Raw genomic sequence first — 56043 nt, 5'->3', positions numbered from 1 at the left:
GGATGCCCTAACCATCCGCCGGACACAGCGTTCCGCAGTGCAATATATGTTGGTAAAGTTGAATATAGCGGTCGGCCATCGCCTCGACCGAGAAGCGCGCTTCCACTGACCGGCGCGCGGCGGCGCGATCGATGCCGGCGATCTGGCCGAGGGCGGCAATCGCCTCCTCGGCCGACTCCACGAGCAGGCCCGTCACCCCGTGGTCGATCAGTTCGGGCATGCTGCCGCGGTCGATCGCGATCACCGGAGTGCCGCAGGCCATCGCCTCGATCACCGACAGACCGAAGGGCTCATCGAAATTGATCAGATGGAGCAGCGCTTGCGCGCTCCCAAGCGCCCGCAGCCGCGTCTCGCCCCCGACCGCGCCATGATAGACGATACGATCGTCCAGGTGCGGGGCGACTTCACGGTCGAAATAGCCCTGATCCTGGATGATGCCGTACAGATTGAGCCGCTGCCCGGTCGCTTGCGCCACTGCAATCGCTTGGGCCGCGCCCTTGTCGGGGTGCATGCGGCCGAAGAACAGCAGATCCTCGCCCCCATCGGCAACGAACGGGAACTCGTCGAGGCGGATGCCGTGATGGATCGTGGCGGCATATTTGAGGCTCGGATGCCGATCGGCATCGCTGATCGCGACGAAATGGACGCGGTTCTCATAGGGCTTGTACATCGGCAGGATGCGGTCCGACGAGAAGCCGTGGATGGTCGTCACCATCGGTGTCTGGACCAGTCCGCTAAAGGCGTGGGCGGGAAAATCGGCCTGGTTGTGGATCAGGTCAAATTCGCCCGCGCGCTCGAACACGTGCGCGAGATGGGCATATTCCCAGACCTTCGCGTCGATGCCCGGGTCTTCCTCGTAACTGCGCGGCACCACGCCGGCGAGCGTGGCCGACGTGATCGAATCCTGCGTGGCGAACAACGTCACATCGACGCCGCGCGCGACCAGCGCCTCGGTCAGCAAGCTGGTCACCAATTCCCACGGGCCATAATGGCGCGGCGGAGTGCGCCAGGCAATCGGAGCGATCATCGCGATCTTCATCCGAGGATATAGCCTTCATTGGGCCCAAGGATCGCGGGATCGCTGCCGCCCCGGGCAGCGGCGAGCACCGATAGCCCCTCGGCCCATTCGGGGATGGCGAAGCTTTGCGGCGTGACGCCGAGATTGAGGACGATCAGCAAGCGATCCTGGCCGAGGCGGCGCTCATAGGCGAGCAGATCGCCGTCCGCCTCGATGCCGTGATAATCGCCCAAGGCGAGCGCGGGATGCTGGTGCCGCAGCGCGAGGAGCCTTTGCGTGAAGCGCCACATCGAGCGTGGATCGCCCTGCTGGGCGGCCATGTTTCGCGCGGCCCAATCGGCGTGGAGGGGCAGCCAGGGGCTGCCGGTGGAAAATCCGGCATTGGCGCTCGCATCCCAGGCCATCGGCGTGCGCACCGGATCGCGGCCCATGCCGATGCCGGGCTCGTTGAGCTCGCGCGGGTCCTGCACCAGTTCAGCCGGGATCGGCACGTCCTCCATGCCGATCTCGTCGCCATAATAAAGCGTCGGCGTGCCCCTGAGCGTCAGGAGCAGCACCATCGCGACGCGCGCCTGATCCGCACCGACCCTGGTGGCGATGCGCGGGCGATCGTGATTGCCGAGCACCCAATTCGGCCAGCCCCCTTGCGGCAATGCAGCCTCGTAGCGAGCGATCTTGCGAGCGAGCGAGCGCGCGTCCCAGCGCGCGCCGATCAGCTGGAAGTTGAAGGGCAGATGGACGCCGGGGCTTTCGGGCGTGCCGTAATAAGTGACGAGCTTGGGCACGGGCAGGTAGATCTCGCCGATCAGCACGCGGGCTCCGTATTCGTCCGCGATCCGGCGCATTTCCGCTGCTATGTCATGAACTTCGTCCTGATCGGTCGAGTATTGCTGGTGGACTGTCATGTACTCGGGCCAGCCTTCCTGCCAGTCCGGGTTGACGGGATTGTCGGGGAAGTCCCGGTGCTTGATCATGTGCCACAACACGTCGATCCGGAAGCCGTCGATCCCGCGCTCGAACCAGAAGCGCAGCACGTCCATCATCGCCGCGCGGACCTCGGGATTGCGCCAATTGAGGTCGGGCTGTTCCTTCAGGAAGGCGTGGTAATAATATTGGCCGGTGGCCTCGTCATATTCCCAGGCCGGGCCGCCGAAATCGCTGATCCAGTTATTGGGCGGGCCGCCGTCTGGCCTTGGGTCGCGCCAGAGATACCAGTCACGCTTGGGATTATCGCGCGAGGCGCGGCTTTGCTTGAACCAGGGATGCTCGCTGGAGGTGTGGTTTGGCACGAGATCGAGCAGCAGCTTGAGGCCGCGATCGTGCGCGGCCTTGAGCAGCGAATCGAAATCCGCAAGCGTGCCGAAGCGCGAGTCGATTCCGCAATAATCGGCGACGTCATAACCGAAGTCCGCCATCGGGGAGGGGAAGATGGGGGATATCCAAATCGCGTCCACGCCAAGCGCCTTGAGATGGTCGAGGCGGGACTGGATGCCTTGCAAGTCGCCAATGCCGTCGCCGTTCGAATCCTGAAACGAGCGGGGATAGACTTGGTAGATCACCGCGGATTGCCACCATGCGCTCACGCGAACCGCTCCTTGGAAATGTGGGTGATCCGGCACGCCAAGTCCGCTTCGCCGCTCGCCACGATATAATGATCGCCCGCCTCGGCCACGCCGGTGGTGAAGACGACGGGGGTGGGCAGATACATCTGGTGCGCGATATCGGCGGTCAGTTCGGGATTGGCCTCAAGCAGCGGAATTTCATCCTCCAGCCGGAGAATCTTCGAAGGATCGTCGCGGTCGAGCAGCGCCCAGAAGCTGCGATAGATTCCGACCGAGCCATGTTTCTCTACCCCATGATAGATCATCATCCAGCCTGCGGGCGTGAGGACCGGCTGGCTGCCGCCGCCGATCCGCTGGGAGCTGCTCGTGCCCTTGCGCGCGCGGATGCCGGGCGTGTCGAGCGGCTTCCAGTGCAGCCCGTCAGGCGACTGCGCCATGTTGATCGAGGGGCCGCCGAGCCATTCGCTATGCTCGGGATAGGCGAAATAGACTTCGCCCAACGGTCGGGTGAGCGCCATGAATTTGCCCCCGACCTTGCCTTCGAACAGCAGCATGTCCTTGTTCTGGTGATCGAGCACGATTCCGAGCAGCTTGTAATCCAGCCCGTTCACCGAGTGGTACATCGCAGTGCAGTGCCGCTCGGCCGAGACACCGCAGACGGTCATCCACCAGCTACCGCCGACCAAGCTGATGCGCGCGTCCTCTACGCCATAGTCCATGAACGAGGCCGAGGGCTCGATCGCCTTTTCGTAGTGCACCTTGACGATTTCTCGCGCGTCTCCGCTGATCTCGACTGGGAGCAGCCAGGAGAGCGACGTGAGCCCCAGCAGGCGCGGGTGGCGATCCTTGAGCGCGAATTGGCGCGGATCGCCGATATCGAGGCCGTGGAGCGGATGCCGGTCGAGGAGGTAGCCGTCCGGCGTCCAGCGGATCGCCCGGGCGCAGTCGCCATCCACCGGCTCGCGCAATGCCTCGGCCACGCGGACCATCAGCAACAGATTGCCGTTTGGCAGCCGCGCCAGCCCCGGATTGAACGCGCCGAGAACATAAGTCGGCTCGCCGATACCGCGACGCAGCGGCGAACGGGTCAGGTCCACATCGTCCGGACGGAAGATCAGATAATCGTCAGTCAAGCGCTTCCCCTGATGCCTGCCAACGGGATCAGGCAGCGCCGGTTCCCCCGCGCGCCTGTTCGTGGTGGCGGATCACTTCGTCGATGATGAAGCGCAGGAACTTCTCGGAGAATTCGGGATCGAGATCGGCCTGTTTGGCGAGCGCGCGCAGCCGGGTGATCTGGGCCTCCTCGCGGCCGGGATCGGCGGGGGGGAGTCCGTGCGTAGCCTTGTACGCGCCCACCGCCTGGGTGACCTTGAAGCGCTCGGCCAGCATATGGACCAAGGCCGCATCGATATTGTCGATGCTCTGGCGGAAGCGGGCGAGCGTGTCGTCTGACATGACTTCTCTTTGCTCGGGGCTTGGCGGCCACGCAAGCCTTGCCTTTGCCGGCGTCCCGCGCCACAGGCCCTCGCATGAGCGCGACAGTTCATCACCTGGGCGGCCACCGTATAGGCAATTCGCAGCCATCGCTCGATCCGATGCTGGCTCTGGTCGCCAACGATCTCAACCTCGTCAACGCGGTCATCCTCGATCGCATGCAATCGAACATTCCGCTGATCCCCGAACTCGCCGGCCACTTGATCGCCGGCAGGGGCAAGCGCATGCGGCCGATGCTGACGCTGGCGAGCGCGCAGCTGCTGGGGTATTCTGGCGCGCGCCATCACAAGTTGGCTGCCTGCGTCGAGTTCATCCACACCGCGACCCTGCTGCACGACGATGTGGTCGACTCATCAGACCTGCGCCGCGGCAAGCGCACCGCCAACATCATCTGGGGCAATCCCGCGAGCGTGCTCGTCGGCGATTTCCTGTTTTCGCGCAGCTTCGAGCTGATGGTCGAGGATGGCAGCCTGAAGGTGCTCAAGATCCTGAGCAATGCGAGCGCCGTGATCGCGGAAGGCGAAGTCAACCAGCTGACCGCGGTGCGCCGGCTCGATATTTCGGAAGAGCGCTATCTCGACATTATCGGCGCCAAGACCGCGGCCCTGTTCGCCGCCGCATGCCGGATCGCGGCTGTGGTCGCCGAACGCGGCGAAAGCGATGAAGCCGCGCTGGACGCCTATGGCCGCAATCTCGGCATCGCATTCCAGCTCGTCGATGACGCGATCGACTATGTTTCCGACGCCAGCACCATGGGCAAGGACGCGGGCAATGACTTCCGCGAAGGCAAGATGACGTTGCCTGTCATCCTTGCTTATGCCCGCGGCAATGAGGAGGCGCGGGGCTTCTGGAAGGAAGCGATCTCGGGGCGGCGCATCGCCGACGCGGACTTCGCCGAAGCCGTCCGGCTCGTCCAGTCTAGCCACGCCGTGGACGACACGCTGGCCCGCGCGCGCCATTACGGCCAGCGCGCGATCGACGCGCTGGGCGGATTCGCGTGCGGAGCGGCCAAGGAGGCGATGGTCGAAGCGGTCGAGTTCGCGGTGGCGCGGGCTTACTAGCCCGGATAGACTTGGCGCGTGCCGAGCCTGACCACATCCCTGATCGCGGGCGTGCTCGCTTTTGCCGTGGTGGCTAGCCAGAACGCCTCGCCGGAAGACGCCCGCCAGCGGCTCGAATCGCAAAGGCGTGAATTGCTCGCCAAGCTCCAGGACAAGAACTGGATGCAAGACCCGACTCGCGCGGCCCTGTCGCGCCGCCATGTCGAGCGGCACTGGAAAGCCTGTGCCGAGAACGAAGCGCTCGCCCAGGCCAGGGATTCCCAAAGACCCGCGCGGCTGCTTGCCGAATCCGCGCTTGCCGCCTGCCGCCCCTGGCAAAGCGCACTCGAACTCGCGCTCGAGAAAGGCGCCTATCCCTATCGCGAGGGGCCCAATGCGCGTCCGCTCGCCTCGCGGAGCGACATGGTCGAAGCGGCGCGGCTAGCCGCGCTGGATGCAGCGCTGGCGCGCATCATGGCGTGGCGCGGCATCGGGCCGGCGCCGGTCGTGCAGGCATCGACAGCCCTGCCGCGCGCCGATTCGCGCGGCAGGATCATTTCCAGGCCCGCGCCCATACCGCAAAGGTTTGCGCCGCCGGAGCCGGAAGCGACGCCGACTCCGTCTCCTGCCAGCGCAAGCGGGGACGAAGAGGCGGTGATCGTCGTCACGGGCCGCAGCGGCGAATGCAGAGTGCGCCTTGCCGATCGCACGCTCAGCGAGAGCCAGCTAGCGGCGAAGGCGCGCGGTTGGATAGCCTCGGGCACGGCGCTCAAGGTCATCCGCCCGCGCGGCTCGGATTATCGCTGCATGGCGAAGATCGCGAGGCGGCTCAGCCAGCACGGCCTGCGCCTGTTCGACTTCGTAGAAGCTCCGTAAGCGGCGGCCTTCTACTCCTCGGCCACTTCATCCTCGTCCACCGCGAGCGCATCTTCCTCGTCGGTGTCGAGCAATTCCTCGATCGCCTCGACAATCAGGTCGAGCTGCTCGAAGCTCGCTGTGAAGTCTATGGTCTCGCCGTCATCGTCCTCGAAGCTGAGAGTGTAATCGCCTTGCCCGTCGGGCGTGATCGTGAATTGTGAAAGCGTGCGCGCCATGTCCATCTCCTTAGCTTGCGCCAAACCCGGCTTTGCGGAATTGGTTGCAGTTCGATGAGCGATCCGCTGCCGATCCATGCCGTGCTGCCCGATCTGCTCGCCGCATTGCGGGGGGCGAGCAACGCCGTGCTGGTTGCCCCGCCAGGCGCGGGCAAGACGACCGCCGTCGCGCCGGCACTGCTGGGCGAGCCATGGTGCGGCGGCGAGATCCTGCTGCTCTCGCCACGACGGCTGGCCGCGCGGGCGGCCGGCGAGCGGATGGCGAGCCAGGCGAATGAAAGCGTCGGCAACACATTCGGTTATGCCACGCGGCTGGACAGCAAGCGATCGGCGGCGACCCGGGTCACGGTCGTCACCGAGGGAATCTTCGTCAATCGCATCCAGGCCGACCCCGAACTGGCGGGCGTTTCCGCCGTGCTGTTCGACGAAGTGCATGAGCGCAGCCTCGACAGCGACTTTGGGCTGGCGCTGGCGCTCGATGCACAGGGCGCGCTGCGGCCGGACCTGCGGCTGGTGGCGATGTCCGCGACCTTGGATGGGTCGCGTTTCGGCGTGCTGATGGGAAACGCGCCGGTGATCGAAAGCGCCGGGCGGAGCTATCCGCTGGAGCTGCGGCATATCGGCCGGGCGGCGGACAGCCGGATCGAGGATTCCATGGCCGCCGCGGTCCGCACGGCGCTGCGCGAAGCGGAAGGCGGAGTGCTCGCCTTTCTACCCGGAGTTGCCGAGATCGAGCGCACCGCCGAGCGACTTGAAGGCCTGGCCGGCGTGGTGCTCCACAAGCTGCACGGCAGCATGGACCCGATCGCACAGCGCGCCGCGATCGCCCCTGATCTGCAAGGCCGCCGCAAGCTCGTGCTTGCCACATCGATCGCCGAGACTTCGCTTACGCTCGACGGCATCCGCGTAGTCGTCGATTCAGGGCTGGCGCGCCGTCCGCGCTACGATCGCGCGGCGGGGATGACGCGGCTGGTGACCGAGCGCGCAAGCCAGGCATCCGCCACGCAACGCGCGGGCCGCGCGGCGCGGCAGGGACCGGGGATAGCCTATAGGATGTGGGAGGAAGCCGCCACAGCGGGGCTGCCGCGCTTCGATCCGCCCGAGATATTGGAAGCCGATCTCTCCGCGCTGACACTCGATTGCGCGCTTTGGGGCGTGAGCGATCCGCGCGAACTGGCCTGGCTCGATCCGCCCCCCGATGCAGCGATTTCGGAAGCGCGGGCGAGGCTCACGGCGCTGGAAGCGCTCGATACCGACGGCCGGCCGACTGCGCATGGCAAGGCGATCGCGCGGCTCCCGCTGCCGCCGCGGCTGGGGCACATGCTGGTGCGCGCCGGCGAAATGGGGCTGGCGCAGACCGCCGCGCAAGTCGCCGTGCTGCTCGGGGAGCGCGGGCTGGGCGGGAATGACGCCGATCTCGAACTGCGGCTGCGGCGGTGGCGCGGCGAACGGGGCTCAAGAGCAGAAGGATCGCGGCGGCTGGCCGAGCGCTGGGCCAGGCTCGTCTCGGGAAGTGGCGAAGGCAATGTCGCGACCTGCGTGGCGCTTGCCTTTCCCGATCGCATCGCCAGGCGTCGCGACGCCTCGGGCGAGACCTGGGTTTCCGCGGGCGGACGCGGCTTCAGGCTCGACCCCGCCTCGCCGCTGGCGCGTGCCGAATGGCTCGCGGTCGCCGAGACACAGGGCATGGCATCGGGCGCGCGCATCCTGTCAGCCGCACAGATCGACCCGGCCACGGTCGAGGCGATGTTTCCCGAGCGCATCGAGACGCGGCGCAGCGTGCGCTTCGATCCCGCCACAGGCCGCGTCGAGGCGCTTCGCGAGCGGCGGCTGGGCGCGATCCGGCTTTCGAGCGGGCCCGATTCGGCCGCGAGCGCGCAGGAGATCGAGGCGGCGCTGCTCGAAGGCGTGCGCACGCATGGGCTCGCGCTGTTGCCTTGGTCCGGAGGGGGCGATGCGCTGCGGACACGCGCAGCCTATGCCGGCATCGAGGCGCTGGGCGATGCGGCGCTGCTGGCCGCGCTCGACGACTGGCTTCCGCCGGTATTGGCGGGCAAGCGCCGGCTGGATGCGATCGAGCCCAGGGCGCTGACCGAGGCGTTACAGACCCTGGCGGGATGGGATGCGATGCGCGCGATCGACAAGGCCGCGCCGGCGCGCTTCGAAACGCCCGCCGGTTCAAGCCATCCGATCGACTATGCCGCCGAGGCCGGCCCCACTGTGGAAGTGCGCGTGCAGGCGCTGTTCGGGCTTTCGGCGCATCCGATGGCGGGAAACACGCCGCTGGTGCTCAGCCTTACTTCTCCCGCGGGACGGCCAATCCAGACCACGCGCGATTTGCCGGGCTTTTGGGCGGGGAGCTGGACGGCTGTGGCCAAGGAAATGCGCGGCCGCTATCCCCGCCACCCCTGGCCCGACGATCCCGGTTCGGCCTCCGCAACACTGCGCACCAAAAATGCGGATGCAAGGGCGTCGTCTACGCGCTAAGGCGCGCTACGGCACCAGCGGCCAACGGAGAATCCATGAAGACCGCGCGCATCTTTCAGAAGCCGAAGAACTCCATGCAATCGGGGCGCTCGCGCACCGATTCGTGGATTCTCGAGTTCGAGCACCAGAAGGCGCAGGAGCCCGATCCACTTACCGGCTGGACGGGCGGCGGTGACACGTCGAACCAGGTGCGGATCAATTTCGAGACGCTCGAAGCCGCCAAGGCCTATGCCGAGCGCGAAGGCTATGCCTATCACGTCGTGCCCGCGCCCGAGAGGAAGCTGAAGCTCCAGGCCTATGCGGACAATTTCCGCTAAGCGCTGAGCAGGCTTTCCGCGAGCACCAGCAGGATCTTCACATCGATCGCTGTGCCTTCGGAGCGCTTGGCGGCGATGAAGGCGGGCACGCCCGCGAGCGGCACGCGGTGGACGATGATGTCTTCGCCGCTGACACCTCCCCCTTCGCCGATCCGCGTCAGCCCGCTCGCTCGAACCAGCGTGAACCCTTCGGTGACCATGCCCGGGGAGGAATGGAAGAAGCCCAACTCTTCCACCGCCGTGCACGAATAGCCCGTCTCTTCCTCAAGCTCGCGGCGCGCAGCGTCCGTAACGGTATCGCCGGCATGCTCGTCGCCGATCAGGCCGGCGGGCAGTTCGATGCAACGGCGGCTTAGCGGCACGCGATATTGATCGATCAGCAGGACATGCCCGTCTTCGATCGCGACGATGACGACGGCCTCGATTCCGCGGGCGCGCGAGACGAACTCCCAGCTACCCTGGCGCAGCGCCGTGATCCACTTGCCCTGCCAAGCGATTTCCCGCTTCTCGCTCATAATTCGATCAGTCGATCGGGCAGTTCGTTGGTATCGCCCTGGCTGCGCGGGAAATGTTCGGCGAGGACCAGGCCGATCCGTGCGACGGCGTCAGCCATGCCTTCGCCCGGCTGGCCCGCGCGCACCTTTGCGAGCAACGCCGCCATGGCTGCGCCCCAGACGTCGGGCGCCACCTTCGAATGGATCGATTCGTCAGCGATGATCTCGGCGCGGCGTTCCGCCAGGCTCAGATAGAGCAGCACGCCCGTCGATGCCTTGGTGCGCTTCTCGGCGCCTGTGCGAAACAGCTCCACGGCCCGGCGCCGGACGCGGCGCGCCTTGGTGGTCCCCGGCGTGAGGAACAGGCGAAGCGCGTCGATCGCGAGCAGCAGCCGCACGCCAAGAAATTTCGCCGCGGCGACGATCAATGCGACCGTCAGATACCAGCCTGGCGGCACGCTTTCCGCCCAGCCATCGACCAGCCTGGCGTACAGCCATTCGGCGGGCCAGGGCTGCCAGGCGAGCAATGCCAGTGCAAGCAGCATGGCGAGCACGGCCCAATGGAGCGCCACGTCGTGATAGGCGTCCGAGCGCGCGGCCACGACGGTTACGATCTCGCCATCGGTCGAGAGTTCGGCCTGGGTGACCGCGGCAGTCACCGCGGCATGATCCGCTTCGCTCAACAACATCACCAGCTCCCCGAGGCGCCGCCGCCCCCGAACGATCCGCCGCCGCCCGAAAAGCCGCCGCCACCGCCGCCCCAGTCGCTGCCGCCGCCGCCCCAGCTCGATCCGCCGCCCGAGCTGCGTCCTATCTCGTTAGCGATGCTCCACAGTACGATCGGCCATGCGCCCCCATCGTCATGGTAGCGCCGCCCGCGTCGGCGGCTGCGCATCATCGGGATGAGCACGAACAGGAACACGATGCCGATGAAGATCAGCCCGAACGGAAAGCCCCCGCCGCCCCGATTTGCCCGGCGCTTCGGGGCGCTCTTGTCCGCCGCCGCCTTGGCTCGCGCTTCGGCGGCCTCCAGCGGCAGCTTCATCTGCTCGCCGATTGCCTGCGCACCCGCGACGATCCCGCCGGGCATGTCGCCTGCGCGGAATCTCGGCAGGATAGTGCCGTTGATTATGTCGCTTGAAAGCCCATCGGTCATGATCGGTTCGAGTCCATAGCCGACTTCGATCCGCACTTTCCGATCCTTGGGCGCGACGATCAGGATGATCCCGTTATTGGCGTCTTTCTGCCCGATCCCCCAGGCGCGGCCCAGGCGATAGCCGTAGTCTTCGATCTCATAGCCTTCGAGATCGGGTATCGTCGCCACGACGAATTGACGAGTCGTGGTCTTGTTGATCTCTTCGGAAAGCCGAGTGATCTGCGCGACCTGCTCGGCGCTCAAGATCTTCGCCGCATCCACCACCGGCTCGCGATCACGCTTCGGGAAATTCTGCGCATGGGCGGACAGCGGCGCGAGCGCGAACAGGAGGATCAGGAACCCACGGACCATTGTCATGAACTGATCTCTCGAATGATTCCCTCGCCGCCCGCAAGCACGCCTTCGACCATCTTCTGTTCCCTGAAGCGCGGCAGGATCGCAGCCTGGATGATCGCGCCGGCTTCCGGGTTTGTCAGGGTCTTTTCGAGCCCCTTGCCCACTTCGATCCGCACCTTGCGTTCATTGGGCGCGACGATGAGGAGCACGCCGTCGTCGAACCCCTTGCGCCCGATGCCCCAATAGTTGCCGAGCGTCAGGCCATAATCCTCGATCGAATGCCCGCCCAGGCTCGGCACGGTCACGACGATGAACTCGTGCTTGGTGCGCATTTGCACGCTGGCCAACTGGGCTGAAAGCTTGGCCTCCTGCGTCTGCGGCAGCAGATCGGCGCTATCGACCACGCGCCCCGTCAGCGCCGGAAACGCATAGCCGGCTGGCGGGGCCTTGGGCGGCGGCGGCGCGGCGTTGCAGGCTGCGAGCGCCCCGCAAAGAAGGAGCGCGTTCACCCTCAGCTTGCGTTTCCGAAATCGACCTTGGGCGCTGAGTCCGAGCCCTGTTGCGCCTGGAAAGGCACCATCGGCTTGGCGCCGTGGAAGATCCTGGCGCCGATCGCATCGGGAAAGGTGCGGATGCGGGTATTATAGGCCTGGACCGCGGCGTTATAGTCGCGGATCGAGATTGCGACGCGGTTTTCCGAGCCTTCGATATCGTTCATCAGCTTGCCGAAATTCGCCTGGCTCTTGAGGTCCGGATAAGCCTCCTGGAGCCGCTGGAGCGAGAGGCTCAGCCCGTTCTGCGCCTGGTTGAACGCCGAGACCTTGGCGGGATCGCTGAGATCGTCGCCGCTCAGTTGTATCTGCGTGGCCTTGGCGCGGGCGTTGGTCACGTCGCTCAGGATCTTGGCTTCCGAGCCGGCGGCGCCCTTTACGGTGGCGACGAGATTGGGGATCAGGTCCGCACGGCGCTGGTAATTCACCTGCACGTCGGCCCATTTCGCCTTGGCCGCCTCCTGCGCAGTCGGGACGCTATTGAGCCCGCAGCCCGAAAGCAGCACCGCCGGAACCAGCGCCAATATCGCACGCATCTTCATCGCATTCCCTCCGCCAATGTGCCTTGTTCTCATACGGCACCTACGCAAGATGGCGAAAGCGAAATCGGAAACAAGGGGGAGCGTAACGATGCTCAAGGAATTCCGCATCTTCATCGCGCGGGGCAACGTCCTGGACCTTGCGGTCGCGGTCATCATCGGCGCGGCGTTTGGCAAGATCGTCAGCTCGCTGACCGACGACATATTGATGCCGCTGATCGGCAAGCTTTTCGGCGGACTCGATTTTTCGAGCTATTTCATTGTTCTGGGCGAAGTCCCCGCGGCTTTGGCGAATTCGAGCGATTACGCGGCCCTCAAAAAGGCGGGCGTGCCGCTGCTGGGCTACGGCGCGTTCCTGACCGTCGCGGTCAACTTCCTGATCGTCGCGTTCATCATCTTCATGATCATTCGCTCGGTAAATCGCATGATGCCCAAGCCGGAAACAGCGCCGCCTGCACCTGCCGAAGAGCCCGCGGACATCGCGTTGCTGCGCGAAATCCGCGACCAGCTGCGCCAGAAGAGCTAGGCGGCGGCAAGATCTTCCGCGACTGCGTCGGCAAGGCTGGTGCCGTCGAGGATGCGCGCGGTTTCGTCGCGGACACGGGCCATCGCCTGGCGGATCGCACAGGCCGCCTCGTCCTTGCAATCGAGGCATGGGCGATAGGCGGTACGGCTGACGCAGGGGACGAGCGCGAGCGGTCCTTCGATCACGCGGATGATCTCGCCCAAGGATATCAGGTGCGAGGCACGGGCGAGGCGATATCCGCCCATCTTGCCCCGCGTCGAGGCAAGGAATCCGGCCTCGCGCAGATCGGCCAGGATCAGCTCGAGGAACTTGCGCGGCACATTCGCCTCGCCGGCGATGCGATTCATCGGAATCGGGTTGCCTGCGGCCGGCTGGGCGGCGAGGAATAACATAGCGCGCAATGCGTAACGGGACCGCTGGGTCAACATGGGTTAGGCCCATGCCAACCCGATGCGGCGTTGTGAAGTTGTTTTCGCCGAGTGCGGTTGCCGACGCACAAAACCGCTCCTATATAAACAGTGCCAGTTTCGGCCGGCTATGGCGATAAACGACGGTGTGCAATAGATGCAGCGGACGCGGGGGCAGTACCCGCCGGCTCCACCATAAACCTCGGGAAACCGAGGGTTTTTGACGGGGCCGAACCAGGATCGACGTGTGTTGAAAAGCGCCGACTTTTGCTCAGAATGGGACCACTGTGACGGCCCATTTCACAAGTGCCAACGATAACGAAGCACTCGCTATTGCGGCGTAACCCCACGGCCTAACGGCCTAAGGTTATTCTAAAATGCGCGGTTGGACCGCACCGGGCAACAGAAGCGGAAACCAGCGGTACGGGGGACACCGGGCAACAGAAGTCCCCCACTTCATTTCTTTAGCCGCCGCAATATCTGTCACGGCTTTTTTGCTTTTAGAATGTGGTGGGACGAACCAGAAGCTAGTGGGTTAATGCGGCTGGAGACTGCCATGAAACGCCTTCTGCCATTTCTGATATGCTGCATATTCGTTCCTGCTGCGGCTGCGCAGGAAGCACCCGCTTCTCTTCAGCCCGCCATAGATAACAGACCAATGCTCTGGCAAGATCTGCGATATGGCATGACTGCCGACGAAGCTGCGATCCTGTTACGCGCGCTCCCTGGCATCAGGGCTGCAGCGGTCAAACCATCCAAGAAAAAACCCCCTCGAATTGTAATGGATTATACTAAGGAAGGGGTGACGCTTCTTGGCCTCCGAAATGAGATCGGTCTAACCTTCGGATCGTCAGGTCTGGAGCAGGTCGATCTGCGAAGCGCCGCGTGTTTGGCGCTCTCGATGGAGAAATTTAAGGGTCTTCGAGACCTGATTTCTCAAAAATACGGCGCTGCGAGAACTCAAAAGGAAGTGAATGAAGCGAGAGACCTAACGGGCATTCGCGACTTTTGCAACTCCAGCTACCCGCGTGCTTCTTCGCGTTGAGATCGAGTATCCGCCCGTTGCGGCTCCAGCCCCGAGAGGAACCGGCAAAGTAGGCGAGCTTTTGAGCGGCCTTTCACAAGCAGCGGCAAATAGCGCTCAGGAGGCATGCCCTTCTGACGCCGGAGTGAAAGGAAATATCTCGATTACCTACCTGAGCGAGACTGTCATGTCCGCCCAAGATGCCTTCAGACGCAATGAGGAAGAGGCCGAAAAGGCGAAAGATAAGAGTACGCTTTAAAACCAATAGGAAAAAAGGGCCCGGCGTTGCCGCCGAGCCCTTCATCCCCTCCGAACTTTCGCCGGATATCTTAAGCTTAGTCCTTGTCGCCGGTCAGGAACGCGGGCAGGCCGATATTCTCGCCGCCTTCGTCCTTGCTCTCCGAACGCTCGGGACGCGGGCCGCGGCCTTCGCCGCCGCTGCGCGGGCCACGGTCGCCGCCGCCATCGCGGCGCGGACCGCGGTCACCACCGGGACCACGTCCACCGCCACCGCCGCCATCACGACGACGGTCGCCGTCGCGCTGCGGGCGATCACCGCGCGGACGGTCGCCGCCTTCGCGGGGCTCACGCGCCGGGCGTGTGTCGGGCAGTTCCTCGCCGGTTTCCTGATCGACGACGCGCATCGACAGGCGAACCTTGCCACGCTGATCGATCTCCAGGACCTTGACCTTGACTTCCTGGCCTTCGCTCAGGACGTCCGAGACCTTCTCGGTGCGCTCGCCGCGGATTTCGCTGACGTGGACGAGACCATCCTTGCCGCCCATGAAATTCACGAACGCGCCGAAATCGACGAGATTGACGACCTTGCCGGCATAGACCTTGCCGACTTCGGCTTCCTCGACCAGGCCCTTGATCCAGGCGATCGCCGCCTCGATCTGCGCGGGGTCGGACGACGAAACCTTGATCACGCCTTCATCGTCGATATCCACCTTGGCGCCGGTCGTCGCGACGATCTCGCGGATCACCTTGCCGCCGGTGCCGATGACTTCACGGATCTTCGACTTGTCGATCGTGAAGCTCTCGATGCGCGGAGCATGCGCCGACAGCTCTTCACGGGTGTGATCGAGCGCCTTGGCCATTTCACCGAGGATATGCGCGCGGCCTTCCTTGGCCTGCTCGAGCGCCTTGCGCATGATCTCTTCGGTGATGCCGGCGATCTTGATGTCCATCTGCATCGTCGTGATGCCCTCGGACGTGCCCGCGACCTTGAAATCCATGTCGCCGAGATGATCCTCGTCGCCGAGGATGTCGGAAAGAACCGCGAAGTCCTTGCCCTCGAGGATCAGGCCCATCGCAATGCCCGACACCGGGCGCTTGAGCGGCACGCCGGCATCCATCAGGCTGAGCGAACCGCCGCAGACGGTGGCCATCGAGGACGAGCCGTTGCTCTCCGTAATGTCGGAGAGCACGCGGATCGTATACGGGAACTCTTCCTTGGTCGGCAGCACCGGGTGCAGCGCGCGCCAAGCGAGCTTGCCGTGGCCGACTTCGCGACGGCCCGGGGCGCCGAAGCGGCCGACTTCGCCGACCGAATAAGGCGGGAAGTTATAGTGCAGCATGAAGTGCTCGTAATTGAGCCCGTTCAGGCCGTCGATCATCTGCTCGGCGTCGCGCGTGCCGAGCGTGGTGGTGCAGATCGACTGAGTCTCGCCGCGCGTGAACAGCGCCGAACCGTGCGCGCGGGGCAGGAAGTGCACCATCGCTTCGATCGGGCGGATCTGGGTGGTCGTGCGGCCGTCGATGCGGATGCCGTCCTTCAGGATCGCGCCGCGGACGATATCGGCCTCCAGCTTCTTCACCAGCTTGAGCGTGCCGAGATACTGGCCGGGATCGCTTTCCTTTAGGTCGGCGAACGCCTCGCGCGCCTTGCCGCGCGCGTCGTTCAGCGCGTTCTGGCGCTGCTGCTTGTCGGTCAGCTTATAGGCCGCGGCGATATCGTCGCCGATGGCCTTGCGCAGCTTCTTCATCGTGTCCGACTTGTCGGCGACCGGAGCAAGTTCCCAGGGGTCCTTGGCCGACTGCTCGGCGAGATCGATGATCGCGTTGACGGCCTGGCGGATCGCCTTGTGCGCGAACTGCACCGCGCCGAGCATGACTTCTTCCGAAAGCTCCTTCGCTTCGGATTCGACCATCATCACGGCATCGCCTGTGGCGGCGACGACGAGGTCAAGATCCCCTTCCTTGATCTGCGTATTGTTCGGGTTGAGGATATATTCGCCATCAACATAGCCGACGCGCGCGGCGCCGATCGGGCCCATGAAGGGCACGCCCGAGATGGTGAGGGCCGCGGATGCAGCGACCATCGCGAGGATGTCCGGCTCGTTCTCGCCATCATAGCTGAGAACCTGGCAGATCACGTTGATCTCGTTGTAGAACCCTTCGGGGAAGAGCGGGCGGAGCGGACGATCGATCAGGCGGCTCGTGAGAGTCTCCTTCTCGGTAGCGCCGCGCTCGCGCTTGAAGAAGCCGCCGGGGATGCGTCCCGCGGCCGAATACTTCTCCTGATAATGGACGGTGAGCGGGAAGAAATCCTGCCCTTCCTTGACCGAGCGTGCGGCCGTCACGGCGCAGAGCACGACGGTTTCACCCAGGGTCGCCATCACGGCGCCGTCGGCCTGGCGGGCAACGCGGCCCGTTTCCAGCGTGAGGGTTTCGCCGCCCCACTGGATTTCTACTTTCTTGGTATCGAACATTTGGTTTCCTTCACTCCCCGCGCCCGATGCGCCGGGGGGCCTATGTACGGGTTATCCGGCCCGTCCGGTTCGGGATGATCTTCACCCCTTAATGAGCCACAGACCGGAATGCCGGCGGCTCGAATGTCAAAAGGGCGCCGCACGGGCGCCCTTCTGGGTTACTTGCGGAGGCCCAGCTTGCCGATCAGGTCGGTGTAGCGGGTTGCGTCCTTCTTCTTCAGGTAGTCGAGCAGCGAACGGCGCTTGTTGACCATCATGAGGAGACCGCGGCGCGAGTGATTGTCCTTGGCGTGGCCCTTGAAGTGCTCGGTGAGGTTCACGATGCGCTCGGTGAGGATCGCGATCTGCACTTCGGGGCTGCCGGTGTCGCCGCTCTCGCGGCCATGTTCCTTGATGAGCGCGTCCTTGCGCTCGGCAGTGATCGTCATGTTTCTTCCTTCGACATCGCTTTACAGATTGAAACCGCGGACGACCCGGACAAATCCGGATTGCGCCTCCACCAGCGCGACCGGAATATCGTCCAGCAGCGCGAAATATTGGCCGTCTTCAGCGTCTGTCCCGTCCAGAACCTGCCCCCTGCGGAGCAGCCCTGCCTGGTCGGGATCGAGGAACAGAGCCGGGATGTCGTCCAGCCCCGCCCTCAACGGCAGGAGGAGGTGTTCAAGCTGGCGGGCCTTAGCGGCATCGGCCAATTTGTCCAGCGAAATTGCGGCATCGAGAGCGAAGGGCCCGGCCCTGATGCGGCGGAGCATGGTGACGTGGCCGACGGTGCCCAAGGCTAGCGCGATGTCGCGCGCCAGGGAGCGGATGTAGGTGCCCTTGGAGACATGGGCGGTGAGGGTGATGCCGTCCAACCTCTCGTCACGCTTGCCAACGCGGGGAAGGCTCACGGAAAGCGCATGGATCGTCACCGATCGCTTGGCAAGCACCACTTCCTCGCCGGCACGCGCCAGATCATAAGCCCGCTCGCCGCCAACCTTGAGCGCCGAATAAGCCGGCGGCGCCTGCTCAATCGCCCCGGTGAAGCGCGGCAGCACTGCCTCGACCTCGGCAAGCGTCGGCCGAACGGGAGAAGCGGCAATTCCCACACCCTCGCCATCCAGCGTGTCGGTCTCCACCCCGAAGCCGATCGTAAAGTCGTAGACTTTGTCGCTGTCGAGCATCCGCCCCGCAAGCTTGGTCGCCTGGCCGATCGCGATCGGCAGCACCCCGGTCGCCAGCGGATCAAGCGTGCCGCCATGGCCAACCTTGAACTTGCCGTATCCGCCATCGCGCAGCGCGCGTTTGACGGCGCTTACGCCCTGAGTCGAACCGAGACCCAAGGGTTTGTCGAGGATGATCCAGCCATGCACGCCTGCGCCCTAGAGCCTGTTCCGCTTTCGTGGAAGCGGCACCAGCCCTCTAACTAACAGACTCTGGCCGAGCAGCGCGGCGATGCAGCCAGAGGGTCAGCGGCGCGCCTTCCTGGCCTTCTTCGGCGGGGGGCCGCTGCGCACGATGCTGTTGATCCGGCAACGCTCACGCCCCACCAGAATCGTATCGCCGCGCTCAAGCGAACTGCCGCCGCCGAAGGTCTTGAAACCGATGCGCGTGGCGAACGGCAAATCATTGCAACGCGAAAAGAAGTCCGCATAAAACCAGTCGCGCCGTGAATTCTGGATGTAGATCCCGCGCCCGCCCGGTGCCGCGTGGAAATTGCGCGCGCCGCCATAGGTGATGAAGGGGATCGACACTTGGCGGCCTTCGGGCTCGGGCGCACGCTGGGCAGCGGCGGTGCCGGCGGTTAGCAACAGCGCGGGGAAGAGCGCGGCGGCGAGATAGTTCAACACGTATAACTCCTGAGAATAGTGGATAGAACCTTCTATTCCACAACACCTGTACGCTGCATGAAGTGCCGCCTGCACAAAGCGACGTAGCGCTCGTTTCCACCGACTTCGCGCTGCTCGCCCTCGCGAACCGCATTGCCCCCCTCATCGACGCGCAGGTTCATCGTCGCCTTGCGCCCGCATTCGCAAACCGACTTTATTTCGATCAGCGCGTCGGCGAGGGCCAGCAATTCGGCCGACCCCGGGAAGAGCCGCGCCTGGAAATCGGTGCGCAGGCCATAGCAGAGCACCGGTATGCCCACTTCGTCCGCAAGATGCGCGAGCTGGCGGACCTGCGCGGGCTGGAGAAACTGCGACTCGTCCACCAAAATGCAGGCGATCGGCGCCTTGAAATGCTCGTCCTCGGCGATCACCCGCAGATCGGTATCCTTGGCGAACGGGATCGCCGGCTCGGTGATGCCGAGCCGCGAATCTATCATCCCCTTGCCGCCTCGGTCATGCACCCCCGCGGTGAACAGCAGGGTGCGCATGCCGCGCTCGCGATAATTGAAATCCGCCTGGAGCAAGGTGGTCGATTTGCCCGCGTTCATGCTGGCGTAGTAGAAATAGAGCTTGGCCATGCCGGGGGCATAATGGCTTGCGCCGGATGGCGCAAAGTTCGACACTTCGCTGCATGAGCCTGATACTCTTCGCGCTGGTGGCGGCATGGCCCGCGCAGCAGCTCAGCGACGGTGATACGATCGTTGCGCTGGCATGGGAGCGGCGGCGCAAGGACGTTGCGGATCCGGCGGTGCAATGCATCGAACTCGATGGGCCATCAATGGCGGACAGGATTCGCCTCCCCGACCACATGATGCAGGTCGTCATCGGCAAGGATACGAGTCAGCAGCTTAACCGCGTGCGACTGCGCCGCATCGCCAAGGGAGAGGGACAGACGCTGGCTTTCGATATCAAGCGCCTCGGCCTTCCTGGGCCTTCACCGGCGTGCAAATACCGTTACTCGGTGAATGCCCCCGTCCAGATCGACGGCGGCATAGCCTATGTCCATGTCGGCATGCATTGCGGCAGCTTTTGCGGAGGCGGCGAAATCCTGGTGATGGAGCGCCGTGAGGGGACTTGGCGCATCCTTGAGGAACTTCTGTCTTGGGCGACCTGAGCCGACCCGCTATTCGTCGCCGGCCAGATCCTGCGCCACCTTCGGCGCGCGCAGCAGCTGGTCGATATGGGTGCCCTCGTCAAAGCTTTCGTCCGCGAGGAATTTGAGCTTGGCTGCGTATTTCATCTTCACCTTGGCGGCGACTTCGCGCTGGAGATAGGCGGTGTTGGTGCGCAGCGCCTTGAGCACCGCTTCCTCTTCCTTGCCCAGCAGCGGCTTCACGAAGACCGTGGCGTGGCGAAGATCGGGCGACATGCGCACTTCGGTGACCGAGACCATGTGCCGCGCCAGCGTCTCGTCATGCACGTCGCCGCGCGCCAGGATTTCGCTCAGCACGTGGCGCGTCTGCTCCCCCACCTTGAGCAGGCGGACGGAGCGCGTTTCGGGGGTCTCGGCGTGTTTCATAAATTCACCATAACAAAAAAGGGGCGCTCAACCGATCCCGGGAGCGCCCCCTTTAAACAGTCCGCTGCTCTACCTTTGAGCTACATGGGCATAAATGGCGCCCAAGACGGGATTCGAACCCGCAACCGTCGGATTAACTAATTACAAGTACCCTTATAAAGGGCTTGAAGTAAAAAGTCAATATATTCTCACAGCGTCCGTTCGCGCATCTCGACTTCGAAGGTTTCGAGGAAGTCGCCCGCCTTGATGTCCACGAAGTTTTGCGTGAAGGTCACGCCGCATTCCAGGCCCGCGCGGACCTCTGGGACATCGTCCTTGAAACGGCGCAGCGAAGCGATCTCGCCTTGATAGATGATCACATCCTCGCGGGTGATGCGCGCCTTGAGCGCTTTGCGGATGATGCCTTCGGTGACGAGCAGACCCGCCGCCTTGCCATGCTTGCCCGCCGAGAAGACCTCGCGGATTTCGGCGCGGCCGACCACCGTTTCGAATGCCTCCGGCCCGAGCTGCCCGGCCATGCCCGCGCGAATCTCGTCGGTGAGTTCGTAGATCACGTCATAATATTTGAACGCGACCTTCTGGCGATCGGCGATCTCGCGCGCCTTGGCGTTCGGGCGGACGTTGAAGCCGATGATCGGCGCGCCGCTGGCCCCCGCGAGCGTTACGTCGCTCTCGGTGATCCCGCCGACACCCGCATGGAGCACACGCGCCTTGATGTCTTCGGTGGAGATCTTGTTGATCGCGGCGACGATCGCCTCGACTGTGCCCTGCGTATCCGCCTTCACCACCAGCGGATATTCCATCGCCTGCTTTTCCTTGAGCGCCGAGAACATCGTCTCAAGGCTTGCGGGGGCATTGGTGGTGCGCTTGTTCTGGATCACGCCGGCGCGATAGGCCGCAACTTCGCGTGCGCGCGCTTCGTTCTCGACGACCTGGAGCGGATCGCCCGCCATCGGCACGCCCGACAGGCCGAGGATCTCGACCGGCATCGAAGGACTGGCTTCCTTGATTTGCTGGCCCTTGTCATTGACCAGCGCGCGGACCTTGCCGCTCTCGGCGCCGATGACGAAGACGTCGCCGACTTTGAGCGTGCCCCGGCCGACCAATACGGTGGCCACGGGGCCGCGCCCCTTGTCGAGCTTGGCTTCGATCACGGTGCCTTCGGCGGCGCGATGAGGATTGGCGCGCAGTTCGAGCAATTCGGCCTGGAGCTGGATCTTCTCGACCAGCTCGTCGAGCCCGGTCTTCTTGAGCGCGGAAACTTCGACATCCTGGGTATCGCCGCCCATCGCCTCGACCTGCACGTCATGCTCGAGCAGCCGCTCGCGGACGCGCTGGGCATTGGCCTCGTGCTTGTCGATCTTGTTGATCGCCACGATCATCGGAACGCCCGCGGCCTTGGTGTGATTGATCGCCTCGATCGTCTGAGGCATCAACCCGTCGTCCGCCGCCACTACCAGGATGACGATATCAGTGACGTTCGCGCCGCGCACGCGCATTTCGGTGAACGCTTCATGGCCCGGCGTATCGAGGAAAGTGATCTTCGACTTGTCCTTCAGCGTCACCTGATAGGCGCCGATATGCTGCGTGATGCCGCCGGCTTCGCCCTTGACCACATCGGTGCCGCGCAGCGCATCGAGCAGCGAAGTCTTGCCGTGATCGACATGTCCCATGATCGTGACCACCGGGGGGCGCGTCTTGAGCGTGTCAGCGGCATCGACATCGGTGTCGGCCGCCAGATCCACATCGGCGTCGGAGACGCGGACGATATTGTGGCCGAACTCGGTGACCAGCAATTCGGCGGTATCCTGGTCGATCGTCTGCGTCATCGTGACGGGCGAGCCCATCTTGAACAGCGTCTTGACCAGGTCGGCCCCCTTCTCGGCCATGCGATTGGCGAGTTCCTGCACCGTGATCGCCTCGGGAACAACGACGTCGCGGACCTGCTTGGCCTGCGGTTCGCGCGGGCCGCCCATTCGGCGATGTTCCTTCTCGCGGGCGCGCTTGAGCGCCGCGAGGCTGCGCGCACGCGCGCCGTCATTGTCGCCGAGCGCGCGATTGACCGTGAGCTTGCCCGATTGTCGACGGTCGTCGCCGGGGCGACCGGCGCCGCGGCTGGGGCGTGCGGGCGGCTCGGGCCGCTTGGGCGCGCCGCCGCCGGGAAGCGGGCGAGCGGCTTGCGGCTGAGCAGGTGACGCCGGAGCGGCTTCCTCCTGCGGCTCCACCACTGGCTTGGGCGCGGGGCGCGGGATTTCAGGACGCGCCACCGGCGTGAAACGGCGCGGGGCGGGGCGATTGGGATCGAGTGCGATAGCCACGGGCTCGGGGGCGGCTACGGGCTCGGGGGCGGCTACGGGCTCAGCTTCAGGCGCGGGAGCCGCGGGTGTAGGCTCTGGGGCCCGCGCGGCAGCCGGCTTGGACGGGTTGGCGGCTTCAGCCTCGGCGCGTGCGCGCTCTTCAGCACGGCGCGATTCGGCTTCGGCAGCCTCTGCGCGCTCGCGCTCTTCACGGCGGCGCGCTTCCTCGAGCGCGTTCATCCGCTGCTCGTCGGCTTCGCGCAGCAGCTTGGCCTGGCGCTCCTGGGGCGACAGCGTGTCGGCGGCCGGACGCGGCGCAGGGGCCGGCACGGGCGCGGGGGCGGGTGCGGCGGCAGGCTCGGGCGCCTGCGTCGCTTCCTCGGCGGCGGGGCCTTGCGGACCCAGCACGCGGCGGCGCTTCACTTCGACCACGACGGTGTTCGAACGGCCATGGCTGAAGCTCTGCTTCACCTTGCCCGTCTCGACCGTGCGCTTGAGGCCCAGCGGCGCGCGCATTCCCAGTTTCGGCTTTTCGTTCTCGGTGTCGCTCATGCGGCTGCCTAAAGTCCTTCAGTCTGTCGTTCGTCGTCGTTCGGCGCTTCCGACGGAAGCGCCGATGCGCCCTGCGCGATCGATACGCAAGGCACGTGCAAGGGTTCGGGTCCGATAAAGTGCAGCCAGCGGTTGAGCGCTTCGCTCACCCTCCTGGCCGCTTTGGCGTCGGTCAGGCCGGCATGTACCACATTTTCGCGGCCAAGGGCCAAGGACAATATGGTGCGCGGCAGCGGCAATGTTAAGCCCTTGAGATCGCTGCCCTCGCGGTCCGACCCAACTCGCCATGCCTGGGCGAGCTTGCCCGCGCCGTCAGCCCCGGCGTCGCTGGCGTGAAGCAGCATGTGAAGCTTGCCCGATCGCGCGGCCTTTTCGAGCTTCTCGCCGCCGGTGATGACTGCGCCCGATCGGGATTCGAGGCCGAGCCGGTCAAGCAGATTGCGCTGCAACTGGCCGGCGATCCGCTCGGGCAGGTCGTCCGGAATGCTGAGTGTCGCGTCTTTAAAGGCACGCACCAGGCTGCCGCGCAATCTGCCCTTGGCGATTGCTGCTTCAAGCTCCGCGCGGTTTACGCCGACCCACGCCCCGCGGCCCGGCGCCTTGGCGCGGACGTCGGGCAGCACTTCACCTGTGGGAGAGAGGGCCAGGCGAACGAGATGCTCGCGCGCTTCCCGCTCACCCGACAGGATGCATTTGCGAATCGGCTCGTTCGCCTCTCGCGCCTGGGCGGAGGCGTCGGCCGTGCCTTCCGGCCCCTCGCCGCGTGGGGGGCCGAACTGCTTCGCTCGTCTTACCGCGCGGGTATCATTGCTCGGATTCCGCAACTGCGTCCTCCGAGTTTGCCGCGGCGGCCGGAGCTTCATCCTCGAACCAGTGCGCACGGGCCGCCATGATGATCTCGTTGCCCTGCTCGTCGCTCAGGCCGTATTCGGCGAGCACGCCGCCCTTGTCCTCGGCGCGCTTGGGCGCATCCTCGTTGCGGCGGCGTGGCTCGATGCGCTTCTTCTGGACCAGCTCGTCGGTCGCCAGATCCGCCAGATCGTCGAGCGTCCTGATGCCCGCCTTGCCGAGCGTGACCAGCATCGCTTCGGTCATATAGGGCATAGTGGCCAGATCGTCCTCGACACCCAGTTCGCGGCGAAGCGTGCGATTGGCTTCCTCGCGCCGCTCGAGTGCCTCGACGGCGCGGCTCTGCAGCTCGGCGCCAAGATCCTCGTCGAACCCTTCGATCTCGGCGATTTCCGAAAGCTCGACATAAGCGACTTCTTCGAGGCTGCCAAAGCCTTCGGCGACCAGCAGCTGCGCGAGCGTCTCATCGACGTCGAGCTCGTTCTGGAACAGCTCGCTATTCTGGACGAATTCCTTCTGGCGCTTTTCGCTGGCATCGGCCTCGGTCAGGATGTCGATCGCTTTGCCGGTGAGCTGGCTGGCGAGGCGGACATTCTGGCCGCGGCGGCCGATGGCGAGGCTGAGCTGATCGTCGGGGACAACCACTTCGATGCGGTCATCCTCTTCGTCGATCACGACGCGGCTGACATTGGCCGGCTGGAGCGCATTGACGACGAAGGTCGCGGTGTCGGGAGACCAGGGGATGATGTCGATCTTTTCGCCCTGCATTTCCTGGACCACCGCCTGGACGCGGCTGCCCTTCATGCCGACGCAGGCGCCGACGGGATCGATGCTGGAGTCGTGGCTGATCACGCCGATCTTGGCGCGCGAGCCGGGATCGCGCGCGGCCGCCTTGATCTCGATGATGCCGTCATAGATTTCGGGCACTTCCTGCGCGAACAGCTTCTTCATGAAATCGGGGTGCGCGCGGCTGAGAAAGATCTGGGGTCCGCGGTTTTCGCGGCGGACGTTAAGGATGATCGAACGGACGCGATCCCCCACGCGGACGACTTCGCGCGGGATCTGCTGGTCGCGGCGGATGACGCCCTCGGCGCGGCCCAGATCGACCACGACGTGGCCGAACTCGACGCGCTTGACCAGGCCGGTGATGATCTCGCCCATCCGGTCCTTGAACTCTTCGTGCTGGCGCTCGCGCTCGGCATCGCGGACCTTCTGGAAGATGGTCTGCTTCGAAGCCTGGGCCTGGATGCGGCCGAATTCGATCGGAGGCAGCGGATCGACGATGAAGTCGCCGATCGCGGCGTCCTTCTGAAGCTTCTGCGCGCCCTTCAGATCGACCTGCTTGAAATAATCGTCGACCGCTTCGACCACTTCGACGACGCGCCAAAGCCGCAAATCGCCAGTAACGGGATCCAGCTTGGCGCGGATATCGTTCTCGCTGCCATAGCGATTCTTCGCGGCGCGCTGGATCGCGTCTTCCATCGCCTCGATGACGATGGCGCGGTCGATCAACTTTTCTTTCGCGACCGAATCGGCGATCGCGATCAGCTCGGCTTTGTTCGCGGAAATGGCAGTGGCCATCAGTCTTGTTCCTCTGCTTCGAATTCGTCTGCGCCCTCGCTCGAAAGCGGGGCAGTTGCGGCGATGAGCCTGTCGGTCATCACGAGTTTGGCTTCTTCGATCTGGTCGAACGGCAGGAAGTGGGTCACATCCTGCGTGTCCGTGATGGACACGATCTCACTTTTAGGTTCGACACCGGCGAGATCGCCCTTGAATTGCTTCCGGCCGTCGAGCTTCTCGGTCAGGCTGATGCGCGCCTCATGCCCCTTCCAGTCCTCGAAATCCTGGAGGCGCGTGAGCGGCCGATCGATCCCGGGGGAGCTGACTTCGAGGCGATAGGCATGATCGATCGAGTCGCGGCCCGCAGCTTCCAATTCGTCGAGCTTTTCGGAGATGCGGCGCGAAAGATGGGCGCAATCGTCGATCGAGAGCTGGCGCGTATCGGGGCGCTCGGCCATCACCTGAAGTGTCGGATCGCCGGCGCCGCCGAACATCTTGACGCGCACCAGATCGAGCCCGAGCGCCTTGGCTTCGGGTTCGATCAGCTTGGTCAATGCGGCGATATCCGCCAAAAAGATCTCCGGCATTAGGTATTTTGGCAGATAAGCAGCTTCTGCGACCGCACCCGGGGGAGCGGCCTCGAACATGTTTGACGATGTCGAGAAAGCACGGGCGATATACGCGCTTGCCCAGGGCGGGGCAAGGCCTGTCAGCCTGGCCCGTCAACCAACGCCGATGACGATGGGAAATGCGCAATTTCGTTACCAGTGTGACGATGGGCATGACGCGACCGCCACGATGCGCTAGCGCTTTTTCATTAGAAATCCCGCCGGAGTATTCCTGATGTCCTATGCCCGCACTCTCCTGCCCGCCGCCGCGCTGCTTGCTGCGTGCAATCCGCAATCAGGGGCTGTAGCGCAGGACTCCGGAGCCCAGGATGGCCGGCCGTTCAGCGTTACCGAGGTGGCCGAGTTCGTCTCGCCCTGGGCGATGACCTTCCTGCCAGATGGGCGCATGCTGATCACCGAAAAGGCCGGAGCGATGCTGCTCGTCTCGCCGGACGGCAAGACACGCGCGGCGGTAAGCGGCATTCCGGCGGTGTCGAGCGCGGGGCAAGGCGCATTGATGGACGTGGTGCTCCACCCGGAATTCGCCAGGAATCACTGGGTCTATTTCAGCTATTCCGAAGCGCGCGCCGATGGGCTGAAGGGCGTGGTCCTGGCGCGGGGCACGCTGAGCGATAGCTCCTCGCCCAGCCTCCAAAACGTCGAGACCTTGTTCCGCGCCGACCCCTATGTCGAAGGCAACGGGCATTTCTCCGGACGCATCCTGTTCGCGCCCGACGGGCATCTGTTCTTCACCAATGGCGACCGCCAGAAATTCACTCCGGCGCAAGACCCCAAGGCGACGCTCGGCAAGGTGCTGCGCCTCAACGAGGACGGCACCGCGGCCAAGGGCAATCCGCTGGCCGCCAAGGGATTTCATCCCGCGGCGTGGACCTATGGAAACCGCAACCTGCTGGGCATCGCGTTCGACCCGAAGGGCAATCTCTGGGAAGTCGAAATGGGCCCCAAGGGCGGCGACGAAGTCAATTTGATCAAGCCGGGGGTGAATTACGGTTGGCCGAACGCTTCGAACGGGAGCCATTATGACGGCAAGGACATCCCCGATCATGCCCCCGGCGACGGCTATCAGGCGCCCAAAATCTGGTGGAACCCTTCGATCTCGCCCGGCGATCTGATCGTCTATTCGGGCAAGGCCTTTCCTGAGTGGCGCGGGGACATCCTGATCGCGGCGCTCTCGGGCAAGGCGCTGATCCGCATCGAGCTGAACGGCACCGATGCCAATAAGGCCGACCAATGGGACATGGGCGCGCGCATCCGCGAAGTCGAGCAAGGTCCAGACGGCGCCGTCTGGCTGCTGGAGGACGGACGCAAGGGGCGACTGCTCAAGCTGATGCCCAAGCGCTGAACCCTTTTTGACGCTCAGCGCACGATCAGATAGTTCATCCGGGCAGAGGCGATCGGGCGATCGGGCTCGTCTTGCCAGGCAACCGCCTCGACATTGGCGACGCGGTTGCCGAGCCGAGTGACCACGCCTTTGGCCCGGGTCGGCTTGTCGCGCCCGCCCCGCATATAATCGACGGTGAGGTTGATGGGCTTGATCCGCGCCCCGCCCTCGCCGGCCAGCGCCTGCTTGAGCGCGGCGACCGCTGCCATTTCGAGCAGTCCGCCGATCGCGCCGCCATGCAGGAAGCCGGGCCGGCCGACGACATGCGTGCCGAACTCCATCACCAGCACCGGTGCATCCTCGCCGGGCTCCTGGGTGAGCCCGAGCAACTGGGAATATGGCACGCTCACCAATAGCCCTCCGTCGCCATGAAGGTGCCCGCGACATTGGCGAGCGGATCGCCTGGATCGCCGTCATGCGCCTGGCCGCGCACGAATGCGATCGACCGCGTGATCCGGTAGCATTCGCCGCGCCCGATCACGGCGTGCCCCGGCCGCGCGGGCCGCAGATAATCAATGCGCAGGTCGAGCGTCGCATGCGCGTGCAGCCGATCGAGCTTGAGCCACACGCCCACGCTCGTCGCCATATCCATCAGCGCGAGGATCGGCCCGGAAGCGATCACGCCCGAAGCAGGATCGCCGATGAGACGCTCGTCATAGGGGAGCGCGAGCTCCGCCCAATCCTGGCCATGCGCGTGATAGGCGATGCCGAGCGTGCCCCCATGCCCGTTGAAACGGCCGCCGAACAGCCGCTGGGGATCGAAATTGCGGGGCGCATCGTCGCTCATCGCCGCGCCCCTAGCCCGCGCGCCGGTCTCTGTCTAACCTCGCGGTGCAGGCAGGAGGTGCGGGATGGACGAGCAGCGCGTCACGATCGATATGCAGGTGGGCGTGGCGCATGTCCGGCTCAACCGCGCGGACAAGATGAACGCGCTCGATCCGGCGATGTTCGCGGGGATCATCGCCGCGATCGGCGAGCTGGCGGCCATGCCGGGGCTGCGCTCCGTGGTGCTCTCCGGCGAAGGCCGCGCCTTTTGCGCGGGGCTGGACATGGCGAGCATGGCGGGCGCTGGATCGGGCGTGGACCTGGAGGCCCGCACCCACGGCGTGGCGAATGATTTCCAACAGGTCGCCTGGGGCTGGCGCATGCTGCCGGTGCCGGTGATCGCCGCGATCCACGGAGTCGCGTTCGGCGGGGGGCTGCAGATCGCCAGCGGCGCCGATGTACGCATCGCCGCGCCGGGCACCCGACTGTCGGTCATGGAGATGAAGTGGGGTATCGTTCCCGACATGGCGGGCTTTGCGCTGTGGCGCGGCAATGTGCGGGACGATGCGCTGCGCGAGGCGGCCTATACGGCGCGCGAGTTCGACGCGGCCGAAGCGCAGGCGATGGGCTTCGTCACTCGGCTGGCGGACGACCCGCTCGCCGAAGCGCTGGCGCTGGCGCGCAGCATCGCCGAACGTAATCCGCATGCCGTTCGCGCCGCCAAGCGCCTCGCCAATCTGGAGGGTGACACAGCCGCGATCCTGCTTGCCGAAAGCCGCGAGCAAGCGGCGTTGCTGCGCACGCCCAACCAGATGGAGGCAGTAATGGCGAACATGCAGAAGCGCCCGCCACGTTTCGCCGATTAGCCGATCGCTGCACTGGCCCGCGCTTCGGCGGCCGCATGGAGAGTCCAGAAATTGGCGATATGCTCGCCGCGCAGGCGCTTTTCGAGCACGTCGAGATGTGCGCCCCAGCCGCCGCCGAAATTGATCGCCCCCTCGGGATTGGGGATGCCGCTATGCGTGAGCGTCAGCCGGGTACGCTCGCCGAGATCGTCGAGTTCGATCGCGACCTGGCCGTTCGCGCCTTCGTCCCAGGTAAAGGCGAGCAGACGCGGCGGATCGATCGCGGTGATCGTCTCGTGCCAGGATTTCCCCTGATAGGGCGCGTATTTCTCGGGGAAAGGCACGTCCTCGTCCGAGAGATTGCCGTGGGCCATCGTCATGCCGAGCTTGCCGCCGACGCGCGGCTCGGTCGGCCCGGCCATGAACCAGCGCGCCCGCAGATCGGGATCGATCAGGTAGCGCCAGACGGTCTCGCGCGGCGCATCCAGCTCGCGTTCGAAAACCAGTTCGCCGGCCTTCAAGGTATCAGCCATCATCCCTCTCCATCACTCGGCCCAGGCTTTCGAGGATCATCGTCCAGCCATGCCGCGCCTGTTCTTCGTAAGGCGCCCATTCAGGGTCCATTTCGTGGGTGAGCCTGAGCGAGCAGCCGTCGCCCCTCGTCGCGATCTCGATCGACACGCGGGTCCAGTCGCCGTCCCCGGCAGGGTCGGCCGCAAAGAGAAAGACCAGCCGGCGGGGACGCTCGATGGCTTCGAATTGCATGCGGTGATGCGCGTCGCCCCCCGCTCGTCGCTCGACGATCAGCGCGCGTCCACCGACGCGTGCGTCGATTTCGCATCTTATCATCTCACCATCAGCCGTGGCGAACAGGAAGCGGCTCGCCTGCGCGGGATCGAGCCAGGCATCGAACACGCGCTCCGGGCTCGCGGCGTAATCGCGCGTAACGGTGAGAACGACGGGACCCGTCATGCGCCAGCGCCGTCCTGCTCGACCAGCCGGGCCAGCGCATCGAGCCGGACGGTCCAGAATTTCTCCCATTGCCGCAGCCATAGCTCGGCTTCGGCAAGCGGCGCCGGGGCGAGGCTGCAAATCTGCGCCCTGCCCGCCTTGCGGCGCTGGACCAGCCCCGCGCCTTCGAGCACCTTCACATGCTTGGCGGCGCCGGCGAAGCTCATTGCGAAGGGCTCGGCAAGCGCGCCGATGCTTTTCTCGCCGAGTGCGAGATCGGCAAGCATTCCACGCCGGGTGGGATCGGCCAGGGCATGGAAGGTGGCGTCGAGTCGTTGTTCAACCATATGGTTTAACATAGACAGCGAACAGCGATTGTCAACCGATCGGTTTAACATCCGGCACCGGCGCGCGCATCGCTCGAATGCTGTCCCAAGCGAAAAGCGCGCATCCCGCCCAGATCAGCGGGAAGGTGATCAAATGCGCGGGCCTGAGCGCCTCACCGAGCAGGAGCGCGATCCCGAATTGCATGCTGGGGGCCAGATATTGCATCAGCCCGAGCATGGAGAGCGGCAAGCGGCGCGCGGCCCCGGTAAACAACAGCAGCGGAGCCGCGGTTACCACCCCCGCCGCGAGAATCAGGGCGTCGAGCCGCCACGACTGACCGAATCCGGTGGCATCATAGGAGGCGCTATAGGCGAGCCAGGCAAAGCCCAGGGGCGCCAGCAACATGGTTTCGAACGTAAGCCCGCCCAGCGCGTCGATCGCCGCCACCTTTCGGACTAGCCCGTACAGGCCGAAGCTCGCGGCCAGCACGAGCGATATCCAGATCGCGCCGCCGCCACTTATCGCCATCACCGCGACTCCCGCTGCGGCCACGCCGATCGCGACTCCCTGCCATCTGCGCAGCCGCTCGCCGAGTACCGCCATGCCCAATGCAACGTTGACCAGTGGATTGATGAAATAGCCCAGGCTCGATTCGAGCACATGGCCGTGCTGGACCGCCCAGATATAGACGAGCCAGTTGACGGCGATCAGCACCGAGCTGGCGAAGAGCAGCAGCAAGGTTCGCCCGCGCGCCGCCGCCAGCATCGCGCGCCCGCGCTTGAGGATCAGCACGATAGCCAGGAGCAGAGGGACCGACCATGCGACTCGGTGGGCCAGGACCTGCAATGCCGGAACGCCGGCAAGCGCATGGAAATAGAGCGGCAGCACGCCCCAGATCGCATAGGCGCCCAATGCGTAGCTCAGGCCACGGCGATCGATCGAACTTATGGGAGCAATCATGGCGGGGGCCATCGCGCGGACGGGTGCGAAGGGCAAGCAATGCCGGTTTCTCCACTGCAAAGCCGAAATGCCCTGCACGGTTTGCGCTCGGGCGTTTGGCCGCTAAAATACGCGAAAGGGGAGGAATTCATGGAAGATTTCTACGAGGCGGAGCTGCGGGGTCCGCATGATCACCCGGTGCTCGCAACTCTTGCCGGCTGCGCGGTGCTTGTCGCCGCCGCGTTGCTGGTGCCCCGCATGCTGCCCGCTTATCCGCACATGATCCTGGTCGGCGCCGGGGCGGCCATGGGCTTCGTGCTGTGGCTGATCGGCCTGGCTGTGACGACACGCCATTCGCGGCTGGGCTGGATCGCGGGATCGCTGGCGATCCTGCTCGGCGCGGGCGCGCTGGCCGGAACGCTGGCGCACCGCCAATATGAAGCGGGCGGCCGCGCGGACCCCAGCACCTTTGCCGAAATCGAGTTCGGCCCCGAAGGCGCGCCGATCCTGCCCAAGGATGCAGCCAGCCGGGGACCGATCTCGCGCCTGTTCGCCGAATCGGTGCAAGCGGACGCCAGGGGTCGCCGCGAATATATGGAAACATTGGGCAAGCTTGGCGTGGGCAATCTCAACAGCCCCTATCTGCTGGCGCAGAACCCGCAAACGCTGGCCAATTGCGGCAAGCTCGACGAAGTCCGCGCGATGGCGGGCAAGCATAGCGGAGAGCGTGGCCGGCGCCGGGCCGAGCTGGGCCGCGCGATCGATCGGGCGGCGATCGACGGCGGCCTAAAGCAGGCGATCGGCGAGATGGCCTTTCCGCATGGCAAGGCCGATCCGGTGCTGGCCAATCAGCTCGCCAGCCTGGACGCAACCGCGGAGCTGTGCGCGCTGCTCGCCAGGCGCGGCTGGTATAACGCCAATGCCTATTTCGGCTTCAACAGCGGGGCGGATGCCGCGCGCTACAAGGCGATCCAGGCGCGGCGCGCCAGGCTGGCTAGCGAAGCCGAGAAGATCGACAAAGCGAGCGTCGAGCACATGAAGCAGGGGCAGGCAAAGCTGCAGGCTCTGCTCAGCTAGCGGGGCGCACCGGAGTGGCCGCCTGCTCCCCCGCCACGGTGGTCCAGGGCAGCACGCGCCAGCCAGTGACGATGCCGGAGTTCACATAGGGATCGGCTTGGGCGAAGGCATGCGCGGCCTCTGCATCGGTGAAGAGCAGCAATGCGCTCTCCACCGGATCGCCGACCGCGCCGCCCAGCACCAGCTCGCCGCGATCCGATGCGGCCCAGGCTAGCCCCAGATGCGCGTCGCGGAATTCGCCGCGGCGCGCGAGATAATCGGGCGCGAGATCGTAGCGGAGCAGGAAATGCGCCATCAATCGGCGAACAGCAGCACGGGCGTCTCGACCAGCTTCTTGAGCGCCGCGACGAAGCTCGCGGCGTCATGGCCGTCCACGACGCGGTGATCGCAACTGATCGAGAGGTTCATCAGCTTTGCGCGAACGATCTCGTCGCCCTGGAATATCGGCCGCTCGACGATCTTGTTTGGCCCGATGATCGCGACTTCGGGACGATTGATTACCGGCGTGGTGACGATGCCGCCAAGCGGCCCGAGCGACGTGATCGTGAGCGTCGAGCCGCTCAGCTCTTCCGACCTGGCCTTGCCGGTGCGTGCGGCCTCCGCAAGCCGGCCGATCTCGGACGCGAGCTGCCAGACATTGAGGTCCTGCGCGTCGCGAATCACCGGAACCATGAGGCCCGCATCGGTCTGCGCCGCCATGCCCAGATGGACGCGGCCATGGCGGGTGACCACGCCGGCCTCATCGTCATAGCGCGCGTTGATCATCGGGAATTGCGGGATCGTGCGGCAAATCGCGACGATCAGGAAGGGGAGCATCGTCAGCTTGGGGCGACCCCCGCGATTGGCGTTGAGGTCGGCGCGCACTTCCTCAAGCGCCGTCACGTCGATTTCGTCGACATAAGTGAAATGCGGGATCGCACGCTTGGAGGCGGCCATGTTCTCCGCGATGCGCCGGCGCATGCCGATCACCTTGACCGCCTCGTCCTCGCGGGCGCGGCTGGCATGGGGAGCGCGGTAGCCCTGTCCGCTGCCGTAGCGGAGGAAGGCATCAAGATCGGCGTGGCGGATGTGGTTGCCGTCAGATTTGACGGAGCCGAGGTCTACGCCGAGGTCCTTGGCGCGGGCGCGGACGGCGGGGGAGGCGAGGATTTGGGCGTGGGGCATCTCCTCCGCTCGGCCTGAGCTTGTCGAAGGCCCGCTTTCCTCTTGCGTTGCGCTTGCGGCTACAGGCCCTTCGACAGGCTCAGGGTGAGCGGGGGGTGAGGTGGCTTCCTCAACGCCCGGATTCTCCGCCTCCAGCACATCCTCGCTCGGCGGGGCGGTCTCTTCGGCAGCGTCGCCGTCGGTCTCGACCACGATCAGCGCGGACCCGATCGGAACCTGATCGCCCACTTCGCCCGCGATCTCGAGCACCACGCCCGAGACCGGCGATTCCATCTCCACGGTCGCCTTGTCGGTCATCATGTCGGCGACCTGCTGGTCCTCCTCTATGCGATCGCCTACTTGCACGTGCCAAGCGACGATCTCGGCTTCCGAGATGCCTTCGCCGATATCGGGCAGACGAAAGGTGAAACGGGCCATTGCGGGTCAGTCCTTCAGGAGTTTCTTGAGCGCAGTGCCGATGCGCACCGGGCCGGGGAAATAGGCCCATTCCAGGCTGTGGGGATAGGGCGTGTCGAAGCCTGTGACGCGCTCGATCGGCGCTTCGAGATGATAGAAGCAGCGCTCCTGCACGAGCGTGGCCAGCTCGGCGCCGAAGCCCCCGGTGCGCGTCGCCTCATGGACGATCAGGCAGCGCCCGGTCTTCTTGACCGACGCTTCGATCGCCTCGATGTCGAGCGGCACCAAGGTGCGCAAGTCGATGATCTCGGCGTCGAGCCCGCCGAATTCCGGGCCCAGTTCGTCGATCGTGCTGGTAACGACGTGCACCATCGTGCCGTAGCACAGGATCGTCACGTCGTTGCCGGGGCGCACGACCGCCGCCTTGCCGAGATCGACGCGGTAATAGCCCGCGGGCACTTCGCCGCCGGGGTGAGCGGCCCAGGTCTTGGCAGGGCGATCGTAATGGCCGTGGAACGGGCCGTTATAGATGCGCTTGGGCTCGAAGAAGATCGTCGGATCATTGTCTTCGATCGAAGCGATCAGCAGCCCCTTTGCGTCATAGGGAGTCGAGGGGATCACGGTCTTTATGCCGGAAATATGCGTGAAGATGCCCTCGGGGGACTGGGAGTGCGTCTGCCCGCCGAAAATGCCGCCCCCAAAGGGCGAGCGCACCGTGATCGGCGAAATGAATTCGCCCGCCGAGCGATAGCGAAGCCGCGCGGCTTCGCTGACGAGCTGGTCGAGCGCCGGATAGATATAATCGGCGAACTGTATTTCGGGCACCGGGCGCAGGCCATATGCCCCCATGCCGACCGCGACGCCGATGATCCCGATCTCGGTGATCGGCGTGTCGAACACGCGGGTCTTGCCGTATTTGGCCTGGAGGCCCGCCGTGGCGCGAAAGACGCCGCCGAAATAGCCGACATCCTCGCCCATCACGATCACGTTCGGATCGCGCGCCATCATCACGTCCATCGCCGAATTGATCGCCTGGATCATGTTCATGCGGACATTGCCTTCCGCGGGCGCGTCGTCGCTCACAGGCCCGCCGCCTTCTGCTCGTCGAGCATTTGCTGGCACTGCTCCTTCAAATGCCAGGGCATTTCCTCGAACACACCTTCGAACATCGTCTCGAACGGCTGGTGCATCCCGTGGCCGAGCACGCCTTCTTTCTCGGCTTCCTTCTGCGCGGCCTTCACCGTTTCGGCGAGCTCGAGATCCTGCGCCGCGTGGCGCGCTTCATCCCATTCGCCGATGGCGATCAGATGCTGCTTGAACCGCTGGATCGGATCGCCGAGCGGCCACGATGTCGGCTCGCCGGCCGAGCGATATTGGGTGGGGTCGTCCGACGTGGAATGGCCTTCGGCTCGATAGGTGAAATGCTCGATGAGCGTTGGGCCCTGATTGGTACGCGCACGCTCGGCGGCCCATTGGGTAGCCGCATAGACCGCGAGGATATCATTGCCGTCCACCCGCAGCCCGGCGATGCCATAGCCGATCGCGCGCGCCGCGAAGGTCGTTGCCTCTGCCCCGGCAAAGCCCGAAAAGGACGAGATCGCCCATTGATTGTTGACGACATTGAAGATCACCGGCGCGCGGTAGACCGTCGCGAAGGTGAGCGCCGAGTGGAAATCCCCCTCCGCGGTGGACCCCTCGCCGCACCAGGTCGCGGCGATGCGGCTGTCGCCCTTGGCCGCGCTCGCCATCGCCCAGCCAACCGCCTGGGGATATTGCGTGGTGAGATTGCCCGAGATCGAGAAGAAGCTCGCTTCGCGCACCGAATACATGATCGGCAGCTGGCGGCCCTGGAGCCGATCGCCCTTGTTGGAATAGATCTGGTTCATCATGTCGACGAGGCTCCAGCCGCGCGTGATGAGAATCCCCTGCTGGCGATAGGAGGGGAAGCACATGTCGTCATACGCCAGCGCCGATGCCGCGCCGGCCGCGACCGCCTCTTCGCCGGTGGACTTCATGTAGAAGCTGGTCTTGCCTTGGCGCTGGGCGCGGAACATCCGCTCGTCGAAGGCGCGGACCAGCGCCATCGAGCGCAGCATCTTGCGGAGGGTGTCCGGGTCCAGCTTGGGATTCCACGGGCCTACCGCGCGGCCCTCCTCGTCGAGCACGCGGACCAGCGAATAGGAAAGTTCGTGGAAGCTGTCGGCCCGGTCGGCGGTATCGGGCCGCCGTGCCGATCCGGCGGGCGGCACATCGACATCGCTGAAATCGACTTCGTCGCCGGGGCGGAATTTGGGTTCCGGCACGTGCAGCGAAAGTGGCGGCAGATTGGAGCGGTCGCGCTCGATTCCCATGGGCTCTCCGAACAATATCTCCGCATCGTGAACGCGCGGGACTCGCATTTGGAGCCTTGTTATAAAATTTCAAAGGCCAGCGCAACAAGGTCAGTGATGCTGACCTGAAACCAGTGATTCCTCTCCCGGCACGGGAGGGTTTTCAAGTGACCGGAAACCCCCGCCGCTTGAACAGCGCCTTCACATCCGGATCGCGGCCTCTAAACGCGCGATAAGCTTCCTTCCGGTCGGTCTCGTTGCCGGTGGACAGCAGAGTCTCGCGGAAACGATCGGCGGTCTTCCTGTCCCAGGCATTGCCCGTATCGGTGAACGCGGCCCAGGTGTCGGCGTCCATCGTCTCGGACCAGAGATAGGAATAATAGCCCGCCGAATAAGCGTCGCTCGCAAAGAGATGGTTGAACTGGGGCAGGCGGTGACGCAGCGCGATCTCGCGCGGCATGCCGATCGCGGCGAGCGCTTCCTTCTCGAATGCGGCGATATCCGTCACCGGTATCTCGCGATCGTGCAGCTGCATGTCGAGGATCGCGCAGGCGAGATATTCGACCGTGATGAAGCCCTGGTTGAACGTCGCGGACTTCTCGATCTTGTCGACCAGCGCCGCGGGGATCGGCTCGCCGGTCTTGTAATGCCTGGCATAGCGATCGAGCACGTCGCGGGTGAGCAGCCAATTCTCGTTCACCTGGCTCGGATATTCCACGAAGTCGCGCGGCGTGCCCGAAAGCCCCGGATAAGTCACGTTCTGTAGCAGGCTGTGCAATGCGTGGCCGAATTCGTGGAAGAGCGTGCGCGCATCCTCGCGGCTGATCAGCGTGAGCTCGCCCGCGCCGCCCTTGACGAAATTGTTGTTGTTCGACGCCAGCACGTTGCGGTGGCCGCCCAGTTCCTGCTGCCCGCGATAGCGCGTCGCCCATGCGCCCGAGCGCTTGCCCGTGCGGGCATAATTATCGGCATAGAAAATGCCGACATGCTTGCCGTTATTGCGGTTGGTGACCTCATAAGTGCGCACTTCGGGATCGAAGACGGGCACGTCCGTCACTTGCTTGAAATCGAGATCATAGAGCCGGCCCGCGGCGTAGAACGACGCCTGCTGCATGTTGCGCAGTTCGAAATACGGCTTCACTTCGCCTTCGTTCAGATCGTATTTCGCCTTGCGGACCTTCTCGGCATAGAAGCGATAGTCCCAGGGCTCGATCCTGATTCCCGCCCCTTCCTTGTCGGCGACCGCCTGCATGTCGGCGACTTCCTCGATCACGCGGGCGCGCGCCGCGGGCCACACGGCCATCATCAGCTTCATCGCATTGGCCGGGGTCTCGGCCATGGTGTCGTCCATGCGGAAGGCGGCGTGGTTCTTGAAGCCGAGCAGCGTCGCGCGCTGCTGGCGAAGCTTGAGGATCTCGGCGACGAGCGCCTTGGTGTCGTTGGCGTCTCCATTGTCGCCCCGCCCGACGAATGCGCGCCAGACCTTCTCGCGAAGCGCGCGGTTGGTGGAATTGGTGAGGAAGGGGTCGATGGCCGAGCGCGTGTTGACCACGGCCCATTTTCCCGGAAGCTTGCGCTCCTCGGCGGCCGCCTTGAGCGAAGCGGTGTAGCTTTCGGGAAGCCCCGCCAGATCGCCCGCATCGAGCACGATCCAGGTCTCTTCGTCCGTCAGCACCTTGCGGCTGAAATCGGCATAAGCGGTCGAGAGCGCCTGGTTTAGCCGGCTGACTTCGGCGCGCTCGGCATCCGACAGCGCCGCGCCGCGGCGGACGAAGCCGCGATAGGAGCGGGTGAGCAGCCGCAATTGTTGCGCATCGAGCTTTTCCGAGGCGCGATTGTCGTATGCCGCCTTCACCTTCGCGAAAAGCTTGGGATCGAGGAACAGCTCGTCATAGAATTTGGTGAGCCTGGGGCTCCACTCGCGATTGATCGCCTGGACTTCCTTGGTCGCGAGGTTGGAGACATAGACGCCCCAGGCCGATTGCACCCGGTCCATCGTCTCCCCGGCGCTTTCCATCGGAAGGATGACGGTTTTGAAGCTTGGCCTGGCCCTGGAATCGCGGACCGCGACTATGTCCCTGCGCAGCTCCCCCATCGCGACTTCGAATGCGGGCGGGAACATCGCGGGCGCGAACTTGTCCCAGGGCGGCACTCCGCCATAGGCGCCGGGCCAGGGCTTGAGGAGCGGCGAAGCGTCGATCGACGCGGCGGCTTGGGCATGCGCCATCAGCCCGCCGAGAAAGGGCGTGGAGAGGAGGCTGGCCGAGCCGAGAAAGGCATGGCGGCGGGAAAGGCGGGGACCCATCGGGTGCTGCTCCGTGATAGTGAGATAAGGCACCTTAGGGTCTGTGAGATGAATGACAATTGACTCTTTGGCTAAGTGGAACCGCCCGCATCCACATCGCCACGAAACGTGGCTGATCTGGAATATCTCGCCTACCGCCCTGCGCCGCGAGCCGGCCGAGGCCAACGACACGATGAGGTCGGGCAATGCCGGCAGGGCCGCGAGTGGCGCCGCCGTCGCGACCCCGCTTCCACGGGCCTACCCCTTGATCAGCGGATCGATCCGGGCACGGAGCGCCGGACCGTATTCGTGGTCGGTCGCCATCACGAACAGCAGGCGACGGCCGCCGGCCGCAAGGATCAAGGCGTGCTCAACCCGCCACCACATTCTGCTCGATCACCCCGAAGATCGGGTGGTGCCTGTCGTCTTCCGCCCAGATCCGCACGGTGTCGCCGGTCTTCAGGAACGGGGTCTCGGGCTTGCCGCGCAGGATCGTCTCGACGGTGCGAAGCTCGGCGAGGCACGAATAGCCCACACCGCCTTCCGCGATCGGCTTGCCCGGCCCGCCGTCCGAATCGCGGTTCGAGACGGTGCCCGAGCCGATGATCGTGCCCGCGCCCAACTTTCGCGTCTTGGCCGCGTGCGCGATTAGGACTCCGAAATCGAAGGTCATGTCTTCGGCTGCCTCCGCGCGGCCGAAGGGCTTGCCGTTCAGATCGACCATCAGCTTGCGATGGAGCTTTCCGTCCCTCCACCAATCGCCCAGCGCATCGGGCGTGACGAACACCGGCGAGAATGCGCTGGCGGGCTTGGACTGGAAGAAGCCGAAGCCCTTGGCGAGCTCGCCCGGGATAAGATTGCGCAGCGAGACATCGTTGGTGAGGCCGACCAGCCGAACCGCCGCTAGCGCCTCCTCGCGCGATGCACCGAGCGGCACGTCTCCGGTGACGACCACGACTTCGGCCTCGAGATCGCAGCCCCAGCTTTCGTCCGCCAGCGGGATCGAGTCACGCGGGCCCAGAAAGCCATCCGATCCCCCCTGATACATAAGCGGATCATGCCAGAAGGTCTCGGGCATCTCGGCCGCGCGCGCCTGGCGCACCAGGGCGACATGATTCACATAGGCCGAGCCGTCCGCCCATTGATAGGCGCGCGGCAGCGGCGCGGCGGCCAGCCGCTCGTGGAAACGCTCGCGGGGGATCGCCTCATGATCGAGATCGGTCTGAAGATTGCGCAGGTCGCCTTCGACGTGCTCCCAATCGTCGAGCGCCGCCTGCAGCGTCGGCGCGATCATGCTGGCGCTCGCATACCAGGCGAGGTCGCTCGATACGACCACGAGCTTGCCGTCGCGTCCGTGCTTCAGGCTGGCCAATTTCATGCTGCTCTCCTCTTCGCATCATCCATAGCTGGGCTTTCGGCCAAGTCGAGTTGAGTTGCTGGACGCCCGCGCTTTGGGCGATTAGGGCGCGCCCGAAAGGAACTCGACTTTGGCCAATGTCGCAGTGATCGGCGCCCAATGGGGCGATGAGGGCAAGGGCAAGATCGTCGATTGGCTCGCCGAGCGCGCCGACATGGTCGTGCGTTTCCAGGGCGGGCACAATGCCGGGCACACGCTCGTCGTGCGCGACAAGGTCTACAAGCTCTCGCTTTTGCCATCGGGCATCGTGCGCGGCACGCCGAGCATCATCGGCAATGGCGTGGTGCTCGATCCTTGGCACTTGAAGTCCGAAGTCGAGAAATTGCGCGGCCAGGGCGTGGATGTGACCCCCGCCACGCTCAAGATCGCCGACACCTGCCCCCTGATCCTTCCGTTCCACCGCGACCTCGACGCGCTGCGCGAGGACGCCAGCGGCGCGGGCAAGATCGGCACGACGCGGCGTGGGATCGGCCCGGCTTATGAAGACAAGGTCGGCAGGCGCGCGATCCGCGTGTGCGATCTCGCGCATCTCGATGATCTCGGCCCGCAGCTCGATCGCCTCTGCGCGCATCATGACGCACTGCGCGCCGGTTTTGGCGAGCCGCCCGTGGACCGTGCGGTGCTGATCGCCGAACTCAAGGAAATCGCAGGCTTCGTATTGCCCTTCGCCGAGCCGGTGTGGCGGACGCTGCAAGAGGCGCGATCGCGTGGGCGGCGAATCCTGTTCGAGGGCGCGCAGGGCGTGCTGCTCGACATCGATCACGGCACTTATCCCTTCGTCACTTCGTCCAACACCGTGGCGGGCACGGCAGCGGCGGGAAGCGGGCTTGGCCCGGGGGCTGTCGGCTTCGTGCTGGGGATCGCCAAGGCTTATACTACGCGCGTCGGCTCCGGCCCCTTCCCCACCGAGCAGGACAATGAAGTGGGCGAGCGACTGGGCACGCGCGGACACGAATTCGGCACGGTCACTGGGCGCAAGCGCCGCTGCGGCTGGCTCGATGCCGTCCTGCTGCGCCAATCGGCGGCGGTATCGGGAATCACCGGGATCGCGCTAACCAAGATCGATGTGCTGGACGGATTTGAGGAAGTGGCGATCTGCACCGGATACCGGCTGCGCGGCGAAACGCTCGATTATTATCCGTCCAACGCCGCCGACCAGGCGGCAGTCGAGCCGGTCTATGAGACGATGCCCGGCTGGTCCGAATCGACCGCCGGCGCGCGGAGCTGGGCGGAATTGCCTGCCCAGGCGATCAAGTATATCCGGCGGATCGAGGAGCTGATCCAATGCCCGGTGGCGTTGGTTTCGACCAGTCCCCAGCGTGACGACACTATTTTGGTCCGCGATCCTTTTGCGGATTGATGCGGCGGCCGCGACGCGCGGCCGCCGCACTTGCGCTTATTGCGGTGGAGTCGTGCCGCCCGTGGTGCCGGATCCCGTGCTGCTCGGGGTACCAGGCGCGGTGTCCGGATTGGTCGTGGAGGTCCCGGTTGAATCGCTTCCCGTCGTACCCGAGCCGGTTGTCGATCCGGGGGTGCAGTCCGTCATCGAGCCACGATTGTTGGCCGGGCCGTTCGTCGTGCCCCTCGTGCTTCCCGTCGAGCCGGTGGTGCCGGCGGTGGAATCCCGTGGACCCCGCGCACAGGCTTCGCCGCGCGCGCTGCGGCGATCACTGTTGTTGGTCGTGGTCGGGCGGTCCTGATCGCTGCGCGTTCCTGGGTTCATGCTCTGGCCGCTTTGCGTGCTGGTCTGGCCAGTCCCGGTTGTCCCGGTGCCGGGCGCGGTTTGCGCGGTCACGATCATCGGCAACAGCAATCCGCATGCCGCCAGCGCTCCAAACTTACGCATGTTAATTCTCCTGCATGTTCAATGGGATGCGGGAACGACAGCCGATGACAGAGGTTCCCCCCGCTTCGCGGAACGCAATCACTTGAGCGCGCGAAAGCCTCCGCCCGCGGCGCAGTGCTGATCTGGATCAGCGATTCAACCGATCTGTGCCCTGTGCAGCAGCTTCTGGTCAGCCAATACCAAAGCGACCATCGCCTCCACCACCGGCGCGCCGCGAATGCCTACGCAGGGGTCGTGGCGGCCCTTTGTCATGATCTCGGCCGCCTTGCCCTCGCGGGTGATCGTCTCGACCGGCGTCAGGATCGAACTGGTCGGCTTGAACGCGACGCGGACCTTCAGCGGTTGGCCGGTGGAGATGCCCCCCGCGATTCCGCCGGCATGGTTGGCCAGAAACTCCGGATGGTTCGTGCCGGGGCGCATGGCATCGGCATTCTCTTCGCCCGATAATGCCGCCGCGCCAAAGCCGTCGCCGATCTCCACGCCCTTGACCGCGTTGATCGACATGCAAGCGCTCGCCAGTTCGCTGTCGAGCTTGGCGTAGATCGGAGCGCCCCAGCCGGCGGGCGCGCCGGTCGCTTCGCACGCGATCACCGCGCCCAGCGACGACCCCGCCTTGCGCGCCGCATCGACCAGCGCTTCCCACCGCATCGCCGCGGCGGCATCGGGGCAGAAAAACGGATTGCGCCCGATCTCGGCGACATCGAAATTGTCGGGATCAATCGCATCCCCGCCGATCGCCTCCACCCAGGCAGTGATCTTCACTTCGGGAATAACCAGCCGCGCAACCGCCCCCGCCGCCACCCGCGCGGCAGTCTCACGCGCCGAAGAGCGTCCGCCACCGCGATAGTCGCGAAAGCCGTATTTAGCGTCATAGGCATAATCGGCATGGCCGGGGCGATAGGCACTGGCGACTTCGGAATAGTCCTTCGAGCGCTGATCCATATTCTCGATCATCAGGCTGATCGGCGTGCCGGTCGTCCTGCCTTCGAACACGCCCGAGAGGATGCGGACCTGGTCGGGCTCCTGCCGCTGCGTCGTGAAACGCGAGGTGCCCGGGCGGCGCTTGTCGAGGAAGGGCTGGATATCGGCTTCACTGAGCGCCAGTCCGGGAGGGCATCCGTCGACGACGGCGCCGAGCGCGGGCCCGTGCGATTCCCCCCAGGTGGTGAAGCGGAAAACGCGGCCGAAGGTGTTGAACGACATCTACCCCTCTCCCCTCTGGGGGAGAGGGAGGGGCCCATCGCGCAGCGATGGGAGGGTGAGGGTCAGTGTGTCGCGTATTGCCGCAGCCACACCATCAAGATTGGTGATCACCTCGTGGTTCGTAAACCGAAGCACTCGATATCCCTCGCGTTCTAAAAAGGCCGTCCGGAGCGCATCCTTTGTTTTTCCGTCTTCGTCAAAGTGGGTGTCTCCGTCGGCCTCGACGACGAGCCGCGCTTCGTGACAGACGAGATCGCCCAAATAAGGGCCAAGCCGTTGCTCTCTGCGAAATTTGTGAACGTCCAGCCTTGAGCCGCGCAGGAGCGACCATAAAGCCTGTTCAGCGGGCGTCGGCTTCTTCCGCCTCTCCCGCGCCCGTTCGACCGAGCCATCGCCTTCGGTGTAGCGCGTTCTTCTCACGGACCCTCACCCTTCCCACGCCTTCGGCGCGGGCCCCTTCCCTCTCCCCCGACGGGAGAGGGAGTCACGCCAAAGCAACATCCGGCGCGTCTTCGGCCTTCATGCCGATGACGTGATACCCCGCATCGACATGGTGCGTTTCGCCCGTTACCCCACTGGCCAGATCGCTGCACAGATACAGCCCCGCGCCGCCGACATCCTCGATCGTCACGTTACGCTTCAAGGGCGCGTTCAGCTCGTTCCATTTCAGGATCAGGCGGAAATCGCCGATGCCGCTTGCCGCCAGCGTCTTGATCGGGCCCGCTGAGATCGCATTCACCCGGATATTGTCGCGGCCCAGATCGACCGCGAGATATTGCACGCTGGTCTCGAGCGCGGCCTTGGCGACGCCCATCACATTGTAATGCGGGATCACCTTTTCGGCGCCGTAATAGCTGAGCGTCACCAGCGAGCCGCCATTGGGCATCATCGCCGCCGCGCGCTTGCACACTGCGACGAACGAATAGACCGAGATGTTCATCGTCATCAGGAAATTGTCGAGGCTGGTATCGACATAGCCGCCGCGCAGCTCGTTCTTGTCGGAAAAGCCGATTGCGTGGACGACGAAGTCGATCGTCGGCCAGCGTGCGGCCAGCGTCTCGAAGCTCTTGTCGAGCTCTTCCATATTGGCGACGTCACAATCGATCAGGAAATCGCTGCCCAGTTGCTCGGCGAGCGGGCGCACGCGCTTTTCGAGCGCCTCGCCCTGATAGCTGAACGCCAGTTCGGCGCCGTGCTCGGCCAGCTTCTGGGCAATCCCCCATGCGAGCGAACGGTCGTTGGCGAGGCCCATGATCAGCCCGCGCTTTCCCTGCATCAATCCGGTCACGCGCTTCCCTCCGTCTGCTGCGCCTCCTCTACTCCGTCTCGCGGCACTTCCGCCAGCGCCGCGTTGAGTTGGGCGCCGATCACCACGCCCAGGCCGATGATGAAGAAGAAGATCAGCGCGATCATCACGCCCGCGAGACTGCCATAGGTCAAGTCATAGCCCCCGAGCGAGGACAGGACCACGGGCAGCAAGGCCGTGGTCCCCAACCACCAGCCGGCGACCAAAGCCGCGCCGGGCCATTTGGGGCATTTGGTCTTGCGGTATTTGGCGGGAGTGAGCGAATAGAACAGGATGTAGAGCGCACCGAACAGGGCGATTGCCGGGGCGATCCGGCTCAGTGAGACGATCTTCTGGGCATTGCTGGCGAAGGGGAACATCCGGTAGATGAATTGCTCAACGCCGGTGAGGATCACCTGAAAGCTGAACGCCGTCATGGCGAGGATCACCGCGCCGACGATCATCCCGATCGCGCCCAGGCGATAGCGCCAGAAGGGCGTCGAGGACTGGGTGCCGTAAGCCTGGCGCAGAATCGCGCGCAGCGTCTCGATGAAGCCGGCGGTCGTCCACAGCCCGACGAGCGCGCCGAACCAGAGCAAGCTGCCCGAGCGGGCCTCAAGCACGTCGCGCACCGGCTGGGCGAGCAAAGTCGCGACGTCGGAAGGAACCGTGCGCAGGAAGGCATTCAATGCGACGAGCGTATCCTCGCGCCGGCCCACCAGTCGCGCGATCGCGGCGGTTACGATGAAGAATGGAAACAGCGTGACCAGCGACAGGTAAGCGAGGTTGCCGGCATGCGTGAAGCCCTCGGTATAGGTGCCGATGCCCACGCGCTTGAGGATTACCAACATGCGCTTGCTGATGCCGAGATCGCCGAGGCGCTCGCCAAAGCCCTTGCGCCGCGCCTCGGGCGATTCGGGCGAAATTCCGGGCGGCGCGGGCGCGGGCTCGGGAGGGTCGATCAGTGCATCGGGCTCAGCATCGGTCACCGGGCTTTAGACGCCCATCCCGGAGCGGGGGTTCCGCTCGTCGCGCCACTCCTCGACAAAAGCAGCGAGGGCCGCATCGTCGGCCGGCAAATCGATGATCAACGTGACGAGCAGATTGCCCCTTGCCACCGGGGGGCCGCCGCCCTTTTTGTGGAAGCCACGGCCGCTCAGGCGCAGCACCTTGCCCGAACTGGAGCCCTTGGGGACCGTCAGCATCACCGGGCCATCGGGCGTGGGCACGCGCACCGGACCGCCCTGCACCGCTTCGTTGAGCGTAACGGGGAGGTCGAGCCGGATATCGTCGCCCGCACGGGAATAGAAACGATGAGGTTGCACTTCGATCGTGACGATCGCGTCGCCCTTGCCGCCCGGACCATCCTCGCCCTTGCCCGATAGCCTCATCTGGGTGCCGGTCTCCACCCCGGCGGGCAATTTGAGGTCGATCGTCTTGCCGTCGCGCAGCGTGATCCGCTGGGGGCTCAGCTTCGCCGCATCCTCGAAGGATATCGCGAGCCGATAGGCGACATTCGCGCCCTTGGGCGCCGGACGACGGCCAAATCCTCCGGCGAAACCGCCGCCGCCGCGCTGCGCGCCGCCGAACAGCCCTTCGAAAATATCGCCGAAGCCGCCCGAGTCTCCGCCGAAATCATTGGGGCGAAAGCCGCCCTGCGGGCCACCCGGCCCGACACCGCCGCCAAAGCCGAAGGGTGCGGCGGGGTTGCCGTCGCCATCGATCTCGCCGCGATCGAAGCGCGCCCGCTTGTCCTTGTCGGTAAGCAGGTCATAGGCTTGGGTCACCTTGCTGAAACGCTCGGTTGCCTTGGGATTGTCCTTGTTCTTGTCGGGGTGCAGCTCCTTGGCGAGCTTGCGATATGCCTTTTTGATCGCGGCCTCGTCCGCGCCGCGCGGCACTCCCAAAGTTACGTATGGATCGGCCATGTATTCCTCTACAAATCGCGGCTTACATCGGCGCAGAGGTTATTTCGCGCAAGCCCTGTCGCCCACCGGCGCAGGTTCAAGTGCCAGCTTAAGCGACCGCCGTGAGCGGCTCGACATCGACCGAGACATGCATCTCCTGCGCGCCCGATCCGAGGACTACGCCGTCCACGGGCGCGATATCCGAATAATCGCGGCCGATCGCGACGACGATATGATCCTCGGCCATCCAGATGCCGTTGGTGGGATCCACGCCCACCCAGCCGAGATCGGGACCGCCCCAGACGAGAACCCAGGCATGCGTGGCATCCGCGCCGACCAGCCGCGGCTGGCCCGGCGGGGGCAAGGTGCGCAGATAGCCCGAGACATAGGCGGCCGGCAGCCCTGCCGCGCGCAGGCAGGAGATCATGATCTGCGCGAAATCCTGGCAAACACCGCCGCGCTTGTCGAAAGCCTCGCGGGGCGGCGTATCGACCAGCGTGGCTTCGGTGTCGAAATCGAATTCGCGCTGGATCCGCATCGACAGCGCGAACGCCGCATCGAGCACGCCCCGATCGGGCGCGATATCCTCTGCGCCCCATTTCGCGATATCGGCATCGAGCGGGATGAGCGGCGAGGGAAAGAGATAGCTTGCCGGGCTTGCCGGCGAGGCATCGTAACTGGCCCGGGCGAGCGCGGCCACTTCAGCCACTGTCGGATCGTTCGATTGCGGAAATGGGATCGGGCGATGGACGCGGACCCGCGCGGTGCTGGTAATCGTAAGCGTCCGCGCCGGGGCTTCGACCACCAGCCGCATCACATTGGCCAGCCCCGCTTCGGCGCGCGCTGGGTGGATCCGGCCGTGCGGCTCGATCGTCAGGCTGTAATCCTCGACCTGCTGGCCGGACCAGTGGATCGGCTTGAGCCGGAGATTGTTGCGCGCGAAGCCGACCGGCCGTGCATATTCGAAGCGCGTCACGTGCCGGATATCGTACAGCATCATGCCAGCACCATCCCGGCGGCGCGAAGCGGCTCGGCTCCTTGCAGGAAATAGCGGCGCGCGATTGCATCCGAGAGCTGATTGAGGCGGACGCCCAGATCGTTCAGCATCGCATCGTCGATCCGCGTCGCATGCGCAGTGACGAGGACCGCGGCAAGCTGGCGGGCCTGCTCCTGTTGCGGCTCGGCCAGGCCGTCGTCGGAAAGCAGCGGCAGCTTGTTGAGGTGCCCCGAAAGGGCCGCGGCCTGGAACGCGATGCCGCGCGGGTTGCTGGCATCGAGCGAAACCAGGTCGAGCACCGGCACCCGCGCCATGCCCGTCAGGTAACGCTGCCGATAGCTGATCTGGCTGTCCGCCAGATCCAGCAGGGTAGAGAGATCGTCGCCGGTGGCGTCCGGCCCGGCGAACGCGCGAATAAATCGGACGGCGGTGCTCGCCCGCTCGATGCGCCGGCCGATATCGTGGAAGCGCCAGGCATCGGTGCGCCCCATATGTTCTGCGGCAAGGCCCGCCAGCGCCGAATAGCGGCGCTGGAGACTGCCCGCCTTGTCGAGAACTCCCCCGCGCGCGGGGAAGGGCGCATCGAGCAGCCGGACCATGTCGGCCGAGAGCCGCTCGCGCGAAATCCCGCCGATCAATTTTGCCTGCGCGTTGATATGGCGCACGCTGTACCAACCGTCTTCGCCTTCGAGCGCAGTGCGCACCAACGCGGTCAGATCCGCGCGCTTGAGCGCCTTAGGCTCGGGCGCCGCGCCGCTCATGACGACGAGCGACACCAGGCGGCGCACGGTTTCGGCGGAGAGCGCCGCGCCGGTATCCGCGCTGATCGAATGGCCCAGCAGCACGCGCAACACCCCGAGCAACGCCTCGCCGCGCTCGAGATAGCGGCCGAGCCAGAAGAGATTGTCGGCGACGCGGCTGGGAAGCGTTCCGGGGTTGCGGCGGAGCGCCGTCGAATTCCCCGAGGGCAGCAGCGAGACCGGAGCTACCGGCTCGGGCCCGTGGATGCACACATCGGCGGACCAGCTTCCCTCGCCCATCACCGCCGCACGCGCATCGGCAAGCTCGCCGATCCGCGCGAACCCCCCAGGCATGACGCACCAGGCGCCATCGGCGCCGCGCGCGGCGAACGCTCTCAAGGTGAAGGGCCGGGGGGCGAGCGCGTCGTCGGCGATTACGGGCATGGTCGAAAGTCGGACGACTTCCTGCCCGACATAATCCTGTGGGCGACGTTGCAGGTCGGCAAGCAGGGCTTCGCGTTCCGCGCCTTTCAGGTTCGCGCCAAGGATCGCCTTGCCCCCCGGCAGCCCCAGTGGCGGGGCTCCGAAGGCGGGGCCGATCAGCAGGCAGTCCAGATTTGCCTCGACATGCGCGCGCGCCGCATCATGGCCGCACCACCAGGTGGCAATGTTGGGAAGCTTGAGCGGCTCGCCGAACACTTTGCTGAGCCTGGGCAGGAAGGCGGCGAATGCCGGCGCTTCGAGCAGTCCCACGCCCGGCGCATTGGCGACCACGACATTGCCCGCCGACATCGCATCGATCACTCCGGGCACGCCGATGGTCGAATGCGAATCGAGCGCGAGCGGATCTAGGAGGCGCGGATCGAGCCGATGCCAGACCGCATCGATCCGCTTGAGGCCCGCGATGGTGCGGACATAGAGCTTGTCGTCCAGCACCGCGAGATCCGGCCCTTCGACGAGCAGGAAGCCCAGATAGCGCGCGAGATGCGCCTGTTCGGCATAGCTGGGATTGAGCCGACCGGGGGTGAGCAGCGCCATGCGGGGCTCGACACGCTGGCACGAAGCCGCCAGCCCTTCGCGAAAGGCGGCGAAGAAAGGCGCGTGACGCTCGATGTTGAGCCGCGACTGGAGCCCGCCGAGCGTACGCGCCATCGCCAGGCGGTTTTCGAGCGCATAGCCCGCGCCGGCCGGCGAGCGCAGATGGTCCGCCAGCACGCGCCAATTGCCGTCCGGCCCGCGGCACAGGTCGAACGCGACGAACTGGAGGTGGTGCCCCCCGGGCGGATCCAGCCGCGTCAGCGGGCGCAGGAAGAATGGACTGCCGGTCACCGCCGCGGCGGGTATGTGCCCGCCCGTTACCAATGTCGCTTCGCCGTAGAGATCGGCGAGCACGCGCTCCATCAGTTCAGCGCGCTGGACGACGCCCTCGGCAATGCCGGTCCATTCGGCCTCGGGGATCAGCAATGGCACCGGCGAGAGCGGCCAGGGGCGCTCGTCGCCTTCGCCTTCGCCCGCTATCCGGAACCCTGTGCCGATATCGGCGGCGTGGCGTTGCGCGCGCTCGCGGGCGTGCTCCAGGCTGTCGCCGGAAAGCCCCGCCAGCTCCTCGAACAGCCCGGCCCATGCCTCGCGGTCGTCGCGCTCGGCGCACAATGCGTCGCCGCTCCGCGACGAAGCGCAATAGTCCGCGATCCACCTGTCGGCGATGGTCCCCGCGTCGAACAAACTGGCGGCGCTGCTGGCCACAGGCGCGTTTCCTAACCCTGTTTACGGGACGATGGGGGAAACCATGGTGCCGTGCAACATGGGAATTAGAGGTCAGGCAATTCCTGTCCCGCTTCGCCCCAGCCCTCAAGCGCGCGCGATGCGGCGCGCTCGTTGAGCTCGGCGGCGTCGCGGATCGTCCAGCGCTTGGCGCTCACAAGCTCGCGAAGCTCGGTCCAAGTCACCGGCGCGGCGACAGGCGCGGTCTCGCGCGCTCGCGCCACATACGGGAGCACTGCCGTCGCCCCGCGCTGATTCCGCAGATAATCGAGGAATATCCGCCCGACGCGGTTGGCCTTCTTGATGTTGGCGGTGAACCGGTCTGGCTCGGCCTGGGCGAGCGCACGCGAGAAGCGCTCGGCGAACGATTTGACCTCGGGCCATTCCGCCTTGGGGATCAGCGGCACGACGACATGCACGCCCTTGCCGCCCGACAGCAATGGCCAACTCGTCAGCCCGATGTCCGCCAGATGGCCCTTGATGTCGAAGGCCGCTTTCTTGACCTCTTCGAAGCCCAGTCCCTCGTCTGGATCGAGATCGAACACCAGGCGATCGGGCTTTTCGATATCGGCGACCAGGCTGCCCCAGCCGTGGAATTCGATCGTTCCCATCTGCACGCAGGTCATGATACCGTCCACATCGTCCAGATACAGATAGGGCTCGATCGAGCCGTCCTTTTCGCGGACGTCGACATGCTTCATGTGATCGCCGAACGATCCGGCGTCGTGCTTCTGGAAGAAGCAATATTTGGCGCGCCCCTGGGGGCAGCGGACAAGGCTGATCGGCCGATTGGCCATCCAGCGCAGCGCCAGCGGGGCGATGGCGGCGTAATAATCGGCCAGATCCCCCTTGGTCAGGCCGTTTTCGGGATAGATCACGCGATCGCGATTGCTGATCTTGACGCTGCCCTCTGGAGCATCGGGCAGCGGCACGGGCTTCTCGACCACCACATCCCGGGCCTTCTTGTCCTGCCGGAGCCCGAGAAAGCTGGCATGACGCACGACATTTTCGGCGGTGAATTCGGCAAAGGCGATTTCGGCGACCAGTTCCGGCTTCACCCAATGCGCGCCCCGCGCTTCGGGACGTGGCACCTTGGCGGCGGGGACGCTCGTGGCGATCTTGTCGAAGCGCTCGCGCAGATCGGACAAGGTGCCCTGATTGAAGCCGGTGCCCACCTTGCCGGCATAGTTAAGGCCATCCGGGCCGTTGACCGCAAGCAGCAGCGAGCGGAATCCGCGGCCCTTGGCGCTGGAAGGCGACCAGCCGATGATGACGAATTCCTGCCGCCGCGTGCACTTGACCTTCAGCCAGTTCTTGGTCCGGCTTCCGCGATAGGGCGCATCGACGCGCTTGGAGACGATGCCCTCATAGCCTGCGCGGCACATCGTCTCGAACAGCTTCTCGCCTGCCCCCACGATATGTTCGGAAAATTGCACGCGCTCGTCGGCGCTTTCGAGCAGGATGCGCAGCCGCTCCTTGCGGGCGAGCTGCTGCGACGCGGTCAGGTCCTCGCCGCCCTCCTGCAGCAGGTCGAACGCGAAATAGGTCAGCCCCTGCCCCCCATTTGAAATCGCTTCCTGCAGCGTGGAGAAATCGGGCTTGCCGTCCCTATACGCCACGATCTCGCCATCGAGCAGCGCGGGCCCGGGAATCGTCGCGGCGGCCTCGGCGATGCCTGGAAACTTGTCAGTCCAGTCGAGGCCAGAGCGCGTGAAGATTTTGGCTCCGCCACCGCCCACGGAGATCAGCGCGCGATAGCCGTCATATTTGACTTCGTGCAGCCAGTTATTGCCCGCCGGAACGCTATCCACCAGCGTGGCGAGCTGAGGCGAATGGAAAGCGGGAGCCTTGCCCGATCCGCCCTTTTTCGGTTTCGGCGGAGCAGCCTTCGCGGCCTTGGCCGCCTTGGGGACGACGCGCGGCTTCTTGCCCTCTTCGATCTCGCTCATCGTCCGCCCGGTCTTGATGCTGGTCAGCGCGGTCTCGACCAGGAAGTCGGTCGCGCCCGCATGCTCGTCGTCGATCTTGCGGAGCAGCCAGTTTTCGGCCTTTTCCTTGCCGCGCGGCTTCAGGCGGATCAGCAGCCATTCGCCCTTCATCCGGATGCCGTCGAGCCGGAAGTGCAAATGCCCCTTTTCCAGGTCCTTGGCGCTCTTGCCTTCGATCGGCTCCCAGGCGCCGTCGTCCCACAGCATCACGGTGCCACCGCCATATTGGCCCTTGGGGATCGTCCCCTCGAAATCCGCATAGCTCAGCGGGTGATCCTCGGTGCGCACGGCCAGGCGCTTCTCGCCCGGATCGATACTGGGGCCGCGCGTCACCGCCCAGCTCTTGAGCACGCCGTCCACTTCGAGCCGCAAATCCCAATGCAGCCGGCTTGCATCGTGCTTCTGCACCATGAAGCGGTTGCCGCCGGTACGCGCGATCGCGCCGGCAGGCTCGGTGGTCTGCGCGAAATCGCGCTTGGAATTATATCTTTCGAGGGGATCGGATTTAGGCACGCTTTTTCACCGGAGCCTTCTTGGCGGGGGCCTTGGCCGGCGCCTTCTTCGCCGGGGGGGCGGCTCCGCCCTTTTCCAGCGATTTCTTGAGCGCTGCCATCAGATCGACGACGTTCGACCCGCGCTTATCCGGCCCGCTATCCGCTTCCTCGATGATCTTCTGGCCCTTTGCCTTCTTCTTGCGCTCGATCAGGTCGCGCAGCGCATCGACATAGCGGTCGTGGAATTGGGCAGGGTCGAACTTGCCCGCCTTCTTCTCGATCAGCGTAGAGGCGAGATCGAGCAATTCCGGATCGGGCTCGCTATCCGGAATGTCACGGAAATAGCCCTGCGCCTTGTTGACTTCGTCGGCATAGCGCAGCGTTTCCAGCACCATTCCGCGGCCGCAGGGCTTGAGGCTGACCACATATTCGCGCCCGCGCATCGCGAGTTGGCCGAGCCCGATCTTTTTCGAGCGGCGCAATGCTTCGCGGAGCACGATGAACGCCTCCTCGGCCAAGTCGTCGGCCGGCACGACGAAATAGGGCTTTTCGTAATAGAGCACGTCGATCTCGTGCGCATCGACGAACTGGGTGAGCTCCAGCGTCTTTTTCGATTCGAGCTTCACTGCGTCGATCTCATCCTGATCGAGCAGGACATACTGGCCCTTCTCGACTTCGAAGCCCTTCACGATCTCTTCGGGCTCGACTGCGCCGATGCCGGGCGCGGTCTTCTCATATTTGATGCGCTTCCCCGAGGGCTCATGGATCTGGTGAAAGGCGATCTGTGCGCCGGATTTGGTCGCGGTGTAGATTTCGACGGGGATCGAGACGAGTGCGAGCCGGATCTGTCCCTGCCAATATGCGCGCGCCGCCATGCCGGTTCCTTCGTTGCGAAGCCGATTCAAATCCCCAGCGGGAGACTCGTTCCTCGACAGCAAAATATGGGGGGCGTAGAGGCGGCGGATGGCTACCGATCCCTTCCAGCTATTCGATATGTGGTACTCCGAAGCGCGGGCGAGCGAGCCAAGTGTTGCGAACGCGATGGCGCTTGCCACCGTCGGCGCGAACGGCCAGCCATCGGTCCGCACCGTGCTGCTAAAGGGTCATGGCGCCCAAGGCTTCGTCTTCTACACCAACCAGCAAAGCCGCAAGGCCGCCGAGCTGGAAAACGGAGCCAAGGCGGCGCTGATGTTTCACTGGAAATCGCTCTACCGCCAGGTCCGCATCGAAGGCACGGTTACGCGAGCCGGCGATGCCGAGAGCGATGCTTATTTCGCCAGCCGCAGCCGCGATTCGCAGATCGGGGCATGGGCTTCGGACCAGTCCCACCCGCTGGCAGAGCGTGCGATCTTCGAAGCGCGCTATGAGGAGGTGCGCGCACGGTTCGAAGGCAGGGAAGTCCCACGCCCGCCGCATTGGGGCGGGTATCGCATAACGCCGAACGCCATCGAGTTCTGGCAGGACCGCGCCGCCCGGCTTCATGAGCGCCGCCTGTTCACGCGCGTGGGCGACGGCTGGTCCGAAGGGCTGCTATTTCCGTGACCAATTTCGCGCGCCGCGCAGCGCTTGCCAGCGTCGGCGTCGCGATCCTGCTCGGCGGGCTCAAGAGCTATGCCGCCTGGGCGACGGGTTCGGTCGCGGTGCTCGCCAGCCTTGCCGACAGCGCGCTCGACCTGGTGGCGTCGCTGGTGACGCTGGGCGGCATCCACTGGGCCGCGCAACCCGCGGACGAGAATCACCGCTTCGGGCACGGCAAGGCGGAGGCGCTGGCCGCGCTCTTCCAGGTGGCGCTGATCAGCATCTCGGCCTTCGCGATCATTATCCAGGCAGCACCGCGGCTGAACGGAGAGACCGGCGGCGTTGCCCCGGAGATTGGGATCGGCGTGTCGGTCATCGCTGTGATCGTCACCCTCGCGTTGACGCGCTACCAGCGCTGGGTGGTGCTACAGACCGGATCGATCGCGGTGGGCACCGATCGGCTCCATTATGAATCGGATCTGCTGCTGAACGGATCGGTGATCGCGGCGCTGGTGCTCGAAAACTATCTGGGCCTGACGGGCGCCGATCCGATCCTGGGCATGGCGATCGCCTTCTGGCTGCTGTTCGGGGCATGGCGCGCGAGCGAGGCTGCGATCGATCAGTTGATGGACAAGGAATGGCCCGAGGCCAAGCGACGCCGCTTCGTCGAGGTCGCGGCGCAGCATCCGGAGCTCAAGAGCCTGCACGATCTGCGCACGCGATCCAGCGGAACCAAGGATTTCGCCCAATTCCATATCTGGATGGACGCCCGGATGACGATCCTGAAAGCGCATGATGTCGTCGAAGCACTCGAAAAGGCGCTGGGCGAGGAATTTCCCGGCACCGAAATCCTGATCCATATCGACCCCGAGGGCCAGATCGACGAGCCGGACAATCCGCTGGTCGAAAAGGACCTGCTCAAGGAGCCGCCGCATGAAAATCCCGTTCGCCCAAATCGACGCATTCGCCGAAAGCCCGTTCGCGGGTAATCCCGCCGCAGTAATGCCGCTGCGGGCCTGGCTCGGCGATGCGGTGCTCCAGCAGATCGCGGAGGAGAACAACCTCAGCGAAACCGCCTTCATCGTTCCCGTCGCGGGAAGCGAAGACGATGGCGGCACGGGCGCCGATTTCGAGTTGCGCTGGTTCACGCCGGGTACCGAAGTGGTGCTGTGCGGGCACGCGACGCTGGCGAGCGGGCATTTCGTGCTGTCCGCGGACCCATCCCGCGACCGCGTCGCGTTCCAGACGCGCAAGGCAGGTGCGCTGAGCGTGGAGCGCGACGGCGCGGGCTATGCGCTTGCGCTTCCGGCATGGGCGCCGGAGCCGCGTCCGCTTCCGGCGATGCTCGCCGCGCTCGGCATCGAAGCGGCGGTGGAGACCCTATGGCACCGCAATCGCTACGGCCTTGTCGTGCTCGAAGACGAGCAGATGGTGCGCGACCTCAAACCCGATTTCCCGGCGCTGGCGCGGCTATCGGGCGAGAAGCCGGATGGCGAGAGCGGCGAGCCGGACGTGTTGACGATCGTCACTGCGCCGGGACGCGAAACCGACATCGTCAGCCGCGTCTTCGCGCCCGGCGCGGGGATAGACGAGGATCCGGTGACCGGCTCGGCGCATGCCGTGCTCGTGCCCTATTGGGCGAAGCGGCTCGGGCGCGACCGCTTCACCGCCTATCAGGCGAGCAACCGCGGCGGGCATTTGACCTGTAGGCTGGATGGCGAGCGCGTGATCCTGGGCGGCAAGTGCGTGACGGTGATCGAGGGCGAATTCACTCTGTGAGCCTAGGCTGAGGCTAGCTCCGCGCGCTCGGTCTCGGCGATCCAGCCGCCGCCGAGCACGCGCTCTCCGGCATAAAGCACCGCCGCCTGCCCCGGCGCGACGCCATATTCGGGCGTCTCGAATATCACCCTGTCGCCCTGAAGCCGGGCTGGCACCGGCTTGGCGAGCGAGCGGACCTTGGCGGTGATCGGGCCCTCATGGCCTTCGCCGATCCAGTTCACTTCCTCGATCCGCGCGGCACGCACCGCGAGCGCACTTTTCGGACCAACGACTAGCTGGCGCGTAACTGGTTCGAGACGCACGACGTAAAGCGGCTCAGGCGTCCCGCCGATCTCGATTCCGCGGCGCTGGCCGACTGTGAAGTGGATGAGTCCACGGTGCGATCCCAGCTTGCGGCCGCCCTCATCGACAATATCGCCGCCCACATCAGCCTCGGGCCGCAGCTTCTTGACCAGCGAGGCATAGTCGCCATCGGGCACGAAGCAGATATCCTGACTGTCGGGCTTGCCGGAGACGCCAAGCCCGAACTCGGCAGCGAGCGCGCGGACCTGCGCCTTGGGCATGCCGCCCAAGGGAAAGCGCAGGAAATCGAGCTGGCCGCTGGTCGTGGCGA

At 65.2% G+C, this 56043-nt stretch carries 58 protein-coding genes and 1 other RNA gene (1 of these 59 running past the window's edge); 15 read left to right on the top strand and 44 right to left on the bottom strand.

The genetic code is table 11. The annotated features are described in order from the left end of the window. Window positions 1–7: 7 nt before the first annotated feature. Genes VF617_RS06235 through VF617_RS06220 form a run of 4 tightly spaced genes read right to left on the bottom strand, consistent with a single transcriptional unit; the run spans window position 8 to window position 4035 of the window. The gene (locus VF617_RS06235) at window positions 8–1039 is read right to left on the bottom strand and encodes a glycosyltransferase family 4 protein (RefSeq protein WP_331013999.1); all 1032 of its coding nucleotides are present in this window, start codon (window positions 1037–1039) and stop codon (window positions 8–10) included. Continuing rightward, entirely contained in the window at window positions 1036–2601 is a 1566-nt protein-coding gene (locus VF617_RS06230) for an alpha-amylase family glycosyl hydrolase (protein ID WP_331013998.1), read from the bottom strand. The genes VF617_RS06235 and VF617_RS06230 overlap by 4 nt, the downstream gene beginning before the upstream one ends. Continuing rightward, window positions 2598–3713, bottom strand: coding sequence for a glycosidase (locus VF617_RS06225; RefSeq protein WP_331013997.1), 1116 nt, complete (start codon window positions 3711–3713; stop codon window positions 2598–2600). The genes VF617_RS06230 and VF617_RS06225 overlap by 4 nt, the downstream gene beginning before the upstream one ends. A 28-nt stretch (window positions 3714–3741) precedes the next feature. Then, the gene (locus VF617_RS06220; protein WP_331013996.1) at window positions 3742–4035 is read right to left on the bottom strand and encodes a chorismate mutase; all 294 of its coding nucleotides are present in this window, start codon (window positions 4033–4035) and stop codon (window positions 3742–3744) included. A gap of 74 nt (window positions 4036–4109) precedes the next feature. On the opposite strand from VF617_RS06220, the gene VF617_RS06215 reads away from it, so the two are divergent. Then, window positions 4110–5135, top strand: coding sequence for a polyprenyl synthetase family protein (locus tag VF617_RS06215; protein WP_331013995.1), 1026 nt, complete (start codon window positions 4110–4112; stop codon window positions 5133–5135). Between the two features lie 18 nt (window positions 5136–5153). Continuing rightward, window positions 5154–5990 carry a hypothetical protein gene (locus VF617_RS06210; protein WP_331013994.1) on the top strand — a complete coding sequence of 279 codons (837 nt, stop codon included), beginning with the start codon at window positions 5154–5156 and terminating at the stop codon, window positions 5988–5990. An 11-nt stretch (window positions 5991–6001) separates the two neighbouring features. Here the strand turns inward: VF617_RS06210 and VF617_RS06205 are convergent, their stop codons facing one another. Further along, window positions 6002–6208, bottom strand: coding sequence for a hypothetical protein (locus tag VF617_RS06205; RefSeq protein WP_331013993.1), 207 nt, complete (start codon window positions 6206–6208; stop codon window positions 6002–6004). 54 nt (window positions 6209–6262) lie between these two features. Between VF617_RS06205 and hrpB the strand changes: the two genes are divergently transcribed. After that, complete coding sequence (gene hrpB / locus VF617_RS06200) at window positions 6263–8695, top strand: ATP-dependent helicase HrpB (protein ID WP_331013992.1); 2433 nt, start codon at window positions 6263–6265, stop codon at window positions 8693–8695. 35 nt (window positions 8696–8730) lie between these two features. Beyond that, window positions 8731–9012, top strand: coding sequence for an ETC complex I subunit (locus VF617_RS06195; RefSeq protein WP_331013991.1), 282 nt, complete (start codon window positions 8731–8733; stop codon window positions 9010–9012). Here the strand turns inward: VF617_RS06195 and VF617_RS06190 are convergent. From VF617_RS06190 to VF617_RS06170, 5 genes are read right to left on the bottom strand one after another with little or no spacing between them, the layout of a single operon-like run. Then, window positions 9009–9527 (bottom strand): NUDIX hydrolase, encoded by a 519-nt coding sequence (locus VF617_RS06190; protein WP_331013990.1) that lies wholly within the window; start codon window positions 9525–9527, stop codon window positions 9009–9011. The two genes, VF617_RS06195 and VF617_RS06190, sit on opposite strands and share 4 nt — an antisense overlap. Further along, on the bottom strand, window positions 9524–10195 hold the full coding sequence (locus VF617_RS06185) for a TPM domain-containing protein (protein ID WP_331013989.1): 672 nt from the start codon (window positions 10193–10195) through the stop codon (window positions 9524–9526). Before VF617_RS06185 ends, VF617_RS06190 begins: the two co-directional genes overlap by 4 nt. After that, window positions 10195–11019, bottom strand: a complete 825-nt coding sequence (locus tag VF617_RS06180; RefSeq protein WP_331013988.1) for a TPM domain-containing protein — start codon at window positions 11017–11019, stop codon at window positions 10195–10197. The genes VF617_RS06185 and VF617_RS06180 overlap by 1 nt, the downstream gene beginning before the upstream one ends. Next, on the bottom strand, window positions 11016–11507 hold the full coding sequence (locus VF617_RS06175; protein WP_331013987.1) for a TPM domain-containing protein: 492 nt from the start codon (window positions 11505–11507) through the stop codon (window positions 11016–11018). Before VF617_RS06175 ends, VF617_RS06180 begins: the two co-directional genes overlap by 4 nt. A 2-nt stretch (window positions 11508–11509) precedes the next feature. After that, window positions 11510–12091: a LemA family protein gene (locus VF617_RS06170; protein WP_331013986.1), complete on the bottom strand. Its 582-nt coding sequence runs from the start codon at window positions 12089–12091 to the stop codon at window positions 11510–11512. 88 nt (window positions 12092–12179) lie between these two features. Here VF617_RS06170 and mscL point away from each other — a divergent pair, with 88 nt between their 5' ends. Continuing rightward, window positions 12180–12614 (top strand): large conductance mechanosensitive channel protein MscL, encoded by a 435-nt coding sequence (gene mscL, locus VF617_RS06165; protein ID WP_331013985.1) that lies wholly within the window; start codon window positions 12180–12182, stop codon window positions 12612–12614. On the opposite strand, the gene VF617_RS06160 is transcribed toward mscL, so the two are convergent. After that, entirely contained in the window at window positions 12611–13042 is a 432-nt protein-coding gene (locus tag VF617_RS06160) for an Rrf2 family transcriptional regulator (RefSeq protein ID WP_331013984.1), read from the bottom strand. The two genes, mscL and VF617_RS06160, sit on opposite strands and share 4 nt — an antisense overlap. 53 nt (window positions 13043–13095) lie before the next feature. Here VF617_RS06160 and ssrA point away from each other — a divergent pair. Together ssrA and VF617_RS06150 are read left to right on the top strand one after the other, a co-directional pair. Next, window positions 13096–13438, top strand: a transfer-messenger RNA (tmRNA) gene (ssrA, locus tag VF617_RS06155). A 139-nt stretch (window positions 13439–13577) separates the two neighbouring features. Beyond that, the gene (locus VF617_RS06150) at window positions 13578–14066 is read left to right on the top strand and encodes a hypothetical protein (RefSeq protein WP_331013983.1); all 489 of its coding nucleotides are present in this window, start codon (window positions 13578–13580) and stop codon (window positions 14064–14066) included. Window positions 14067–14380: 314 nt separating this feature from the next. Here VF617_RS06150 and pnp read toward each other — a convergent pair whose 3' ends face one another. From pnp to VF617_RS06125, 5 genes are all read right to left on the bottom strand, one after another. Beyond that, window positions 14381–16759, bottom strand: coding sequence for a polyribonucleotide nucleotidyltransferase (gene pnp / locus VF617_RS06145; RefSeq protein WP_331013982.1), 2379 nt, complete (start codon window positions 16757–16759; stop codon window positions 14381–14383). Window positions 16760–16917: 158 nt separating this feature from the next. Then, a complete protein-coding gene (gene rpsO / locus VF617_RS06140; protein WP_331013981.1) occupies window positions 16918–17187 on the bottom strand; it encodes a 30S ribosomal protein S15 in 270 nt (89 codons plus the stop codon). Window positions 17188–17208: 21 nt separating this feature from the next. Further along, window positions 17209–18111, bottom strand: coding sequence for a tRNA pseudouridine(55) synthase TruB (truB, locus tag VF617_RS06135; protein ID WP_331013980.1), 903 nt, complete (start codon window positions 18109–18111; stop codon window positions 17209–17211). Between the two features lie 96 nt (window positions 18112–18207). Beyond that, complete coding sequence (locus tag VF617_RS06130; protein ID WP_331013979.1) at window positions 18208–18588, bottom strand: DUF6491 family protein; 381 nt, start codon at window positions 18586–18588, stop codon at window positions 18208–18210. Between the two features lie 32 nt (window positions 18589–18620). Then, a complete protein-coding gene (locus VF617_RS06125) occupies window positions 18621–19205 on the bottom strand; it encodes a thymidine kinase (protein WP_331014023.1) in 585 nt (194 codons plus the stop codon). Between the two features lie 53 nt (window positions 19206–19258). Between VF617_RS06125 and VF617_RS06120 the strand changes: the two genes are divergently transcribed. Next, complete coding sequence (locus tag VF617_RS06120) at window positions 19259–19741, top strand: hypothetical protein (protein ID WP_331013978.1); 483 nt, start codon at window positions 19259–19261, stop codon at window positions 19739–19741. Window positions 19742–19750: 9 nt separating this feature from the next. Here the strand turns inward: VF617_RS06120 and rbfA are convergent, their stop codons facing one another. The 5 genes from rbfA to rimP form a co-directional block, all read right to left on the bottom strand. Beyond that, the gene (gene rbfA / locus VF617_RS06115) at window positions 19751–20146 is read right to left on the bottom strand and encodes a 30S ribosome-binding factor RbfA (protein ID WP_331013977.1); all 396 of its coding nucleotides are present in this window, start codon (window positions 20144–20146) and stop codon (window positions 19751–19753) included. A 188-nt stretch (window positions 20147–20334) separates the two neighbouring features. After that, window positions 20335–22995: a translation initiation factor IF-2 gene (infB, locus tag VF617_RS06110; RefSeq protein ID WP_331013976.1), complete on the bottom strand. Its 2661-nt coding sequence runs from the start codon at window positions 22993–22995 to the stop codon at window positions 20335–20337. Window positions 22996–23003: 8 nt separating this feature from the next. Beyond that, on the bottom strand, window positions 23004–23696 hold the full coding sequence (locus tag VF617_RS06105; protein ID WP_331014022.1) for a DUF448 domain-containing protein: 693 nt from the start codon (window positions 23694–23696) through the stop codon (window positions 23004–23006). Between the two features lie 103 nt (window positions 23697–23799). Beyond that, window positions 23800–25425: a transcription termination factor NusA gene (nusA, locus tag VF617_RS06100; protein WP_331013975.1), complete on the bottom strand. Its 1626-nt coding sequence runs from the start codon at window positions 25423–25425 to the stop codon at window positions 23800–23802. Next, entirely contained in the window at window positions 25425–25976 is a 552-nt protein-coding gene (rimP, locus tag VF617_RS06095) for a ribosome maturation protein RimP (protein WP_331014021.1), read from the bottom strand. Before rimP ends, nusA begins: the two co-directional genes overlap by 1 nt. A 268-nt stretch (window positions 25977–26244) precedes the next feature. Here rimP and VF617_RS06090 point away from each other — a divergent pair, with 268 nt between their 5' ends. Beyond that, window positions 26245–27375, top strand: a complete 1131-nt coding sequence (locus VF617_RS06090; protein WP_414713969.1) for a PQQ-dependent sugar dehydrogenase — start codon at window positions 26245–26247, stop codon at window positions 27373–27375. Window positions 27376–27389: 14 nt separating this feature from the next. On the opposite strand, the gene VF617_RS06085 is transcribed toward VF617_RS06090, so the two are convergent. After that, a complete protein-coding gene (locus tag VF617_RS06085; RefSeq protein WP_331013973.1) occupies window positions 27390–27764 on the bottom strand; it encodes a PaaI family thioesterase in 375 nt (124 codons plus the stop codon). Next, window positions 27761–28201, bottom strand: coding sequence for a PaaI family thioesterase (locus VF617_RS06080; protein ID WP_331013972.1), 441 nt, complete (start codon window positions 28199–28201; stop codon window positions 27761–27763). Before VF617_RS06080 ends, VF617_RS06085 begins: the two co-directional genes overlap by 4 nt. 64 nt (window positions 28202–28265) lie before the next feature. Here VF617_RS06080 and VF617_RS06075 point away from each other — a divergent pair, with 64 nt between their 5' ends. Then, window positions 28266–29045, top strand: coding sequence for a crotonase/enoyl-CoA hydratase family protein (locus VF617_RS06075; protein ID WP_331013971.1), 780 nt, complete (start codon window positions 28266–28268; stop codon window positions 29043–29045). On the opposite strand, the gene VF617_RS06070 is transcribed toward VF617_RS06075, so the two are convergent. Genes VF617_RS06070 through rarD form a run of 4 tightly spaced genes read right to left on the bottom strand, consistent with a single transcriptional unit; the run spans window position 29042 to window position 31262 of the window. Further along, entirely contained in the window at window positions 29042–29557 is a 516-nt protein-coding gene (locus VF617_RS06070; RefSeq protein ID WP_331013970.1) for an SRPBCC family protein, read from the bottom strand. The two genes, VF617_RS06075 and VF617_RS06070, sit on opposite strands and share 4 nt — an antisense overlap. Beyond that, window positions 29550–29996, bottom strand: coding sequence for an SRPBCC domain-containing protein (locus tag VF617_RS06065; RefSeq protein ID WP_331013969.1), 447 nt, complete (start codon window positions 29994–29996; stop codon window positions 29550–29552). The genes VF617_RS06070 and VF617_RS06065 overlap by 8 nt, the downstream gene beginning before the upstream one ends. Beyond that, window positions 29993–30322 carry a metalloregulator ArsR/SmtB family transcription factor gene (locus VF617_RS06060; protein ID WP_331013968.1) on the bottom strand — a complete coding sequence of 110 codons (330 nt, stop codon included), beginning with the start codon at window positions 30320–30322 and terminating at the stop codon, window positions 29993–29995. Before VF617_RS06060 ends, VF617_RS06065 begins: the two co-directional genes overlap by 4 nt. A 31-nt stretch (window positions 30323–30353) precedes the next feature. After that, entirely contained in the window at window positions 30354–31262 is a 909-nt protein-coding gene (gene rarD, locus VF617_RS06055) for an EamA family transporter RarD (protein WP_331013967.1), read from the bottom strand. 129 nt (window positions 31263–31391) lie between these two features. Here rarD and VF617_RS06050 point away from each other — a divergent pair, with 129 nt between their 5' ends. Further along, entirely contained in the window at window positions 31392–32318 is a 927-nt protein-coding gene (locus VF617_RS06050; protein WP_331013966.1) for a hypothetical protein, read from the top strand. On the opposite strand, the gene VF617_RS06045 is transcribed toward VF617_RS06050, so the two are convergent. From VF617_RS06045 to VF617_RS06020, 6 genes are all read right to left on the bottom strand, one after another. Then, window positions 32311–32613: a YciI-like protein gene (locus VF617_RS06045; RefSeq protein WP_331013965.1), complete on the bottom strand. Its 303-nt coding sequence runs from the start codon at window positions 32611–32613 to the stop codon at window positions 32311–32313. The two genes, VF617_RS06050 and VF617_RS06045, sit on opposite strands and share 8 nt — an antisense overlap. Further along, window positions 32613–33899: a dihydrolipoamide acetyltransferase family protein gene (locus tag VF617_RS06040; RefSeq protein WP_331013964.1), complete on the bottom strand. Its 1287-nt coding sequence runs from the start codon at window positions 33897–33899 to the stop codon at window positions 32613–32615. The genes VF617_RS06045 and VF617_RS06040 overlap by 1 nt, the downstream gene beginning before the upstream one ends. 6 nt (window positions 33900–33905) lie before the next feature. Continuing rightward, window positions 33906–34925 carry an alpha-ketoacid dehydrogenase subunit beta gene (locus VF617_RS06035; protein ID WP_331014020.1) on the bottom strand — a complete coding sequence of 340 codons (1020 nt, stop codon included), beginning with the start codon at window positions 34923–34925 and terminating at the stop codon, window positions 33906–33908. A 32-nt stretch (window positions 34926–34957) separates the two neighbouring features. Then, a complete protein-coding gene (locus tag VF617_RS06030) occupies window positions 34958–36229 on the bottom strand; it encodes a 3-methyl-2-oxobutanoate dehydrogenase (2-methylpropanoyl-transferring) subunit alpha (protein ID WP_331014019.1) in 1272 nt (423 codons plus the stop codon). Between the two features lie 142 nt (window positions 36230–36371). Beyond that, window positions 36372–38513 carry a M3 family metallopeptidase gene (locus VF617_RS06025; protein WP_331013963.1) on the bottom strand — a complete coding sequence of 714 codons (2142 nt, stop codon included), beginning with the start codon at window positions 38511–38513 and terminating at the stop codon, window positions 36372–36374. A 349-nt stretch (window positions 38514–38862) separates the two neighbouring features. Further along, a complete protein-coding gene (locus tag VF617_RS06020; RefSeq protein ID WP_331013962.1) occupies window positions 38863–39870 on the bottom strand; it encodes a fumarylacetoacetate hydrolase family protein in 1008 nt (335 codons plus the stop codon). Between the two features lie 109 nt (window positions 39871–39979). Between VF617_RS06020 and VF617_RS06015 the strand changes: the two genes are divergently transcribed. Beyond that, window positions 39980–41269 (top strand): adenylosuccinate synthase, encoded by a 1290-nt coding sequence (locus VF617_RS06015; protein WP_331013961.1) that lies wholly within the window; start codon window positions 39980–39982, stop codon window positions 41267–41269. A gap of 36 nt (window positions 41270–41305) precedes the next feature. Here the strand turns inward: VF617_RS06015 and VF617_RS06010 are convergent, their stop codons facing one another. The 10 genes from VF617_RS06010 to VF617_RS05965 all read right to left on the bottom strand — a co-directional run bounded on the left by VF617_RS06010 (window position 41306) and on the right by VF617_RS05965 (window position 53008). Beyond that, complete coding sequence (locus VF617_RS06010) at window positions 41306–41755, bottom strand: hypothetical protein (protein WP_331013960.1); 450 nt, start codon at window positions 41753–41755, stop codon at window positions 41306–41308. Between the two features lie 135 nt (window positions 41756–41890). Next, window positions 41891–42958: a chorismate synthase gene (gene aroC / locus VF617_RS06005; protein ID WP_331013959.1), complete on the bottom strand. Its 1068-nt coding sequence runs from the start codon at window positions 42956–42958 to the stop codon at window positions 41891–41893. After that, window positions 42959–43378: an endonuclease domain-containing protein gene (locus tag VF617_RS06000; protein WP_331013958.1), complete on the bottom strand. Its 420-nt coding sequence runs from the start codon at window positions 43376–43378 to the stop codon at window positions 42959–42961. Between the two features lie 64 nt (window positions 43379–43442). Beyond that, window positions 43443–44246, bottom strand: a complete 804-nt coding sequence (gene fabI / locus VF617_RS05995; RefSeq protein ID WP_331013957.1) for an enoyl-ACP reductase FabI — start codon at window positions 44244–44246, stop codon at window positions 43443–43445. Next, window positions 44243–45232 carry a YihY/virulence factor BrkB family protein gene (locus VF617_RS05990; RefSeq protein WP_331013956.1) on the bottom strand — a complete coding sequence of 330 codons (990 nt, stop codon included), beginning with the start codon at window positions 45230–45232 and terminating at the stop codon, window positions 44243–44245. The genes fabI and VF617_RS05990 overlap by 4 nt, the downstream gene beginning before the upstream one ends. A gap of 6 nt (window positions 45233–45238) precedes the next feature. Next, window positions 45239–46171: a DnaJ C-terminal domain-containing protein gene (locus VF617_RS05985; protein ID WP_331013955.1), complete on the bottom strand. Its 933-nt coding sequence runs from the start codon at window positions 46169–46171 to the stop codon at window positions 45239–45241. 88 nt (window positions 46172–46259) lie between these two features. Beyond that, window positions 46260–47147 (bottom strand): transglutaminase family protein, encoded by an 888-nt coding sequence (locus VF617_RS05980; protein ID WP_331014018.1) that lies wholly within the window; start codon window positions 47145–47147, stop codon window positions 46260–46262. Beyond that, window positions 47147–49633, bottom strand: coding sequence for a circularly permuted type 2 ATP-grasp protein (locus tag VF617_RS05975; protein ID WP_331013954.1), 2487 nt, complete (start codon window positions 49631–49633; stop codon window positions 47147–47149). The genes VF617_RS05980 and VF617_RS05975 overlap by 1 nt, the downstream gene beginning before the upstream one ends. Before the next feature lie 65 nt (window positions 49634–49698). Then, entirely contained in the window at window positions 49699–52152 is a 2454-nt protein-coding gene (gene ligD / locus VF617_RS05970; protein ID WP_331013953.1) for a DNA ligase D, read from the bottom strand. Next, on the bottom strand, window positions 52145–53008 hold the full coding sequence (locus VF617_RS05965) for a Ku protein (RefSeq protein WP_331013952.1): 864 nt from the start codon (window positions 53006–53008) through the stop codon (window positions 52145–52147). Before VF617_RS05965 ends, ligD begins: the two co-directional genes overlap by 8 nt. Before the next feature lie 88 nt (window positions 53009–53096). Between VF617_RS05965 and pdxH the strand changes: the two genes are divergently transcribed. From pdxH to VF617_RS05950, 3 genes are read left to right on the top strand one after another with little or no spacing between them, the layout of a single operon-like run. Further along, complete coding sequence (pdxH, locus tag VF617_RS05960) at window positions 53097–53675, top strand: pyridoxamine 5'-phosphate oxidase (RefSeq protein WP_331013951.1); 579 nt, start codon at window positions 53097–53099, stop codon at window positions 53673–53675. Then, window positions 53672–54640 carry a cation diffusion facilitator family transporter gene (locus VF617_RS05955; RefSeq protein ID WP_331013950.1) on the top strand — a complete coding sequence of 323 codons (969 nt, stop codon included), beginning with the start codon at window positions 53672–53674 and terminating at the stop codon, window positions 54638–54640. Before pdxH ends, VF617_RS05955 begins: the two co-directional genes overlap by 4 nt. Beyond that, the gene (locus VF617_RS05950) at window positions 54585–55430 is read left to right on the top strand and encodes a PhzF family phenazine biosynthesis protein (RefSeq protein WP_331013949.1); all 846 of its coding nucleotides are present in this window, start codon (window positions 54585–54587) and stop codon (window positions 55428–55430) included. Before VF617_RS05955 ends, VF617_RS05950 begins: the two co-directional genes overlap by 56 nt. 2 nt (window positions 55431–55432) lie before the next feature. Here VF617_RS05950 and mnmA read toward each other — a convergent pair whose 3' ends face one another. Next, a protein-coding gene (gene mnmA, locus VF617_RS05945; protein ID WP_331013948.1) for a tRNA 2-thiouridine(34) synthase MnmA crosses the window boundary here: on the bottom strand, window positions 55433–56043 show its 3' portion. The gene runs 499 nt beyond the window's last position; only the last 611 of its 1110 coding nucleotides appear in the window; the start codon falls outside the window, past its right edge; the stop codon is at window positions 55433–55435.

It is taken from the genome of Sphingomonas sp. (assembly GCF_036388215.1).
Taxonomy (GTDB): Bacteria; Pseudomonadota; Alphaproteobacteria; order Sphingomonadales; family Sphingomonadaceae; genus Sphingomonas.
This window is presented reverse-complemented; position numbering and strand designations above follow the sequence as displayed.

Coding starts and splice junctions, on each gene's coding strand:
- VF617_RS06235 (WP_331013999.1), bottom strand. CDS start 1,039: ATGAAGATCGCGATGATCGCTCCGATTGCCTGGCGCACTCCGCCGCGC.
- VF617_RS06220 (WP_331013996.1), bottom strand. CDS start 4,035: ATGTCAGACGACACGCTCGCCCGCTTCCGCCAGAGCATCGACAATATC.
- VF617_RS06215 (WP_331013995.1), top strand. CDS start 4,110: ATGAGCGCGACAGTTCATCACCTGGGCGGCCACCGTATAGGCAATTCG.
- VF617_RS06205 (WP_331013993.1), bottom strand. CDS start 6,208: ATGGCGCGCACGCTTTCACAATTCACGATCACGCCCGACGGGCAAGGC.
- hrpB (WP_331013992.1), top strand. CDS start 6,263: ATGAGCGATCCGCTGCCGATCCATGCCGTGCTGCCCGATCTGCTCGCC.
- VF617_RS06195 (WP_331013991.1), top strand. CDS start 8,731: ATGAAGACCGCGCGCATCTTTCAGAAGCCGAAGAACTCCATGCAATCG.
- VF617_RS06190 (WP_331013990.1), bottom strand. CDS start 9,527: ATGAGCGAGAAGCGGGAAATCGCTTGGCAGGGCAAGTGGATCACGGCG.
- VF617_RS06185 (WP_331013989.1), bottom strand. CDS start 10,195: ATGTTGTTGAGCGAAGCGGATCATGCCGCGGTGACTGCCGCGGTCACC.
- VF617_RS06180 (WP_331013988.1), bottom strand. CDS start 11,019: ATGACAATGGTCCGTGGGTTCCTGATCCTCCTGTTCGCGCTCGCGCCG.
- VF617_RS06170 (WP_331013986.1), bottom strand. CDS start 12,091: ATGAAGATGCGTGCGATATTGGCGCTGGTTCCGGCGGTGCTGCTTTCG.
- mscL (WP_331013985.1), top strand. CDS start 12,180: ATGCTCAAGGAATTCCGCATCTTCATCGCGCGGGGCAACGTCCTGGAC.
- VF617_RS06160 (WP_331013984.1), bottom strand. CDS start 13,042: ATGTTGACCCAGCGGTCCCGTTACGCATTGCGCGCTATGTTATTCCTC.
- VF617_RS06150 (WP_331013983.1), top strand. CDS start 13,578: ATGAAACGCCTTCTGCCATTTCTGATATGCTGCATATTCGTTCCTGCT.
- pnp (WP_331013982.1), bottom strand. CDS start 16,759: ATGTTCGATACCAAGAAAGTAGAAATCCAGTGGGGCGGCGAAACCCTC.
- rpsO (WP_331013981.1), bottom strand. CDS start 17,187: ATGACGATCACTGCCGAGCGCAAGGACGCGCTCATCAAGGAACATGGC.
- VF617_RS06125 (WP_331014023.1), bottom strand. CDS start 19,205: ATGGCCAAGCTCTATTTCTACTACGCCAGCATGAACGCGGGCAAATCG.
- VF617_RS06120 (WP_331013978.1), top strand. CDS start 19,259: ATGAGCCTGATACTCTTCGCGCTGGTGGCGGCATGGCCCGCGCAGCAG.
- rbfA (WP_331013977.1), bottom strand. CDS start 20,146: ATGAAACACGCCGAGACCCCCGAAACGCGCTCCGTCCGCCTGCTCAAG.
- infB (WP_331013976.1), bottom strand. CDS start 22,995: ATGAGCGACACCGAGAACGAAAAGCCGAAACTGGGAATGCGCGCGCCG.
- nusA (WP_331013975.1), bottom strand. CDS start 25,425: ATGGCCACTGCCATTTCCGCGAACAAAGCCGAGCTGATCGCGATCGCC.
- VF617_RS06080 (WP_331013972.1), bottom strand. CDS start 28,201: ATGAGCGACGATGCGCCCCGCAATTTCGATCCCCAGCGGCTGTTCGGC.
- VF617_RS06075 (WP_331013971.1), top strand. CDS start 28,266: ATGGACGAGCAGCGCGTCACGATCGATATGCAGGTGGGCGTGGCGCAT.
- VF617_RS06070 (WP_331013970.1), bottom strand. CDS start 29,557: ATGGCTGATACCTTGAAGGCCGGCGAACTGGTTTTCGAACGCGAGCTG.
- VF617_RS06065 (WP_331013969.1), bottom strand. CDS start 29,996: ATGACGGGTCCCGTCGTTCTCACCGTTACGCGCGATTACGCCGCGAGC.
- VF617_RS06060 (WP_331013968.1), bottom strand. CDS start 30,322: ATGGTTGAACAACGACTCGACGCCACCTTCCATGCCCTGGCCGATCCC.
- rarD (WP_331013967.1), bottom strand. CDS start 31,262: ATGATTGCTCCCATAAGTTCGATCGATCGCCGTGGCCTGAGCTACGCA.
- VF617_RS06050 (WP_331013966.1), top strand. CDS start 31,392: ATGGAAGATTTCTACGAGGCGGAGCTGCGGGGTCCGCATGATCACCCG.
- VF617_RS06045 (WP_331013965.1), bottom strand. CDS start 32,613: ATGGCGCATTTCCTGCTCCGCTACGATCTCGCGCCCGATTATCTCGCG.
- VF617_RS06040 (WP_331013964.1), bottom strand. CDS start 33,899: ATGGCCCGTTTCACCTTTCGTCTGCCCGATATCGGCGAAGGCATCTCG.
- VF617_RS06035 (WP_331014020.1), bottom strand. CDS start 34,925: ATGAACATGATCCAGGCGATCAATTCGGCGATGGACGTGATGATGGCG.
- VF617_RS06030 (WP_331014019.1), bottom strand. CDS start 36,229: ATGGGAATCGAGCGCGACCGCTCCAATCTGCCGCCACTTTCGCTGCAC.
- VF617_RS06025 (WP_331013963.1), bottom strand. CDS start 38,513: ATGGGTCCCCGCCTTTCCCGCCGCCATGCCTTTCTCGGCTCGGCCAGC.
- VF617_RS06020 (WP_331013962.1), bottom strand. CDS start 39,870: ATGAAATTGGCCAGCCTGAAGCACGGACGCGACGGCAAGCTCGTGGTC.
- VF617_RS06010 (WP_331013960.1), bottom strand. CDS start 41,755: ATGCGTAAGTTTGGAGCGCTGGCGGCATGCGGATTGCTGTTGCCGATG.
- aroC (WP_331013959.1), bottom strand. CDS start 42,958: ATGTCGTTCAACACCTTCGGCCGCGTTTTCCGCTTCACCACCTGGGGG.
- VF617_RS05985 (WP_331013955.1), bottom strand. CDS start 46,171: ATGGCCGATCCATACGTAACTTTGGGAGTGCCGCGCGGCGCGGACGAG.
- VF617_RS05980 (WP_331014018.1), bottom strand. CDS start 47,147: ATGCTGTACGATATCCGGCACGTGACGCGCTTCGAATATGCACGGCCG.
- VF617_RS05965 (WP_331013952.1), bottom strand. CDS start 53,008: ATGGCGGCGCGCGCATATTGGCAGGGACAGATCCGGCTCGCACTCGTC.
- pdxH (WP_331013951.1), top strand. CDS start 53,097: ATGGCTACCGATCCCTTCCAGCTATTCGATATGTGGTACTCCGAAGCG.
- VF617_RS05950 (WP_331013949.1), top strand. CDS start 54,585: ATGAAAATCCCGTTCGCCCAAATCGACGCATTCGCCGAAAGCCCGTTC.